We start from the raw sequence: 54,150 nt of genomic DNA, 5'->3' as shown, positions 1-54,150 counted from the left end.
GGGCATCGGCGGTCAATCAGAAAAACGGGTGAGAACCCACAGCAGCCGAGCTTACAGGCTGAGCGACTGGACAGCGGGACAGCGGCACCGCCCCAGCGCCCAAAATCCCGGCCCGAGTTTCACCACCCCCGCCCATCACCCCACCAGCCCGGTCAACAACGCCACGGGCAGCGCAGCGAAGACCAGTCGACCTGCGCAAGCGCATCGTGGACTTTCCAATCTCGCACGCGAAAGCCCGTAAGCGTGCGGCCAACCCATGTTGACCGTGTGCAATCGATCAGGTAGAGGCGGGTGTAACCCAGCGGTGCGGCAGCAACTCCGCCAGCCGCGAGTTGGGCCAGGTCGGCAACTTGGTCAGCACGTCCTTCAGGTAGGCCCAGGCATCATGGCCGTTGAGTTTGGCCGACTCGATCAAACTCATCAGCGTGGCGGCACGCTCACCGGCTTGCTGCGAGCCGATGAATAACCAATTCTTGCGCCCCAGGGCTATCGGTCTCATCGCGTTCTCCACCGCGTTGTTGTCCACCGGCACACGGGCATCGTTGACGTGCACGATCAATGCCCCCCAGCGCTTGAGCGTGTAATCAATCGCCTTGGCCGTGACATCGGCGTTGACCAATTGCATGCGCTGGCTCATCAACCAGGTTTTGAATTTCTCCAGCAAAGGAAGACTTCGCGCCTGCCTGATAGCCAGACGCTGCGGGTCGTCCAATTCCTTGGCATCCCGCTCAATGTCGTACAGCTTGCCGATCCAGTCCAGCGCCTGTTTGGCAATCTCGCTGTGGTTGAGCTTGTGGGCCTCGAAGAACTTGCGCCGGGCGTGGGCCCAGCAGCCAGCCTCAAGAACCCTGCCCGCTTTGAACAGCGCTTTGTAACCCGAATAATCGTCCGTCACCAACGTGCCGACGTAGTCTTGCAACATGCGCCGCGCGTGCTCACCGGCGCGGCTTTTGGCAAAGTCATAGACCACTGCGCGCTCGGTGGTGCACAAATCGCTGGTGCGCCAGGCCCACATATAGGCCTGATGGGTTTTACCCAAACCCGGCTGCAACAACTTCACCGGCGTCTCGTCCCCATGCAGCACGCCTTGCGTCAGCAGATGCTGGCACAGCGCCTTTGCCAGGGGTTCGAGCTGCACGCCACACTGACCAATCCAGCCTGCCATGCTGGAGCGGGGAATAAACGCGCCGCTTCTGCGGTAAATCTCCTCTTGCCGAAACAGGGGCAGATGATCATCGTGCTTGGCGATGATCACTTGCGCCAGCAGGCCCGCTGCCGCGATGCCCTTGTCGATGATCTGGGCGGGCATGGCGGCGGCCATCACGGTTTGGCAGCACACACAGGTGTATTTGCCGCGAATGTGGCGGTGCACAAAGAATTTGGCTGGCACACAGTCGAGTTGCTCGCTGATTTCTTCGCCAATGCGTTGCAAGGCATGGCCCAGCGCGCACACGGCAGGTTCAATCTCGTAGTGATGCTCGATGCGCTCCAACTGGCTTGGCAGCGCCTGGCGTTTGGCCTGACGCCTGGCTTTGGCGGGCTGGCGCGCCTGGTCGGCGGCGCGATCTTCGGCCTTGAATTCTTCGATCAGCGCGGCTTGCATCTTGACGTCAAAGAGCTGGGCCTGCGCACTGTCCATGCTTTCGCTCAAAGACCCAAAGCGCCACTGCTTCAAGCGGGCGATCTCAACGTTCAGGGCCTGGTTTTTGGTTTGCTCGAACTTGAGTTTTGCTTGTTCGGTCTTGAGCTGCGCGCTCAGGCGCTCAATGAGTTGACGCGCGTACTGCTTGGCTGATTCACCACTGAGGGCATCGAGTTGTTGCAGATTGCTTGGTTCGAGCATGAGGCCAATTGTGCCTCGCGCACGCGCGCGAGGAAATCGGGACTTTCTCCTATGGACAAGGGCTAAAAAACAGGGGTGAACTGTGAATGAATCAGGAGGTAAATCAAGGGCTAAATGGATCCTTGATTTACCGGCCCTTGAATCGGTGCGATTCAGACCACGGCGATGTTTTGCTGAGCACCCAGGTGTTGCCAGGGGGCGCCGGCCATCAGCCAGTCCCATTGGGTTTGGCTGATCGTCACCGCGCCAGCACCGGCCTCGCTCTGCGGCCAGACAAAGCGCCCCTGTTGCAGGCGCCGGGTGCACAGCCACAGGCCAGCACCGTCGTACACCAGCACTTTAAGTCGAGTCGCGCCCCGGTTGGCAAAGACGTAGGCGGTGTGGATGCGCGCGCCGCCTTCGAGCTCCCGCACCACGCGTGCCAGCAAGGTGTCCATGCCGGCACGCAGGTCACTGGCGCCCAGGGCCAGCCAGATGGCGTCGATGCGGATCATGCCAGGTACGCCTTGAGCCATTGCGCGCATTGCAGCGGCGCGCCGCTGGGCCAGTGCAGCACGACGCTACGCGCGCCTTGACTGCAGTCGATACGCACGTTGGGCAGGCCATCGGTTTGCGCCGCATGGCCCGCATTGGCCGCTGGCGTTTGTCCATCGCCTACATTGACTTGGACAAAACCAGTGCCTTTGCCGGCCCTGCGCCGTGCCGGTGCAACGTAAGCTGGGTCTGCCAGTTGCAAGCGCCAGCGCGGTCCATGCGAAAGCCAGGATCTGAGCTGGCCGTAGCTCAGCCCTTGGGCTTGCGCGAAATCCTCGGTGCTCAGCCCGCTTCGCGCCAACGCATCGAGCACGTCCAGGCAGCGCTGCATGTGCTCTCGGTTGAATTTCTTGCTCGTCATAACCATCGGTCTCCTTGGAAAACCCCAAGACTGCCGGGTTATCGACCAGGTTTCAAGATGGGTTGGCGGAACGCTTACGATAAACTGATCCCATGACCCGTCGAGCCACCCCAGCACCCGTGAGCGAGCTGCCCAGCGCACTGCCCGACACGGTGCCCGGGTGCCACGAGCTGATTCACCAGCTGATGCAGCGCCTGAGCTGGCTGGAAGAACGGGTCAGCCTCAACTCACGCAACTCCTCCAAACCACCATCCAGCGACGGCCCTGCCACACCACCCGCACGCCCGAGCAAATCCCCAAGCGGCAAAAAGCTCGGTGGACAACCCGGACACAAAGGCAGCTTTCGGGCGATGGTCCCCGAGCAAGACGTTCAGCACCGCACCCAGTGCCAGCCACCCGCGCAATGCGACGCCTGCGGCTCAGCGATCAAAGTCGATGGCGATAAACCGATCCGCCACCAGGTCTTCGAGCTGCCCAAAATCGAACCCATCGTGAGCGAGTACGTGCGTCTGCGCGGCATCTGTAGCGGCTGTGGACGCAAACACCACGGGGCGCTTCCTGCGGGGGTTCCAAGCGGCCAACTGGGGCCACGCGCCCTGGCCCTGGTGGGCACACTGGCTGGGCAATTCCACCTGACACAGCGCAAAGTGCAGGCGGTGCTCTCACACGTCATGGGCATACATTTCAGTCTGGGGGCCGTGTCCCAGGCGCACGGGCTGGTCAGCCAGGCGCTGGACAAGCCTGTGGCGCAGTTGCACGCTGAGCTGCTACAAGCTCCCGTGTGCCACGCCGATGAGACCCGCCACCAAAACCACCAGCACACCCTGTGGATGTGGGCGCTGCTCAGCGATTGGGGGGTGCGGTTTCGTATCGACCCTTCGCGTGGGCAAATGGCGGCCCAGCTGATTCTGGGCGAGCAGCCCGGCTTCGTCACGGTGAGCGACCGGTATGCGGGCTACAACCACCTGCCCTTGGCGCAGCGCCAGGTCTGCTGGGCGCACCTGCTGCGCGACTTTGAGCGCATCGCACAGCGCAGCGCACTGCCCGGGCGTATTGGCCAGCGTCTGCTGGGCTACGGATACCTGCTGTTTCGCTGGCGCAACGAGGAGAAGGACGCACGCCACTTTGCCTGGCTGCAACGGCGCATACGGGTTCAACTGGAACTGGGTCATGTGCAGACGCAGTGCAAGCGCACGGCCAACACCTGCGCGAACCTGCTGAAAATGTGGCCTGCGATGTGGACCTTCCTGGGCAACGCGCTGGTGCCACCGACCAACAACGCCGCTGAGCGGGCTTTGCGCGACTACGTGATCAAGCGAAAGTTGTCGTACTGCACCCGCTCCAAGCGGGGGATGGAGTTCACCGAGCGGATCTTCTCAACGGTGCAGACCTGCAAGATGCAGGCGCGGGTGGCCTACGACTTTGTGCATGAGGCTGTGCACAGCTGGATCGGCCACCTACACCCGCCCAGCCTGGTGCCTGAGCATATTCACCTTCAGCATCCTGCCTGATCTTGGGGCTGGACTTCGGTCTGGGCTGGGGATGTTCTGCTTGTGGGGGGCTGAACAGATACGGACCCAAGCGGGGAGCTTGGCTGGCAATCTATTGCACTAAGTGGTACACTTTTCCGATGAGAAGAGTGTTTCGGACCCGAACCTTCACCCGCTGGATGCGAAAAGCGGGTCTGACAGACGATGCCCTATGCGAAGCCGTCTCCGAGATGGCCCAAGGGCTCGTCGATGCAGACCTGGGCGGCAATGTGGTGAAAAAGCGGGTCGCGCTGCCCGGGCAGGGCAAGCGTGGCGGAGCAAGGACCATCGTTGCAACCAAGATGGCGGACCGCTGGTTCTTCCTCTACGGATTGGGCAAGAACGAACGCGCCACTATCGACAAGGACGAACTGAAAATGTTCCAGGAAGTTGCGAAGGACTTACTGGGGTTCGATGACAGACAACTGACGACCGCTCTGGCGGCCGCAGAGATTGTGGAGGTGTGTAATGACGACGATGAAGCGTAAGAGCCGAATTCTGGACGAGATGCATGAAACTGCCCGTGGGCTGCACGGAGCGGGCTTGATCAGCAAGCGGCGTATGGGCGAGTTCGATGCTCTGTGCCATCTTGATGTCCATGAGATGGCCCCGCAGAAGATCAAGTCACTGCGCGAACATGCTCATGTGAGCCAGGCGGTGTTTGCTGCCGTGCTGAATACCAGCTTGTCCACGGTGCAGAAATGGGAAGTCGGCGACAAGAAGCCGAGCGGCCCCTCTCTGAAGCTGCTGAATCTGATCGAACGCAAGGGACTGGAAGCGGTCATCTGATCCACTCTTACGCCTTGTTGTTGGCGCGGGAGGGGAGACTCTCTCGCGTCCGAAGCTCGGGGGCAAAACGGGGATGCAAGGCGCGGTCAAAGCGAGGTCTAGACAGGGACAAAACGGGGACACCGCGCCGCAAAGACCAAAGAAAAAGCCCGACTTCCAGGTCGGGCTTTCTTGGTGCCATTTATTGTAACTTGTTGATTTACAAGAGGTTTTTTATCTGGCGGAGCGAGAGGGATTCGAACCCTCGATGAGGCTCTACACCCCATACTCCCTTAGCAGGGGAGCACCTTCGGCCACTCGGTCATCGCTCCGAACCCTCGCATTATGCCTGAATCGGCCGTGCTACCTTGGTTTGGGTGCGCTGGCTTCAGCCCGAAATCGTGTCAACGGTTTGATCGAGGTCGAATTCACGGTGCAGCGAGCGCACCGCCAACTCCATGTACTTTTCGTCGATCACCACCGAGGTCTTGATCTCGGAGGTGGAGATCATTTGAATGTTGATGCCTTCTTCGCTCAGGCACTTGAACATGCGGCTGGCCACGCCGACGTGGCTGCGCATGCCGATACCAACGATGCTGACCTTGCAGATGCGCGCATCGCCCACCACGTCGGCGGCACCGAGTGCGGGCAGCACCTGGGTTTTGAGCAGATGCAGGGTTTTCTGAAAGTCGTTGCGGTGCACCGTGAAGCTGAAGTCGGTTTTGCCCTCTTTGCTGATGTTTTGGATGATGACGTCGACTTCGATATGGGCCTGTGCCACCGCGCCCAGAATCTGGTACGCAATGCCGGGCCGGTCGGGCACGCCGAGCACGGAAATTTTGGCTTCGTCGCGGTTGAAGGCAATGCCGGAGACGACGGCTTGTTCCATGGTTTCGTTTTCCTCAAAAGTGATCAGGGTGCCGGAGCTGGCTTCGGTGTTCAGGTCGATGTCCCAGGGCGTGAAGCTCGAGAGCACGCGCAGCGGCACGCGGTATTTGCCGGCAAATTCGACCGAGCGGATTTGCAGCACCTTGCTGCCCATGCTGGCCATCTCGAGCATTTCTTCAAAACTCACGCGCTCTAGGCGGCGCGCCTGCGCAACCACGCGCGGGTCGGTGGTGTAGACGCCATCTACGTCGGTGTAGATCAGGCATTCGCTGGCTTTCAAAGCGGCCGCCACCGCCACCGCCGAGGTGTCACTGCCACCGCGCCCGAGCGTGGTGATGTGGCCGTTGCCGTCTACGCCCTGGAAGCCGGTGACGATCACCACCTTGCCGGCAGCCAGGTCGGCGCGCAGGCGCTGGTCGTCGATCGATTCGATGCGCGCCTTGGTGTAAGCGCTGTTGGTCTTGATCGGCACTTGCCAGCCAGCGTAGCTGACGGCGCTCAGACCTTCGGCCTGCAGCGCCATCGCCAGCAGGGCCGACGAGACCTGTTCGCCGGTGGCGGCCAGCATGTCGAGTTCGCGCTCGCAGGCGTCGTCGGTCTGGGCCGGGGCCAGTTCTTTGGCCAGGCCGAGCAGGCGGTTGGTCTCGCCGCTCATGGCGCTGGGCACCACCACCAGTTGGTGACCGGCCCGGTGCCACTTGGCGACGCGCCGGGCGACGTTGCGGATGCGCTCGGTCGAGCCCATGGAGGTGCCGCCGTATTTGTGAACGATCAAAGCCATCGGGTGACGATTCAATGGGGTGTTGTGGGGGATGGGTTGCGTCGGCCGTGACCCGTTGGCAGCGGGGCTGTCGCAGCAGCAGTTGCACACACGGCAAAACCTTGGGATTATATCTGCGCCGTCTGGCCCGTGCGGGTAAACATCAGTTGCGGGCCGACCCGGTTGACCCAGCCGCTGGCCACTCTCAGGTGGATGCGGTGGCCGCGCGTGCGGCAGGCGGCGATCTGCCCGAGCAGCTCATGAAGCTGGGCGGTGCTGGGCGCGGCAGCGGCACTGCGGCGCAGCCAGTGGCGCAGCGCGTTGGCCTGGCGCTCGCTACTCAAGTCTTGCAGCGCCATAATGAGCGGCGGCACGCCGGTGTGCGCCAGGTCGATCTGGGCCAGCTCGTCGAGCAGGGTTTGCGCCTGCGCCGCATGCTGTGCGCTGCGTGCCAGCAGGGGTCTGAAGCCGGGAAAACAAGTCTCCCAGGCCGGCATCAGCACGGCGCGGATGCGGTTGCGCGTGTAGTGCTGCAAGCTGTTGCTCGGGTCGTCGACAAAGCCATGACCGCTGGTCAGCAGCCACTGGCGCAGCACCGCCGCCGGCAGCGCCAGCAGCGGGCGACCAAATGCCATGCCGTGGCGCTCGAAGCGCTCAGGCATGGCGGCCAGTCCGGGCAGGCCGGCGCCGCGGCTCAGCGCCAGCAGCAGGGTCTCGGCCTGGTCGTCGGCGTGTTGGCCCAGCAGCACGCAAGCTGCGCCGGCTTGTTGGGCCAGGTCGGCCAAGGCCGCGTAGCGCGCCTGGCGGGCGGCGTCGGCTGGGCTTTGGCCGCGCGCGGGGCGCGCCAGCACCCGGCGCACCTGCAGCTCAATCGCGTGCGCGGCGCAAAAGGCGCGCGCGTGCGCCTCGAAATCGGCCGCAGCGGCCTGCAAGCCGTGGTTGATGTGCAGCGCCAGCACCCGGCCCGGCCAGGCCTGCTGCGCCGCCAGCAGCAAGGCGGTGGAGTCGGGTCCGCCGCTGTAGGCCAGCGCCAGCCGCAGCACCGGCTGCGGCAAGCAGCGCGCGCCCCAGGCGGCTAGCGCCGCCGTGCAGGGGTTGGGCGCTGGCGTGGCGTTCACCGTCGGGCTGCGCTCAGCGCTTGTGCACCTTGCTCTCGGCCCGGGTGTCGACATAGCTGCCGTAGCTGTTCAGACGGGCGTGGCGGCGTTCGAGCAGTTGCTCCACCTTGAGGTCGGCCAACTGGCGCCAGGCATCGCTCAGGGCGCGCTTGAGGAGTGCGGCCATTTGGCGCGGGTCGCGGTGCGCACCGCCGACCGGTTCGTTGACGATCTTGTCCACCAGGCCCAGCGCCTTGAGGCGGTGCGCAGTGATGCCCAGCGCGTCGGCCGCGTCGCTGGCGCGTTCGCTGGTTTTCCACAAAATAGAGGCGCAGCCTTCCGGACTGATGACCGAATAGACCGAGAACTGCAGCATCAGCACCTGGTCGGCCACGGCAATTGCCAGCGCGCCGCCGGAGCCGCCTTCGCCAATGATGGTGCTGATGATGGGCACTTCGAGCTGCGCCATCTCGAAGATGTTGCGCCCGATGGCCTCGGACTGGCCGCGTTCTTCCGCGTCTATGCCTGGGTAGGCGCCGGGCGTGTCGACGAAGGTGAACACCGGCAGACCGAATTTTTCTGCCAGCTTCATCAGCCGCAATGCCTTGCGGTAGCCCTCGGGCTTGGTCATGCCGAAATTGCGCAGCGCTCGCTCTTTGGTGTCGCGGCCTTTTTGCTGCCCCAGCACCATGCAGGGCTGGCCGTTCAAGCGCGCCAGACCGCCGACGATGCTCAGGTCGTCGGCGCAGTGGCGGTCGCCGTGCAGTTCGACGAAGTGGGTGAAGAGCTCGCGCACATAGTCCAGCGTGTAGGGCCGGTCGGTGTGGCGGGCGATCTTGGTGATTTGCCAGGGCGTGAGCTTGCTGTAGATGTCTTTGGTCAGTTGCAGGCTCTTGCCCGCCAGTTGTTCGATCTCGGCCGAGATGTCCACCGCCGACTCGGTCTGCACGTAGCGCAGCTCTTCGATTTTGGTTTCGAGTTCGGCAATCGATTGCTCGAAATCGAGAAAATTTTTCCTGCCCAAGCTGGGTTCCTTTGGTCTGGTGACGACGCCCGCGGGCTGGTGCCGGTTTCAATATTGATCCGGCCCTGTGAAGTCTCAATTTCCGTTCGGGTTGAGCCTGTCGAAACCCTTGAATCCCGATCATCCTGAGCCTGGCCTGTCCTGAGCCTGTCGAAGGGTCGAAGGACAGGCTCAGGGCGAACGGTTCATATTTCATCGGGCCGGATCAATAACTCACCGGCAGCGGATCGAGCGAGCGCCAAATATACCAAGTGGCCACACTGCAAAACGGTATCCACGAGCCCGCCACCTCGCGGATTTCGCTGCGGCTGACCGGCTCGCCGGAAAAATAACAGCGGCTGATGCCTTTTTGCAGCCCGACGTCGTCCAGTGGCAGCACGTTGGGTCGAAGCAGATAAAAAATCAGAAACATCTCGGCGGTCCAGCGCCCCACGCCGCGAATCGCCACCAGTTCCTTGATGATGGTTTCGTCGTCGCAGTCGGCCCAGGCCGCCGGGTGTACCTGCTGGTTGACGAAGTGCAAGGCCAGATCGACCAGGTACTCGACCTTGCGCGCCGACAGGCCGGCCGCGCGCATGTCGTCGACCTTGAGTTTGAGCACCTGGGCCGGTTCCATTTTGTCCGGCAGCCGCGCAAACCGGTCCCAGACCGACTGGGCGGCTTTGACCGAAATCTGCTGCCCGACGATGCTGCGCGCCAGCGTGGCAAAGGCGTCGCCGCGCGAAACCAGGCTGGCGCCGCTGTGTTGCGGAATCAACTTTTGCATGACCCGGTCGCGCTGCATCAGGTGGCGGCAGCCATCGATCCAGTAAACCGGGGCATCGGGCCCGACCTCAGGTAAGAACGTCTGCGCCATCAGCCCCGCTCCCAATGGGTGCCGTCGGCACTGTCTTTGAGCCGTACACCCTGGTCTTGCAACTGCTGGCGCAGGCGGTCGGCCCGGGCGAAGTCTTTTGCCCGCTTGGCGGCCGCGCGCTCTGCAATCAGGGCCTCGATCTGCAACGCGCTCAACGCCGACTCGGTGCTGCCGCTGCCTTGCAGGTGAGCGAGTGGATCGTCCTGCAGCAGACCGAGCGTGCCGCCGAGCGCGCGCAGCAGGCCGGCCAACTGGGCATCGCGACTGCGGTTGACCTCGCTGGCCAGATCGAACAGCACCGCCAGCGCTTGCGGGGTGCCGAAGTCATCGTCCATGGCGGCACGAAAGCGCTGTGCATGGGGTTGCTGCCAGTCTAGCGTCTGCGCCGCCGGCGGCACCAGACTGAGCGCGGTGTACAAGCGTTTGAGCGCGGCGCGTGCGTCGTCCAGGTGCGCGTCACTGTACGTGAGCGCGCTGCGGTAGTGCGCGCGCAGCATGAAAAAGCGCAGCGATTGGGCGTCGACCTTTTGCAGCACTTCGCGGATGGTGAAGAAATTGCCCAGGCTTTTGGACATTTTTTCGTCGTCCACGCGCACAAAACCGTTGTGCATCCAGAACCTGGCCAGCGGCTGGCCGCTGGCGCCCTCGGACTGGGCGATTTCGTTTTCATGGTGCGGAAACTGCAGATCAGCGCCGCCGCCGTGGATATCAAAGCTCTGGCCCAGCAACTGGCACGCCATGGCAGAGCATTCGATGTGCCAGCCCGGTCGTCCCGCGCCGTACCGGCTGTCCCACTGGGCCTGGGCCGGTTCTCCCGCCTTGGCCGCTTTCCAGAGCGCGAAGTCTAGCGGGTCGTGCTTGCCCTCTTGCACGGCGACGCGCTCGCCCGCACGCAGCTCGTCGAGCGACTTGCCCGAGAGCTTGCCGTAGCCGGGGAATTTGCGCACCGCGTAGTTGACGTCGCCGTCACGGGTGCGGTAGGCCAGCCCTTTTTCTTCCAGCCGCTCGATCAGTTGCAGCATTTGTGGCACGTAGGCGGTCGCACGCGGCTCGTGCGTGGGACGCTCGATTCCCAGCGCGTCGGCATCCTGGTGCAGGGCTTCGATCATGCGCTCGGTCAAGGCGGTGATGGTTTCACCGTTTTGCAGCGCGCGGGCAATGATTTTGTCGTCGATGTCGGTCACGTTGCGCACGTAGCTGACCCGATAGCCGCTGGCTTTGAACCAGCGCTGCACCACGTCAAAGGCCAGCATGGAGCGCGCATGCCCGAGGTGGCACAGGTCGTAGACCGTCATGCCACAGACGTACAGGCGCACATGGCCCGGCTCCAGCGGCTGAAATACGTCCAGACGCCGCGACAGCGTGTTGTAAATTCTCAGAGTCATGAAAATCGGGTGGGTGGAGCGGGGTGAGGCCGAGTCGGATCGTCAGCAACACGCCGCCGAAGGGCAGGTTGAGACACCGCACACCGCCCAGGCAGACCCGGTGCCAGAGCGTCGCTGAACCAAAACCCCTCAGATACAATGCCCCAGTATAGCCAGCCAGTCGGTGCGCCGGCCAGTTGGACTTGTCAATCGTCGGCGCTGCGTCGATCTTGGCAAGAGTCGGCTTTCGTTCCCCTTTGCCTCTTGAGGTTTCATGCTCTATCCGATTCGTCTCTGTTTCGACCTGCAGCGCCGTGGCGGATTCGGCGCGCGGATCGGGCGCTTGTGCCTAGCGCTGGCGCTGCTGGCTTCTTTTGGACTGTCGGGGGCGCTGGCACAGGCCAACGAGCACGCCGAGATCAACCGCCTGATCCAGGCCGGACAGCTCAACCAAGCCCTGACCCGGGTCGATCAACTGCTCAGCACCCAGCCGCGGGACCCGCAACTGCGCTTTTTGCGCGGCGTCATTCAAACCGAAAGCGGTCGCAGCGCCGATGCCATTGCCACCTTCAGCCAACTGACACAAGAGTTTCCCGAACTGCCCGAGCCGTACAACAACCTGGCCGTGCTGTTTGCCAGTCAGGGTCAGTTCGACCAGGCACGCGCCGCGCTCGAGATGGCCATTCGCACCAACCCGAGCTACGCCACCGCGCACGAAAATCTGGGCGACATCTACGCCAAGCTGGCCAGTCAGGCCTACAGCCGGGCCTTGCAGCTCGACGCCGGCAACACGGCGCTGCCGCCCAAGCTGAATCTGATCCGAAACCTGTTTGCCGCTGAGGCCAGTGGCGTTCGACCCAGCGGCACGGCGGCGCGAGCTGCCACTGCGCCCGCCCCGGGTGCGCGCCCGGCAGCCGCCGCCCCTGCGCTGGCCGCAGCCACACCGGCACCGGCACCGGCACCGGCACCGGCACCGGCAGCCAGGCCAGCCGCTGCTGCTGCTGCCACGGCCACTGCGGCCACTGCGGCCACTGCGGCCACTGCGGCCACTGCTGCGCCGGCGCCGGCTGCTGCGGCCGAGCGCGAGGTCGAAGCGGCGGTGCGTGCCTGGGCGCGCGCCTGGTCGGCGCGCGACATGAAAGGCTATCTGGCTGCCTACGGCCCGGGCTTTCGGCCTGAAGGCGGACTCTCGCGCTCGGCCTGGGAGGCAGAGCGCACGGCGCGCATCGTGCCACGTGCGCGCATCAGCGTCGGCGTGCACGACCTGTCGATCCGGGTTGATGGCGAGCGCGCCACGGTGCGTTTTCGTCAGTCTTTTTCGTCTGACAACGTCAATTTGAACAGCCGCAAGACGCTCGCGATGGTGAAAAGTGGCGGCCGCTGGCTGATCGTGCGCGAAACCACGGGTTCGTAATGGCTGCTTGGTGGCTTTCCCGGCGGGCGGGCCGTTCGCCAGACACCCTTTTTCACCCCCAGGCCGGGCGCAGGCTCAGGGTGCTGCCGGGACTGGGCGCGCTGCTGCTGGCCGCTGGACTGTTGTGGTGGCTTTACCCGCAGGGGGTGAGTCGTTTATCGGGTGAGTTTCATCTGGTGGCGCAGTCACCGCTGACCAGTGCCCAGGCCTCGGCCGTGCCCGCGCTGCAGCACGCACCGCAGGACTTGGCGGCGCAGCCGCTGTGGCCCGCGTCGACCTCGGGTTTGCAGGCCCGGCCGCTGACCCAGGCCGCCTTGCAGCAGGTGGCGCCCTTGCTGGGCCAGGCCGAAGCGCGTTTGATCGAGATTTACCAACTGATAGGCCAGGGCCAGCACCGGCAGGCGCTCGCACAGGCGCAGGCGCTGACGCGCGATCACCCCAATTTTCAACTGGCGCAACTGGTGCTGGGCGACCTGCTGAGCATGCAGAGCCGGCCGGTGCGGCTGCTGGGTGACGTGCCCGACGCCAAGGCGCAAGCGGCCAGTGAACAACTGGCGGTGCTGCGCGACGAGTCGCGCCGGCGCATCCAGGCGCTGACCGAACGTCCGCCCGCCGGCAGCATTCCGGCCCAGTTTTTGCAGTTGTCGGCGCAAAACCGCCACGCCATTGCCATCGACGCCTCGCGCTCGCGGCTTTATCTGTTTGAAAACCTGCGCGCCAGCCAGCCAAACAGCGGCGCTGCGCGGGCGCCATCGCTGCGTCTGTTGGCCGACTTTTACATCTCGGTGGGGCTCTCGGGCATCAAAAAAACGGTCGAAGGCGATCAGCGCACGCCGCTGGGCATCTACCACATCACCAACAACCTCAACCCGAACGACCTGCCCGATCTGTTCGGCGTCGGCGCGCTGCCGATCAATTTCCCCAATCCGCTCGACTTGAAGCGCGGCAAGACCGGCAGTGGCATCTGGTTGCACGGCACGCCGAGCGATCAGTTCGCACGCGCACCGCAAGCCTCGGACGGCTGCGTGGTGCTGTCCAACCCCGATCTCGAGCGCGTGCTGGCGACGGTGCGCATCCACACCACGCCGGTGGTGATCGCGGCCGAACTGCACTGGGTGCCGGCCCAAACCCTGCTTGGCAAGCGCGCGCAGTTTGAAGCCACCCTGCAAGCTTGGCAACAAGCGCGCAGCACGCTTGATCTCGAGCAGCTCAAAGCCTTTTATTCCAGCCGCTTTTCGCACCACGGCCGCGATCTCGGGCGCACGATTTTGAGCACCCCCGAGAGCCGGCAGCGCAACCCGGCGCGTCCTTTGCAACAGTGGTGGCCCGCCCTGGTGGCCGAGCTGCAAGCCGAAGGCCCGCAGCAGTGGGACATCAAAGACCTCTCGCTGCTGCACTGGCGTGACCGCCAGGACAGCATGGTGGTGACCTTCGGCCAAGTGCCTGCTGGCCAGACCAGTGGCGTGACGCTGCGCCAGTATTGGCTGCGCGAAGGCGATGAATGGAAAATTTTCTACGAAGGAGTGATTTGATGCATACACGCACCACCTCGACGCGCCCGTTGCGGCGCCAATTCGGCGCCCTGCTGGGCGCTGCCGTCCTGAGCCTTACGCTGCTGCCCCTGGGCGCACAGGCGCAGAGCCGGGAGGCCACGCAAGCACCTCAGGTGCGCCTGAACACCTCGATGGGCGACATCGTGCTCGAACTCGACCCGGTGCGCGCGCCGCAAACGGTGGCCAATTTCCTGCAGTACGTGCGCGAGCGGCACTACGACGGCACGATTTTTCACCGCGTCATGAGCGACTTCATGATTCAGGGCGGCGGCTTCAACGCCCAAATGCAGCAAAAGCCGACCCGCGCACCGATTCCCTTGGAAGCCCTGAATGGCTTGCGCAACGACCGCGGCACGGTGGCCATGGCGCGCACGCAAAACCCCCATTCGGCCACGGCGCAGTTTTTCATCAACGTGGTCGACAATCCCAACCTGAACGCGCCTCGGCCCGATGGTCACGGCTACGCCGTGTTTGGCCGCGTCGTCGCCGGCATGGAGGTGGTCGATCGCATCCGCGGTGTCGCGGTGGGCAACCAAAGCGGCCACCAGAACGTCCCCCGAACCGCCGTCACCATCCTCAAAGCCACGCTGGAACCTTGAACATGAACCACCCCAAAGTCGAACTGCACATCGCCAACTACGGCGTCATCACGATCGAACTCGACGCTGAAAAAGCGCCGCTCTCGAGCGCCAACTTTCTTGCCTACGTCAACAAGGGGCATTACGACAACACCGTTTTTCACCGCGTCATTCCCGGTTTCATGGTGCAAGGCGGCGGCTTCGAGCCCGGCATGAAGTCAAAAGCGACCGACGCGCCGATCAAAAACGAAGCCCATAACGGACTGAAGAACGACTGCTACACGGTGGCCATGGCGCGCACCGGCGACCCGCACTCGGCCACCGCGCAATTCTTCATCAACGTCGCCAACAACGGTTTTCTGAACCACAGCGCGCCCAGTGCGCAGGGCTGGGGCTACGCGGTGTTCGGCAAGGTGGTGGACGGCGCCGAGATCGTCAAGAAAATCGAAGCAGTGGCTACCGGGCGCAAAGGCCAGCACGACGACGTGCCGAATGACGATGTGCTGATCGAGAAAGCGCTCGCCGTCTGATCGCACCGGGTCGCCGCGCCCGTCGCCATGCCAACGAGTCTGCCCGTGCACGCCCCGACCCTGTGCGCCCCGGCGCACTGGCGCCGCGTCGACTTCGTTTCCGATCTGCATCTGCAGGCCGGCGACCAAGCCACCGTTGCGCTGTGGCGGCGTTTTCTGCAGCGCGCGCCCGAGCAGCGCGCCGACGCGCTGTTCATTCTGGGTGACCTGTTCGAGGTCTGGATCGGCGACGACTTGCTCGACCCCACCGAGTGGGTCGATGCAAGCGAAGACCGTCGTTTCTGGCGCGCCTGCGTGACCGAATTGCAGCAGCTCAGTCGGCAGATGCCGATTTTCTTTCTGCCCGGCAACCGGGATTTTTTGTTCGGCCCGCTGGCGCTGGCAGCCGCTGGCATGCAAGCCCTGGCCGACCCGACCGTGCTCGACTTCCTGGGTCAGCGCTGGTTGCTTAGCCACGGCGACGCCCTGTGTCTGGCCGACGCCGACTACCAGCGCTTTCGCGCCCAGGTGCGCCAGCCGCGCTGGCAGCAAGACTTTCTCGCCCGCCCGCTGGCCGAGCGCGAACACCTGGCGCGTGAGCTGCGCCGCCAAAGCCAGCAGCACCAGCATGGGCGTGACCCGGCGCTGTGGGCCGACGTCGATGCCGCAACTGCTTGCGACTGGTTGCGTCAGAGTGCTGCCGCCGTACTGATCCACGGCCACACCCACCGCCCTGGGCGGCACGTGCTGGACCTCGGGCGCACGCGCGAGGTGCTGAGCGACTGGTGTGGCCACGCCACACCGGCGCGCGCCGAATACCTGCGGCTTGACGCTGCGGGTGTGCAACGGCTGACACCGAGTCCATGAGCCGCACTGCCTGGATCGGCGCCTTGCCCGCATTCGTGCAGCGCTGGCTGCCGCGGCGGTTGCGCCAGCCCGCCGCGCTACCGCCGCGCCTGTGGCGCTGGGTGCTGGCGCAGCAGCCGTTTTTGTCCGCGCTCACGCCGCCCGAACAACAGCGGCTGCAACTGCTGTGCCGACATTTTCTGGCGGAAAAAGAATTCTTTGGCGCCAACGGCTTGCACATCAGCGATGCGATGGCGCTGACCATTGCCGCCCAAGCCTGCTTGCCGCTGCTGCACATTGCCGCCGTCCAGGCCTCGCGGCGGCATCACGAGCTGGCGGCGCTGGACTGGTACGCCGACTTCGTTGGCATCGTCGTGCAGCCAGGCGCGGCGCTGGCGCAGCGCGAAGTGACCGACGACAACGGCGTGGTGCACCGCTACCGAGAACTGCTGGCAGGCGAAGCGATGGATCGGGGGCCGGTGATGCTGAGCTGGCAAGACGTCAGCGCTGCCAGCGCAGACGGCAGCAACGTGGTGATTCATGAGTTCATGCACAAAATCGACATGCACGGCATGAGCGCGGGTCAGGCGCCCGATGGTGCGCCAGCGCTGCCACCCGGTTTTCTCGGCACGCTCAGTGCTGCGCAGGCGCGCGAACACTGGCGCGCCGTCATGCAGGCCAGCTACGACCGATTTTGCGAGGCGCTGAAGCTGGCCGAACGCTTTGGCGCGCCAAGCCCCTGGCTCAACGACTACGCGGCCACCGACCCGGCCGAATTTTTTGCCGTCACCTGCGAAGCCTACTTCGTCGATCGTGCGCGCTTTGCGAGCGAATTCCCGGACCTGATGCCCTTGTACGACGGTTTTTTCCAGGCCAAGCGCCCACTCAGCGCTTGAGCAGCGCCTTCAGGGCGTTTTGCAGCCGGCGTGCGCTGGCAGCGTCGTAGCCGCTGGCCAGCAGCTTGCTCACGTCCTGCGCCCAGGTTTGTGCCGGGCTGGGCAGCTTGCGCTGTGTCAGCAACTGCAACTGCAACAGCCGGCGTTCACTCAGGTGCTCGGCGGGCGTGGGCAACTCGGCCGCCATTTCCAGCCGCAACAAGATGTGCGGCGAGCAGGGCGCGGGTGCTTGCGCCAGCGCGGCCGCCCAGTCTGCACGCAGGGCCGGCGTCAGGTGCGGAGCCAGGGCGGCCGCCGGGGGCAGCAGTTGCGCGTCGCGCCGCTCCCAGGCGCTCAGGAGCTGCGACAGTACCTCGCCATGCGCCTGTTCGGCCAGTTGGCGCAAGCTCATCTGCGCCTGCTCAAGTGCATGGCGCTGGGCGCGAAAGGCCGCTTCGCCCAGGCGCGGGCCGCGCGGTTCGCGTTCTTCACGCGCGTCGCGCAGCTCGCGGCGCGGTGCGGCAGCGTCACGCCTGCCCGGCGTCCTTTCGGCACGCTGGCCGTCGCGCCCGACCGGTTCGGTCTTCTTCATGCCGGGGCGGTCGTCGCCGCGCACCGCCTGCACTTTCTTCGCTGCTGTGCTCGGTGCGGGCGCTGCGGGCGCAGCGCCCGCTTGCTCCGTCTGCGGCGCGTGCGCCGCAGATTCTGGCAGCGTCTGCGGTGCCGGGCGGGCCTGGGGCGCTGCTGCGGTCGGTGCTGGCTGGTCCAATAAAGCGGCATCGAGCGCGGCCATGGCGGCGCGAACCTGCTGCGCGTCGCCGCTGGCGCTGGCCGCCTCGAGTGCGCGCGCTGCCGTCAGCACCCGCTGGTCGTGCGCGCCCAGTGCTGCGTCGGCCTGTTCACGCTGCTGGCTCTTGCGGGCAAAGGCGGCGTCGATTGGCTGGCGAAACGCCTGCCAGAGTTGTTGTTCATGTTTGCGCTCCAGTGGCACCGCCTGCGCCTCGGCCTGCCAGCGTTGTTGCAAGGCCCGCACGGCGTCGATGTGCAGCGGCTGCGCAGCACCCAGTGCCGTGGCTTCTTCGATCATGGCGCGCCGACGCGCCGTGCTCTGGCTCTGCGCCGCCTCCAGCGGGGCGTGCGCGTCTTGCATGACCGCCTTCCAGAGCGGCTGCAACTCGGCAAAGGCTTTTTCGCTCAGATGGCCGGCCGAGCGCCAGCGTTCCGAGAACGCGTGCAGCTCGTGCAACTGGACGCGCTTGTCGTTGCTGTCTTGCTGCAACGCAGTCCAGGCCTTGACTTCGTCTATGAGTGCGAGCCGCTGCGCCCGTTGGGCGTCGGCCTGCTGACGCCATTGGGTCAGCCAGTTCTCGACCACCTGATGCGCCTGCGTGCAGGCCTCGTCAAAACGCTTCCACAGCGCGTGATTGGGCACGCCGCCCTGGTCAGTGGCTTTCCATTGTTGGCGCAGCTCGCGCAAGGTTTCTTGCATTTTGCGCCCGCCCAGTCGCTGGCCTTCAGGCGCTTGCAGCAGCGCTTCGGCGCGAGCGAGCAATTCGTTGCGCAATTGATCGGCCCGCCAGCGCTGCCAGCCCTCGAGTTCGTCGGCCTGGGTCAGGGCGGCGTGCGCGCGCGCTTGCAGCGCATCGGCAAGCTGCACCCCGGCGCAGCGCTTGAGCAGCGCGCGCAGCTCGGCAGCAGCCTGCGGCGTTGCCTTGCCGTGGCCTTGGCCGATCTCGCGCTCCAGCGCGTCCAGCGCGCGCTCGAGTTCGGCGCCTAGGCGCTCGCGCAGGGCCTGGGTGGCTTGCGCGGCCTGGGCGGTTTTTTCCGACGGTACGGCGGCCGCCTGACCACGAGCGGCGCGCAGTTCGTCGGCCCACACCGGGACGGCGGGCAGCGCTGCCTGGGCCTGGGCATCGGCGGCAACGGCCTGCGCTAGCGCCGCATCGAACGCCTCCCACACCATTTGCAACTGGCTGCGCGAGGCCTCCAACATAGGCGGGAACTTGGGCTCGACGCTGGGCCACTGCGGGTCGGTCGGCAAGTCTGCGGCCTGCTGCTGCCAGTGGGCCACGTCGCTGCGCAGCGACTGGGCCATGTGCTGGGCTTCGCGCCAGGGTTTGGTTGACAGCACCTCGATGCGCTGCGCCAGCAGTACCGCCGCTTCGCGCTGCACTTGTACCCGGTGTTGCAGGTCTTCGATCGCCTTGACGCGCTCGGTCAGCGCCAGTTTCAAGGCCGCCAGCGGATCGCGCGACAGCGGCGCACCGGCGCGCGCCGCATCGCGCTGCCAGGCCAGTGCGTCGGCCAGGTTCAGGCGCGGTTGCGCGAGCAGGTGTTGCGCTTTTTGCATCCATTCAATCGCGATCTGCTGCTGCAATTTTTGGCGCTTGATCTCGTCCAGCTTTTCCTTGAGCAGCTTGGCGGCACCGCGGTCACGCTGTGAAAACTCTTTGAACACCTCGTTCATTTGCTCCAGCGTGGGCTCTGTGCCCAGCCACTCGCGCAAGCGCGCAGCCCGCTCGCCCGAAGTGGGGGCGGAAAAAGCGCCGCCGGTCAAGGCGTCCAGGGGGTGGGGGGCGCCCGATCCGGCGGGTTTTTGGGCCGCCGGTGGGGGTGCCGCAGATTCAGCCGGTTTGGGCTGGGGCGATGGCTTGCGCAGGGAAAACAACGACATAAATGGAATCGGCTGATGCGACAACCCCCGCCGGGGCAGCGCGGGCCAGGCCCGTATTGTCGCCGCATCGAAGAATAAAAAAAACCCCGGCGGCTATGAACTGCCGGGGCTGACGGCGGGTGAAAACCCGTGCCGTCGGCTTTGGCGGCGGGAGTTTGATGTCCCGCCAGCCTGGAAGCAAGAGATTGCTTCCATGGAGTACCGGCAAGCGGATTTACCACTTTGCCGGACCGCGCCTGCCATGCTGGCAGACGACTACAGCTTACGCCTGGGTGAGGCGGGTGGCAAGGGTTTTGCAATGAAAATTTTAAATTTTTATCGCCTGCCCGATGGCCGCTGCTGAAAATCAGGCGCCGCAGCGCCAAAGAGCATTGGCAAGCGAGCAGCGGCAGCGGTGGAAAACCGCCCCGGCGGCTGTGCCTGGCAGCGGGAGCAAGGACTTGAAATGACAAAAACGCCGCGTCTTCCTCATTTCAATATAGAAAAAAATAATATAAACATCGTTTTATATCATTGACTTGCTATTTGAGTGCACTTACCATTCGCCCGTTTTCCCGTTCAGGGTTAACCCACATCGCTGCCGCGTCCGGCTATGGCGAATCATCTCCTCGAGGCCACGCCCGCTGTGCGCCCGAGATTGCAAGGAGTGCATTCATGACCGAACAAAACCCGAACCCAGCTACAACCGCGCAGCAGAGCAGCGTTCTGACCCGAACCTGTCGGGGAGTGTGGCAGGGCCTGACGCTGTTGGGCCTGTTGCTGCTGGTCGCCGCTGTCACGCTCAGTCTGCGCCCCGAGCTGCGCAGCAGCGCTGAACTGCATCTGCTGGCTTGGCTGACCGAGCGCCAGGAGGCCGTGTTCGATGAGTTGGCGATCGAGCCCGACCCGCAGGCGATTGACCGCGTAACGGCGGCCTACCCCGGCGCACTGCCCAAGGCGCAGGCCAACGTGACTCGGTGGCTCAGCCGCAAATACCGCGTCGCCCCCGAGCCCTTGAGCGTGCTGGTGGCAGAGGCTTTTTATCTGGGTGAGAAGGTCAACATCGACCCATCACTCATTCTGGCCGTGATGGCGATTGAGTCGCGCTTTAACCCCTTTGCCCAAAGCCCCATGGGCGCGCAAGGGCTGATGCAGGTCATGACGCGCGTGCACAGCGAAAAATTCGAAGACTTTGGCGGCAAGCTGGCGGCGTTTGATCCGGTGTCCAACCTGCGCGTGGGCGTGATGGTGTTGCAAGACGGCATTCGGCGCACCGGCTCGGTGGAGGGTGCCTTGCGCGCCTACGTCGGCGCCGTCAGCACCGACGGCCGTTGGTACATCGACCGCGTGCTGGCCGAGCAAAAGCGCATCCAGCGCGCCGCACGTGGCCTACCGATGCCGCGTCAGATCGCTCAGTACCGCCCAGCCGCTGCAGCCGCAGTACCGGCGGCGGCGCCAGCGCAGACGCCGCAACCGGCGCCAGCAGCGCTGGATGGCGATGCCGAGCTGCTGCCAGCGGCGGCGCCGGCGCCGTTGGTGACCCCGGAGCCCGTCCTGAGCCAGTCCTGATCCCGCCTCTGAGGCTGCCACGGCGCGACGCGGATCGGGCACGTTAAACTAGAGCGGTGCGCAACTGGCGATAGGCGCTGTGACGATTCCGCTGTGGCGGGGCGTCGGTGCGCCGACGTGGCCCCTTTGCCCGCTGCATATGGCGCGACAGAGACCACCACGGGGAAGCGCGCCGCTCGCCGTCCCGTGGGACGTGGGCGATTTGCCGTTCGCCTGGGCAGTCCCTGCGCCGCGTTGCCGCCAGCGCCGCGCAGGGTTTGACGCCACCCGAGACTGCCACCATGTACGACCGCCACATTCTGATCGAACAAACCGACCCCGAGCTGTACCAAGCCATCGAGCTCGAAAACGAGCGCCAGGAACAGCACATCGAGCTGATTGCCAGCGAAAACTATGCTTCTCCAGCCGTCATGGCCGCGCAGGGCTCGCAGCTCACCAACAAATACGCAGAAGGCTACCCGGGCCGGCGCTACTACGGCGGCTGCGAATTCGTCGACCGCGCCGAGCAACTGGCGATCGACCGCGTCAAGCAGCTCTTTGGCGCCGACGCCGCCAACGTGCAGGCGCACTGCGGCGCCTCGGCGAACGAGGCGGTGTTTCTGGCCTTTCTCAAGCCCGGCGACACCATTTTGGGGCTCAGCCTGGCCGAAGGCGGCCACCTCACGCACGGCATGGCCTTGAACATGAGCGGCAAGTGGTTCAACGTGGTCAGCTACGGGCTGAACGCGCAAGAAGAAATCGACTACGACGCGATGGAGCGGCTGGCGCAGCAGCACCGCCCCAAGCTCATCATCGCCGGTGCCTCGGCCTACAGCCTGCGCATTGACTTCGAGCGCTTTGCCCAGGTGGCCAAAGCCGTCGGCGCCATCTTCATGGTCGACATGGCGCACTACGCCGGCCTGATCGCAGCCGGCCTATACCCCAACCCGGTGCCGTTTGCCGACGTGGTGACATCAACCACCCACAAAAGCCTGCGCGGGCCGCGCGGCGGCATCATCTTGATGCAGGCGCAGCACGAAAAAGCCATCAACAGCGCCATCTTCCCCGGCCTGCAAGGCGGGCCGCTGATGCACGTCATCGCCGCCAAGGCGGTGGCGTTCAAGGAAGCGCTGCAGCCCGGCTTCAAAGCCTACCAGCAGCAGGTGCTGAGCAATGCGCGCGTCATGGCGCAAACCTTGGTCGAGCGTGGCCTGCGCATCGTCAGCGGGCGCACCGAGTCGCACCTGATGCTGGTTGATCTGCGCGCCAAGGGCATCACCGGCAAAGAAGCCGAAGCGGTGCTGGGCAGCGCGCACATAACGATCAACAAGAACGCGATTCCGAACGACCCGGAAAAACCCATGGTCACCAGCGGCATTCGCCTCGGTACCCCGGCCATGAGCACGCGCGGCTTCAAAGACGAGCAAGCGCGCGCCACCGCCCACTTGATCGCCGACGTGCTGGACCGCCCGCATGACCCGGCAAACATCGATGCGGTGCGTGCTCAGGTGAACGCCTTGACGGCTCGCTTTCCGGTCTACCGCTGAGGCCAGCGGGCGGCGTCAGGTCATGAAATGTCCGTTCTGCGGCCACCTGGAGACCCAGGTGGTCGAGACCCGGGTCTCGGAAGACGCTGGCCTTATTCGCCGGCGCCGCCAGTGCAGCCACTGCGACAAGCGCTTTACCACCTACGAGCGCCCCGATGTCAGCTTTCCAGCGGTGGTCAAGAAAGACGGGCGCCGGGTCGATTACGTGGCCGCCAAGCTGCGCGCCTCGCTCGGGCTGGCGCTGCGCAAGCGCCCGGTCGACACGGCGCAGGTGGACGCCGCGGTCGAGCGCATCGAAGAAGAACTGCTCAGCCTCGGGCTGCGCGAAGTGCCTGCCGCGCGGCTGGGCGAAATGGTCATGCGCGAGCTGAAAAAACTCGACAAAGTGGCCTACATCCGCTTTGCCAGCGTCTACCGCAGTTTTGAAGACATCGATGAGTTTCGGGCGCTGGTCGATGAGGTGCGGCGTTGAGGGATGCGGAAACAACCAATATCCCCATTTGTGGCTGTACTGACGGGCGCATTGCGTTGTTGTTCCTCGCTTGTGTGGCTCGCCACACGGCACTCGGAACGCCTAGCACTGCATCCCGCCAGCACACCCAAAAACGGTACATCGGCTATTTCCGCATCCCTGAGCGGCGTCAAACACAGGCCGCCGGCAGACGGGGCGCCGGCTGCACGCGCGGGCGGCCCGAGCTGTTGATGACGATTTGGCGCGCCTGCAGCACCGATCCCGCTTGGCGGCAGATCGTCAGTGTGCCAGCCTGGAAAGCGCCGCTGCTCAACTGCGTGCCGCCCAGCGGGTGGTAAGCCACGTAGCGCGCCACCGGGCGGTTGCCGACGATGCGCCAGCCCGGTGGGGCGCCGGCGCGCTGGCGCAGCACCGGCTCGTTGGCTTCGCGCTCGGCGTTGTGATTGAAGTCTTTGAACATCAACCAGCCCTGATCCCAGCGCCCGGATCGGGCACAGACCGAATCGGTGCTGGCCTTGCACAAGACCACCGGGTGGCCGCGCCGCACGGCTTCGGAGCGCGCCAGCAGGAGCTCGGCCAGCATGTCGTTGGTCAGCGCGGTCAACCGCGCCGAATCGACAGCGGCGGACAAAGACGGCGCGGCCAAGCCGAGCAAGATGCCCGCGACAACCAGCACCAGCAACAGCTCGACCAGCGTCACGCCGCCCGTTCGCCTTGAAGAATGAGTGCCGACTGCCACCACGCGCCTCCATAGGCCTGCCACGGCCCAAGGCCATGCTGGCGGCAGCAGGCTTGCTGCGCATCCCAAAAGTGGGGTAGGCTGACAAGCGGCGCAGCCGACCCGCCGCGCACCGTGTCGACTACCAGCAGTTCAAGGCGGGCGTGGTCGCGCCGCGCTGGTTGATCGTGAGGATGCCGCAGGCGTCTGCGGCCTGGGCCGGCGTCGGGGTGGCGCTCAGAACGAACGATTGACCGCCGTCAGCGACGTTCAGGCCCAGGTTGTAGCGCGCGCCACCGGTGCGCGGCGTCTGGTTGAACGGCAGGTCGGCCGTGCGATCGCCGTCCGCCAGCGCATACCGGTTGACCCGGGCGCTGGCCGGGTCTATCGGTCGGCTGTAGCGCCGCTCTAGCCACTGCGCGAGTTCGAGCAGGTCGGCCTGCGCGTCAGCGCGGTGGGCGCGCTGCACGTATTGCTGGTACGAAGGAAAGGCGATGGCGGCCAGAATGCCGATCACGGCCACCACGATCATCAATTCAATCAGGGTAAAACCGCGTTCGGATCGTTTGCTCATGGCAGTCCTTCGCATATTGATCTGAAATCTGGAGCGTCAACGCAGTTGCCGCCAGTTCTGACGTCTGCCCGGTACGACCGAGCCATCGGGCTGGGTCGCGGGCAGCTCAAAGGTCGACTGCAAGACCACCACGCTGGTGGCCTGCCCGCCCACCCCGCGTGCCGTGACCAAGTGAAGCTCTGACGGCGAGTCCACACCCGGCAGCTTCCCGATATGAAAGACCGGTTCGCTAGCCACCCCGGCGTCGAAATTTTTCACGCGGCCGTGCGGTAAGGGATAAGCACCGTCCCAGTTGGCCGGGTCTGGCAAATCAGCCGCCGCCTGCCCCTGCACATAGGCTTCGCCCGCGCGCAGCGCCGCTTCGGCGGCCTGGAAGGCCAGATTGCGATCGCGCATATTGGACGCCATGCGTTCTTGTACCAAATTGGTGCGCATGGCCTGTACGCCCATCAGCGTCAGCACGACCAGGATGATCAGGCCGACCACCAGCACCGCGCCCTGCTGGCGCCGACGCGGGGGGCTGGCGCCGGTCTTGGATGTCGAGGACTTGGGTTTCATTGGAGCAAAAAACTTTCAGCCTCTCAGGGCACACGGTTGCGCAAAGCGACGGTGGTCGAAAACGGCAGCGTGACGTCGCGCTCGGTGACGCTGAGGTTGATCCGCACCGCCACCACCTCGGCCCAGTTTGCCGGGTTTGCCACATAGCTGTCGACCGAGCGGTCGCCGCTGCTGTCGATGCCGTAAAACAACTTCATGTTGGCGATGTTGCCGGCCACCGCCTGCCCCGGCGCGCCGTCGACGCTGCGGCGCAATTCGTTGCCGGCGACGCTGTAGGCCACGCGTTCGAGCCGCATAACGAAAGAGCCGGGGCCGTACTGGCGCGTCAGCGGGGCGACTGTGGTGACCCGGTTGCCCAGCCGCGCGCTGACCTGCACGACTTCGGTGAAGGCGCAGTCGGTCAGCAGCAATCGGTCCCCCGCCACCAGGTTGCCCAGCACGGCGGCGTCGACGAGTTCGATCTGGTTGGCGGCCGCAATAGCGCTCAGCCGGGCCGGGTGGGCGCTGCCGCGGGTCAAGCTGATGCTGTCTGGCACGGCGGCGGCGTTGGCCACCCCGCTGAGCACCATGGCGTTGGAGAACTCGGCCGGGGTGCGGTGATCGAGAAAGGCCAGGTTGCCGCAGCCCGGGTGGCCGGCCATGCGGATGTCGCGCGTGAGCAGCTCCAGCGCCATGCGGCCGGATTCCTGCACGTTCGACAGCGCCTCCTGGTGGCGGTAACTGGCGCGGCTGGCGGCAAACACGTAGGTCACGGCCAAGATGACGAGCAGGCCCAAGGTGATGCTGATCATCAGCTCGATCAGCGACAGGCCGCGCTGGCGCGCCAGGGCAGGCATGGGTTTCACGTCGGCCCCACTTCGGTTCGCAGCACCACGCACTCGAGCCGGTTCGGGTTGCGTGCCAGATCGTCCTCGTTCTGAATTCTGAGCCTGCTCCAGGTGATTTCGATCACGAACAAGCCGGCCGGGTGGTTGTGCGCGGCATGGGTCACGCCGCAGGCGTCGGTGTAGTTCAGGCCGGGGTTGAGTTCGCTCACGCGCCCCTGCCCGAGCGGCAGCGCCAGCTCCAGGCAGCTCTTCCACTGGTTGACATCGCGCGCCGCACTGGCTGCGCCCAGCACGGCGTTGCAAGCCGGGCCGTGTGCCGGATCGAAGACGTCGGCAAACCCGGTGACGTAGGCCGACGCCGGCAGACCCGCGGCCGGCAGGTTGGCGGCGGCCAGGTTGGCGCGCATGCGGTCAGCGATGTCGTGCGCCAGGTTGGTGGCCTGCGAGCTCAGGTAGGCGCTGTGGTTGAACCTGCTGCCGTGCAACTGCAGGCCCGCCAGACCGACGATGCCAAACGAGAGCAGCACAATCGAGACCAACACCTCGATCAGGCTGACGCCGGCCTGCGGGCGCGCCAGCGCGATTGGGTGCAAGCGGCTTGCCATGTGCTGTGCCTCGACCGTTCAGGGGCAGACCGCCGCTGCGCTGGCGACCCGGCCGGCGGCGCCGACCGCCACGCTGCGCACCAGCGCGCCCAGGCTGAGATTGAAACAGCGGGCGTCTGCCGCGCCGCCCAGCGGGTTGAACACCACCGGCCCGCCGACCGCAATCGCCACCCCCGCGCGGGGGGCGGGCCAGACCCGGATCGGGTTGGCGGCATTCCTGACCACCCAGCCGTCGACCCAGGCCCCGGAACAACTGCTCTGGTCGTTGCTGGAGCACAGCGTCACGTCTTCGCCCCGGCGCACCGCTTCGCTGCGCGCAAAATGCAGCGCAGCCACCAAGTCGTTGCTGACGGTGGCGATCCGGTTGGTTTCTATGGTGGCGCGAAAACTGGGCACGCCAAAGCCGAGCAGAACGGCAAATACCGCCAGGACGACCAGCAGCTCGACCAGCGTGACACCCGAATGATGCTTCATGATGAACGTCAGCCGACCTCGGGCAAGAAAGAGTTGCTTTCTTTGGTTTTCATGTTCGTGCCTATAGTATGGGAAGGTCGGCTTGCTGGGGGCGGCGGTTTGACCGATGGCTGCTGGCCCCGGACGGGCGGCGGGTTTTTCTTCGACTTCTGTTCACGCATGACTCCTGATGACACCGAAGCTGCCGACGCGGCACATTGGCTGAACCTGGTCGAGCGGGCGGCCGCGTCGCTGCGGCTGTCGCAGCCCAACCCCAGGGTGGCGTGCCGCATCCGCACCCGTTGCGGCCGCATTTTCGATGGCCACACCCAGGCCGCCGGCGGCGCGCACGCTGAAGTGGTGGCGCTGCGCGCGGCGCAGGCCGCCGGTGCCGATCTGCGCGGTGCTGCGGTCTGGGTCACGCTCGAACCCTGTTCGCACCACGGCCGCACGCCGCCGTGCTGCGACGCGCTGATCGCTGCCGGCGTGGGCCGGGTGCTGGTGGCGGTGCAAGACCCGAACCCGCAGGTGGCCGGGCGCGGCTTGCAGCGCTTGCGCGCGGCCGGCGTCGAGGTCGAGCTGTTGCACCCCAACAGCGAGGCCGCGCGGGCTGCGCGCGAACTCAATATCGGCTTTTTTAGCCGCATGATCCGCCAGACGCCCTGGGTGCGCATGAAGGTGGCGGCCTCGCTCGACGGCGTGACGGCGCTGCCCAACGGCGCCAGCCAGTGGATCACCGATGCGTCGGCGCGCGCCGACGGCCACGCCTGGCGCGCGCGCGCCTGCGCGCTGCTCACCGGCATAGGCACTGTGCTGCAAGACGACCCCATGCTCGACGTGCGGCTGGCGCCCACGCCGCGCCAGCCGCATCTGGTGCTGGTTGACAGCCGGCTGCAAACGCCGCTGGATGCGCGGCTGTGGCAAGCGCCGGCACAGGGTGGGCAGCGAAAAATCTTCATTTATTTCGCCCTCCCGCACGCAGCGCGGCAGGCTGCGCTGCAAGCCCGCGGGGCGACCCTGATTCACCTGCCCGGCCAAGCCGCAGACACGCCACACAAGGTCGATCTGGCGGCCCTGCTGCGCGACCTGGGGCGGCGCGAGGTCAACGAGTTGCACGTCGAGGCCGGGCACCAGCTCAACGGCTCCTTGTTGCGCGCCGGTCTGGTTGACGAGTTGCTGCTGTACCAGGCGCCGAAACTGCTGGGCCAGGGCGCCGGCTTGTCCAACATCGGTCCGCTGGCGGTGCTGCAAGACGGCGTGGCGCTGAGCTACCAATCGGTCGAGCGGGTGGGCCAAGACCTGCGCATCGTCGCCCGGGTGAGCGGGCGCGACGCTTTTTTGCACCCGTGAGCGGCGGCGCCTCTGGCGTGCCCGCGCTTACTGTGGGTGCAGGCGCAGCAACTGGCCGTTGCGCTCGTCGGTCAGCAGGTAAATGAAGCCGTCCGGGCCTTGGCGCACGTCGCGCACGCGCTGGCCCAGGTCGGTGAGCAGTTTTTCTTCCCGCCGCACGCGCGTGCCATCGAGCTCAAGCCGCACCAGGTAGCGGTTTCTGAGCGAGCCCAGCAGCAAGCTGCCCTGCCAGGCCGGGCCGTAGAGCGCGCTGCTGACGAAGGCCAGACCAGACGGCGCGATCGACGGCGTCCAGTGGTGCAGCGGCGACTCCAGCCCCGGCATTGCGCTGCGGCCTTCGCCGACGGGTGCGCCGCCGTAGTGGGTGCCGTGCGTGATGAGCGGCCAGCCGTAGTTTTTACCGGCTTGGGGCCGGTTGATTTCGTCGCCGCCTTGCGGGCCGTGCTCGCTGATCCACAGCCGCCCGTCCGGGCCCAGGCTTGCGCCCTGCGGGTTGCGGTGCCCCAGGCTCCAGATATGCGCCAGCGCACCGGCGCGGTTGACGAACGGGTTGTCTGCCGGCACGCTGCCGTCTGGGCGCAGCCGCACCACCTTGCCGTGGTGGTTGTCCAGCGTCTGCGCGTCGGCCATGCGCTCGAAGCGTTCGCCCAGGGCTAGAAACAGCGCTGCGTCGGTGTCTTGCACGATGCGGCAGCCAAAATGCAGTCGGCTGCGAACTTTGGGCTGCTGGCTAAACAGCACGCGCACGTTTTCCAGCCGACGGGCGTCGGCCGACAGGCGCGCGCTGGCCAGAGCGGTGGAGTTGCCCGCGCCGTCAGCAGCGGGTTCGGCGTAGCAGAAGTACAGCGTGCGGTTGCGGGCGAAGTCGCGGTCGGTGATGAGGTCGAGCAGGCCGCCCTGGCCACCGCTGTCGATGGCGGGCAGCCCGGCAATCGGTGCGCCGATCCGGCCGTCGGCACCCACCAGCCGCAGCCGGCCGGCGCGTTCGGTCACCAGCATCTGGCCGCCGCCGATGAAGGCCAGCGCCCAGGGGTGCTGCAGGCCGCTGGCCACCACTTCGGTGCGCAGGCGCTGCGGCTGCGCGCTGGCCGCCGCAGCGCCCAGCAAGGCGAGGGCGGCGCACAGGGCCAGCTTACAGGTAGGCCAGCGGGTCATGGCGAACGTCTGTCAAGGGGGTAGTCGTGCGAAAAACAGGCGGAACTTGACAACACCAGGTTAGCTTGCGTTTCGGCGCAGCATTTTCTCAAAACCAATCACGCCATAAATCGCCAGCCCGACCGCCACGATCGGCAACCATTCGGCCGCCGCGATCGGCGCGCTGTGGAACAAGCGGTTCATGAACGGCAGGTAGGTGAAGGCCAGTTGCGTGGCCATCATGGCGGCAATGCCAGCCCAGATCCAGGGGTTGCTGAACAGGCCGAGGCGAAACATCGAGTGCTTCAGCGAACGGCAGTTCAGCAGATAAAACGACTGCCCGACCGCGAACACGCCGACCGCGATCGTGCGCGCTTCCTCGATACTCAGGCCGCGCGCCAGCGCCCACTCGAACAGACTCCAACTGCCGGCCAGCAGCATCAGGCCGACCAGCCCGATGCGAAAAATCAGCTCGCCGGTGAGGATGGGGCTGCCGGGCACGCGCGGGGCGCGCTGCATGATGTCGGCCTCGCGCGGCTCAAAGCACAGCGCCAGACCAAGCAGCACGGCGGTGGTCATGTTGATCCACAGCGCCTGCACCGGCAGCACCGGCAAGGGCTGTGCGGCCATCACGGCGGCGATGATCACCAGGCCCTGGCCGGCGTTGGTCGGCAAGATCCAGGTGATGAACTTGACCAGGTTGTCGAACACGCCGCGGCCTTCTTCCACCGCCGCTTCGATGCTGGCGAAGTTGTCGTCGGTCAGCACCATGTCGGCGGCTTCCTTGGCCACTTCGGTGCCGGTGATGCCCATGGCCACGCCGATGTCGGCGCGGCGCAGCGCCGGCGCGTCGTTGACGCCGTCGCCGGTCATGGCCACCACCTCGCCGCGCGCCTGCAGGGCTTGGACCAGGCGCAGCTTTTGCTCGGGCGTGACGCGCGCAAACACCGTGCTGCGCTGGGCGGCCTCGCGCAGTGCGGCGTCGTCCAGCGCCTCCAGTTCGCGCCCGCTCAGCACCTCGGGCAGCGCACCCGCCGCTACCCGGCCGTCCAGGCCGATCTGCGCGGCGATGGCGGCTGCAGTCACGGCGTGGTCGCCGGTGATCATCTTGACCCGGATGCCGGCGCTGTGGCAGGCGGCGACGGCGCGCACCGCTTCTTCGCGCGGCGGATCGATCATGCCCTGCAGGCCGAGGAAGCTTAGGCGTTGCGCCACGTCCGGGTGGTCGAACTGGCTGCTCGCGGGCGGCGTATCGAGCCGGGCAAAGGCCAGCACGCGCAAGCCCGCGCGCGCCATGGTCTCGACCTGGGCGTGAACGGCGGCGGCGTCCAGCGGCGCCGTCTCGCCATCGGGTCCGAGCGCGCTGCTGCAGCGCGCCAGCACGCTCTCGACCGCGCCTTTCAGGTAGGCCAGCGGCCGCGCACCGCCGTGCAGGGTGGCCATGTACTGGTGCTGTGATTCGAAGGCGATGGCGTCGCGCCGTGGCTGAGCGGCGTGCTCGGTGGCCTCGTCCAGCCCGGCCTTGCGCGCCGCCACCAGCAGCGCGCCCTCGGTCGGGTCGCCGTCGATCTTCCAGCCCTCGTCGCCGTGCCGCAGCAGCGCGTCGTTGCACAGCAGGCCGGCGCGCAGCAGCTCAAGCAGGGCCGGGTGCTGCGCCGCATCAACCACCAGCCCAGCGTGGCGAAAAGCGCCCTGGGGCGCGTAGCCGACGCCGTCGAGCTCGAATACTTCGCCGCCGGCCGTCAGCGCCTGCACCGTCATTTCGTTGCGCGTCAGCGTGCCGGTTTTGTCGGAGCAGATGACGGTGGTGCTGCCCAGCGTCTCCACCGCCGGCAGGCGGCGGATGATGGCGTGGCGCTGGGCCATGCGCGCCACGCCAATGGCCAGCGTGATCGTCAGCACCACCGGCAGCCCTTCGGGGATCATCGCCACCGACAGCGCCACCGCCGCCAGGAACAGGTCGATCCACGCCTGACCGTGCCACAGGCCGACCAGAAAGGTGAGCGCCGCCAGGCCCAGGATGGCGATCAGCAGCAGCCGGCTGAAACCGGCGATCTGGCGCGTCAGCGGCGTGGCCAGCAGCTCGGTGCTGGCGATCAGCTCGGAGATGCGGCCGATCTCGGTGTGCTCGCCGGTGGCGGTGACCACGCCACTGCCGCCGCCATAGATCACCAGGGTGCTGGAATAAGCCATGTTGACGCGCTCGGCCAGCGCCGCATCAGCCGCTACTGGGCCGCCGCGTTTGTCCACCGGCAGCGACTCGCCGGTCAGCGCCGCTTCTTCGATGCGCAGATTGCGCGCGTGCAGCAGCCGCAGATCGGCCGGCACCTTGTCGCCCGAGGCCAGCAGCACGATGTCGCCCGGCACCAGCTCGCGCGCGTCGATGCGCTGCCTCTGGCCGCCGCGCAGCACGGTGGCCTCGGTGGTCAGCGCGCGCGTCAGCGCATCGAGCGCCACCAGCGCCTTGGTTTCCTGCACAAAACCAATCACGGAGTTGAGAAACACGACGCCGAAAATGACGGCAGCGTCGACCCAGGCGCCCACGAAGAGCTTGACCAGCACCGCCGCAAGCAGGATGTAGACCAGCGCCTGGTTGAATTGCAGCAAAAACCGCACAAACGGGCCTTGGCCCCGGCGCACCGGCAGGGCATTGGCGCCATAGAGCGCCCGGCGGCGCGCCCACTCGGTCTGATCCAGTCCTTGCGACGGATCGGCGGCCAGTTGTCGCAGCACATCGTCCTGCGTCAACGCATGCCACTGACTTGGCTGGTGGATTTTCATGGTGCGTAAGGTCTTCATGGCAGGCAAGCAATCTCGTGACCATCATAGACGCGGCCGATGGCAGTTCGGATGCGCCGTCTTTCAGTTGCCGCGCAGCCACCAAGCCAGCGTGCCCTGCACCAGCACCAGTGCGGTGTAGGTGGCCATTTTGCCGTCGCGGCCAAAGAAAATCAGGCCGGCCAGCAAGACCAGCACACCCGCGCCCGCCAGCGTCAAGGCTTCGGCGTGCGCGCTGCAGCGCGCCGGGCGCGCGTTGCGGCGCAGGCGTGGCGCCAGCCACAAACCGGCCGCCAGCACCAGTGCCGGGGCGATGAAGGCGAGCAGGTGCCAGAGCAGGGCGAGCAAGGTCATGGGCGCAGGAGGATAAAAAAAGGAAGATGCGTTGACTCAAGAGCGCTGCCAGCGCGGCGGGATTTTATAATCGGCTCATGTCTGTCTGGGCGCTCGGCATCAACCACCATACGGCTCCGCTCGATCTGCGGGGCCGTTTTGCCTTCGCGCTCGATCAAATTCAGCCCACGCTGCGCGGCTACCGCCAGAGTCTGGCGCGTCAGCCAGAAGCCACGCTGCTCTGCACCTGCAACCGCACCGAGTTCTACGGCGCGGGCGACCAGGCCGCGGTGGAGCCCACGCTGGAGTGGTTGGCCCAGGCCGGCGGCGTCAGCAGCCAGGTGCTGCGCGCGCACGCCTACGTGTTGCGTGAAGACCAGGCCGCGCGCCACGCTTTTCGCGTCGCCAGCGGCCTCGACAGCATGGTGCTGGGCGAGCCGCAGATTCTGGGTCAGATGAAAGACGCGGTGCGCGCCGCCGGTGCCGCCGGCGCCCTGGGCTGCACGCTGAACCAGTTGTTTCAGCGCTCGTTCGCGGTGGCCAAGCGGGTGCGCAGTTCAACCGAAATCGGCGCCCACTCGATCAGCATGACAGCGGCCGCGGTGCGGCTGGCGGGTCAGTTGTTCGAAGATTTGCATGAGGTTCGGGTGCTGTTTGTCGGCGCGGGCGAGATGATAGAACTCGCCGCCACGCACTTTGCCGCCAAGACGCCCAAGGCCATGGTGGTTGCCAACCGCACCCTGGAGCGCGGCGAAAAACTCGCCAGCCGCTTTGGCGCCGAGGTGATGCGGCTGGCCGACGTGCCCGATCACCTGCACGAATTCGACGTCGTCATCAGTTGCACCGCCAGCACCTTGCCCATCATCGGGCTGGGTGCCGTCGAGCGGGCGCTGAAAAAACGCCGCCAGCGCCCCTTGTTCATGGTTGATCTGGCGGTGCCGCGCGACATCGAGCTCGAAGTCAAGGGCTTGCGCGACGTTTATCTCTACACCGTCGACGACCTGGCCCATGTGGTGCAAAGCGGCAAAGACAACCGGCAGGCGGCGGTGGCGCAGGCCGAGGCGATTGTTGACGCCGGGGTACTCAGCTTCATGCACTGGCTAGACCAGCGTGACCCAGCGCACGGCGTGGTGCCGCTGATTCGACAGATCAACGCCCAGGCCGACCACTGGCGCGACACGGAGCTGGCGCGCGCGCGTCGCCTGCTGGCGCGCGGCGAGCCGGTGGAAGCCGTGCTGCAAACTCTCGCACGCGGCCTGACGCAGAAAATGCTGCACGGCGCCCTGGCCGAGCTGCACGCCGGCGACAGCAGCACCCGTGCCGCCACTGCGCAAACTGTCTCCAAGCTGTTTTTGCGCGACAAATCCTGGCCCGACTGACCTTGGCCCATGCGGGCCGCCATCGCTGGGCCGGCGCTGCCTGCATTCCTGTTTCGATCAACCACCCGGCGTTCCCCCCATGAAACCCTTTGTCCGCCACGCCTTGTTGCGCCAACGCGCGCGTCTGCACGAGCTCGACGCTTTGCTGGCTGCGCCCGACGTGGTCGAGCAGATGGAGCGCTTTCGCGCCCTGAGCCGCGAACACGCCGACGCTGCTGGCATGGTTGATGTGTTCAACCGCTACTTGCAGCGCGAGGCCGACCGCGCAGCCGCCGAAGCTCTGCTCAAAGACCCGGACATGGCTGAGTTGGCTGCGCAAGAAATCAGCAGCGCCGATGCCGAACTGGCACAGCTCGATGCCGAACTGCAACAACTGCTGCTGCCCAAAGACCCGGACGACGAGCGCAACGCCTTCGTGGAAATCCGTGCCGGCACCGGCGGCGACGAGTCGGCCCTGTTCGCCGGCGATCTGGCGCGCATGTACAGCCGCTACGCCGAGCGCCAGGGTTGGCAGGTCGAAATGGTGAGCGCATCGGTGGGCGAGGTGGGGGGTTACAAAGAGCTGGTGCTGCGCATCGGCGGTCGCGCTGGCGTTTACGGCAAGCTGCGCCTGGAGTCCGGCGGCCACCGGGTGCAGCGCGTGCCCGCCACCGAAACCCAGGGTCGCACCCACACCAGTGCGGCCACGGTGGCGGTGCTGCCCGAGCCGGACGAGGCGCTGGCGGTGCAGCTCAACCCGGCCGAGCTGCGCATAGACACCTTCCGCGCCAGCGGCGCGGGCGGCCAGCACATCAACAAGACCGATTCGGCGGTGCGCGTGACCCATTTGCCGACTGGCCTCACGGCTGAATGCCAGGACGGGCGCAGCCAGCACAGCAACAAAGCACGCGCGCTGCAGGTGCTGTGTGCGCGCCTGCAGGAAAAAGACCGCAGCGAGCGCGCCGCCAAGGAGGCCGCCACCCGCAAGGGCCTGATCGGCAGCGGCGCGCGCAGCGACCGCATTCGCACCTACAACTTTGCGCAGGGCCGCTTGAGCGACCACCGCATCAACCTCTCGCTCTACAAGCTGCTGACGGTGATGGAGGGCGATCTGGACGAAGTGATTCACGCCTTGCAGGTCGCGCGCGGCGCCGAGTTGCTGGCCGAGCTGGAGCAGCGCAACAGCCTATGAGCCCAAGTCCGAATTTGCGTCAGGCCTTGCAGCAGGCCCGGCAACTGGGGCTCGAGCGGCTCGACGCTCAGTGCCTGCTGTTGCTGGCGCTGGGGCGCAGGCCCGAGCAGCGCGCCTGGCTGTGCGCACACGACGAACAGGTTCTGACAGAAGACGCGGCGGCACGCTGGGCGCTCTTGCTGCAACGGCGCTTGCAGGGTGAGCCGCTGGCTTACCTCAGCGGCGAAAAAGAATTCTTCGGCCTGCCGCTGCGGGTGGACGCGCGCGTGCTGGTGCCGCGGCCCGAGACCGAAACCCTGGTGCAATGGGCGATCGAGCGGCTGGACGCGCAGGCCCAGTCAGCGCCACAGGTGCTGGACCTGGGCACCGGCAGCGGTGCGATTGCGCTGGCGATCAAGTCGCAACGGCCCGCTGCGCGCGTGCGCGCCAGCGACGCCAGCGCACAGGCGCTGGCGCTGGCGCGCGCCAACGCGCAACGCCTGGGTCTGGCGGTCGAATTTCATCAAGGCCATTGGCTGCTGCCCTTTGGCTCCGGTGCAGACTTTGACCTGATCGTCAGCAACCCGCCCTACATTGCCGAGGGCGACCCGCACCTGCCGGCGCTGCGCCACGAACCGCTTGGCGCCCTGTGCGCCGGCCCCGACGGGCTGGATGAGCTGCGCGCCATCATCACCGCCGCACCGCTGGCGCTGCGCCCGGGCGGCTGGCTGCTGCTCGAACACGGCCATGACCAGGCCGCAGCGGTGCGCGCTCTGCTGCGGACGGCCGGATTTGCGCTGCCCAGCAGCCGTTGCGATCTCGCGGGAATTGAACGCTGCAGCGGCGGGCAGTGGCCACAAGCGTGATAATCGGCCGCCACGCGACGCGATGGCGTCGTCTTGAGTCCCCCATTGGAGAAAGTCAACCCGCCATGAGCGACACCCAAACGCAAATCGACCAACTGGTCAAATCCAACGACATCGTGCTGTTCATGAAGGGCAGCGTCAGCTTCCCCATGTGCGGTTTTTCCGGTCGTGCACTGCAAGTGCTCAAAGCCTGCGGCGTCGACCCCAAGGCGGTCAAAGCGATCAACGTGCTGGAAGACGAAGGCATACGTCAAGGCATCAAGGAATACAGCAACTGGCCGACCGTTCCGCAGCTCTACGTGCGCGGCGAATTCATCGGCGGCTCCGACATCATGACGCAGATGTACGAGTCGGGCGAATTGCAACAGCTCATCAGCGGCTAGGCGCCTGTCGGGCTTTGGTCGTCGAGGGCGTCTGAGGCGCGACAACGCCTTCTTCAAGGCGGTTCTGACCCCTGCGGCGGCGGCGCCGTGCGTGCGTCCGCTGGCAGGCCCAGCAGCTCGCGCGCCAGCGCCTCGGCCACTTTGATGCCGTCGATCCCGGCCGACAAAATGCCACCCGCATAGCCCGCACCCTCGCCAGCCGGGTATAGGCCGCGCGTGTTGATGCTTTGCAAGTCGTCGCCGCGCGCAATGCGCAGCGGCGACGAGGTGCGCGTCTCGACGCCGGTGAGCACGGCGTCGGCCATGTCGTAGCCCTTGATCTTGCGGCCAAAGACCACAATTGCTTCACGCAGCGCCGCCGTGGCGTACGCGGGCAGGGCGCTGTTCAGATCGACCAGTGTGACGCCGGGTTGGTACGAGGGCTGTACCGCACCCAGCGCCACGCTGGGCCGCTGCGCCAGAAAGTCGCCCACCCGTTGTGCCGGGGCATTGAAATGGCCGCCGCCCAGGTCGAAGGCGCGCGCTTCCAGCGCGCGCTGCAGCACGATGCCGGCCAGCGCGTGGGTCTGGCCCTGGTCTGCCAGAGCCTGCGCCTGTGCGGCGTAGCGTGCGCCGTCGCTGGCGCCAAACGCCGCCGTCCACAGCGCCAGTTCGCTGTCTTGGCCGCCGGGAAAATCGCTCGGCTCTATACCGACCACCAGTGCGGCGTTGGCGTTGCGTTCGTTGCGCGAATACTGGCTCATGCCGTTGGTGACCACGCGCCCGGGCTCTGAAGTGGCGGCTACCACCGTGCCGCCGGGGCACATGCAAAAGCTGTAGACGCTGCGGCCGTTGCGGGCGTGGTGCACCAGTTTGTAGTCGGCTGCACCCAGCAGCGGGTGACCGGCGTGGCGGCCCCAGCGCGCACGGTCGATCAGGTGTTGGGGGTGTTCGATCCGAAAGCCAACCGAAAACGGCTTGGCCTGTAGCGCGACACCCGCGTCGTGCAGCACGGTGAAGGTGTCGCGCGCGCTGTGGCCCAGCGCCAGCACCACGCGCTGCGCAGGCAGCGTGAGGGTCTGGCCGTCGCCCTGCCGGCGCACCAACAGACCGCGCAGGCGCTGGCCGTTCGCAGCAGGCCTGAGCAGCAGACCGCAGACCTGGTGCTGAAAGCGAATTTCACCGCCCAGAGCCATGATTTTCTTGCGCATCGCCTCCACCACCCGAACCAGCTTGAAGGTGCCGATGTGCGGGTGCGCCATACTCAGAATTTCCGGCGGCGCACCCGCAGCGACAAATTCGCGCATCACCTGACGGCCCAGATAGCGCGGGTCTTTGATCTGGCTGTAGAGCTTGCCGTCGGAGAACAAGCCGGCGCCGCCTTCGCCGAATTGCACGTTGCTGTGTGGGTTGAGCTCGTGTTTGCGCCACAGCCCCCAGGTGTCCTGGGTGCGCTCGCGTACCGGCTTGCCGCGTTCGAGCACGATCGGGCGCAAGCCCATTTGCGCCAGCGTCAGCGCCGCCAACAAGCCGCAGGGCCCCAGTCCCACCACCAGCGGGCGCTCGTCCTCGCTGCGCGGCCAGTCGGCCAGCGCGTGACCGGGTGGCTGCCAGCGCATGTCGGGCGTGGCTTGAATCTGCGCCGCTGCGGCGTGCCGCGCCAGCAGCGCGGGTGCTGCCGCCGGGTCAGTTAGCGTCAGGTCAACCGTGTAGACCGCGTACAACTCGGCCTTGCGCGCATCAAAGCTGCGCTTGAATACGTGCAGGTCTGCAATCGCTGCCGGGTCAATGCCCAGGGCTTGCGCCGCCAGCCGCTGCAGGGCTGCCAGCGGGTGCGGTGGCGGCGCGCGGTCTGCTTTCGTTTCGGCACCGGCATCAGCGGCGCGGCGCTGTTCGCACGGGACTTCGGTCAGCGCCAGCTTGAGTTCAGCGATGCGGATCATGGGAGGGGGTTCACACGTCTATCAGCAGCCCGCGGGACAGCGGACTGCCGGGCCGCCAGAGCGTGGCTGCTGCCGCTGCCGCGCGTTCGGCCTTACGACGTGAGGATGCGTGGTGCGTCTTGCGCGTCTTGCGCGGCCTGTGCCATTTGTTGCTCGTACATGGCCTGGAAGTTGATCTCGGCCATGTGCACCGGAGGAAAGCCGCCGCGCTGGATCAGGTCAGCGACGTTGCTGCGCAAATAGGGGTAGACGATTTGCGCGCAGGCAATGCCCAGCACCTGGCCCATTTGCTCTTGTGGCAGGTGGCGAATCTCGAAAATGCCGGCCTGTCGGGATTCGACCAGAAATACCGTTTTGTCCTTGACCTTGGTCGTCACGGTGGCGGTGACGCAGACCTCGTAAATGCCCTCAGCCACCACGCCGGACTCGACGCCGAGCTGGATGTCCACCGTCGGCTGCTCTTGCGCGAGCAAGATGGCCGGTGAGTTGGGTTGTTCGAGCGAGGCTTCCTTCAGGTAGACGCGCTGAATCTGAAACACGGGGTTTGGAGTATCGGCCATGGTGCGAGGTGTGAAAAGGGGCTGCGAAGGGGATCAGTCAAGCCCGCCGGGCTGGCGTGCTGGCAGCGCTTGCCGGGGGCGATTATGTCAGCCCGCCGTGACGCAGCGCAGGCATCAGGCCCGCAGCAGCGGCCCGAGCCCGCCGCCGGCGTCCAGGGCGTGCAAGTCGTCGCAACCGCCGACGTGGGTCTGGCCGATGAAAATCTGCGGTACGCTGGTGCGTCCGGTCAATTGCGTCATCTGGGCGCGCAACTCAGGCCGGCCGTCGACGCAGCGCTCGTCGATGTCGCGCACGCCACGATTTTCCAGCAAGGTCTTGGCGCGGCTGCAATAGGGACAATAAGCGCTGGTGTAGAGGATAACTTTGCTCATGGCCACGTCCGGCGTGCTCAGGTTTTTTTCTCGACCGGCAAATTGGCGCTGCGCCAGGCGCGCATGCCACCGGCCAGCGAGCGCAGGTTCTCGTAGCCGAGTTTTTTCGCCTCGGCCAGTGCTCGGCCAGAGCGCACACCCGATGCGCACGTCAGCAACAAGGGGGCGCTTTTGTTTTTCACCGTTCCGGGCAATTTGGCCGACAAGCTCTCCAGCGGCAGGTTCTTGGCGCCCAGAATGTGGCCGGCGGCAAATTCTTCTGCGCTGCAGACGTCGATCACCAGCGCTTTTTCGCGGTTCATCCACTGCACCGCCTGCTCTGGACTGAGTGCGTTGCCGCGCGCACCGGGAACCAGCGCTGGCCACAGCAGCATGGCAGCGGCAAACACCGCGATCGAAATCAAAATCCAGTTTTCAAGAAAAAAATCCACGGTGGCGCCTTTCAGTTAAGTTGGGGATTTTAGAATGCCCGGGTTGCACCGGCGGGCCCGCTGTGCGTCTTTCCTGAACCGACAGAAAGCAATCATGTACAAACTGGTCCTGATTCGGCACGGCGAATCAACTTGGAATCTGGAGAACCGTTTCACCGGCTGGACCGACGTAGACCTCACGCCAGCCGGCGTTGAGCAGGCGAAAAACGCCGGGCGCCTGCTTCAGGCCGAGGGCTACGACTTTGATCTGGCCTGCACCAGCGTGCTCAAGCGCGCCACACGCACGCTCTGGCACGTACTCGACGAGATGGATCGTACCTGGCTGGCGGTGCAGCACAGTTGGCGCCTCAATGAACGCCATTACGGTGCCTTGCAGGGTTTGAGCAAGGCCGATCTGGCGCGCCAGTATGGGGATCAGCAGATTCTGATCTGGCGCCGCAGCTATGACACCCCGCCGCCCGCGCTCGAACCCGGCGACCCGCGCTGCGAACGCAGCGATCGCCGCTACCAGCAGCTCGATCCGGCGCAGGTGCCGCTGACCGAATGCCTCAAAGACACGGTCGCGCGCGTGCTGCCATTCTGGAGCGACAGCCTGGCACCGGCGATCGGTGCCGGCCAGCGGGTGCTGGTGGCCGCACACGGCAACAGCATCCGTGCCCTGGTCAAATACCTGGACGGCATGTCCGACGCCGACATCGTTGGCCTGAACATCCCGAACGGCATCCCGCTGGTCTACGAGCTCGATCAAGACCTGCGCGCGATCCGGCGCTACTACCTGGGTGACGCCGAGGCAGCCGAGCGCGCCGCTGCCGCCGTGGCGGCGCAGGGCAAGGCTTGATCGCTGCGCAAGCCGCGTCTGCTGACCCGGCCCCCGATGCAGCTTCCAACATTCAAAGGGCCGGATCAGTGGCTCAGTGTTCGCCGATGCGGCGCCCGCGAGGAACCGAAACCCGCCGCACTCCTCCAAGGTGTATATTGAGCCGGCGGGGGTCGGTTCGGCGCGGTCATTCACGGGGAAATTTCAATGGGTAAACAGGTGGCTTACAAGCTGAAGATCGCGGGCTGGCTGGCCGTTGGCGCACTTGCCGGGGCCATGGCCACAGTGCAGTTGCAGGCGGTGGCGCGCGCCAGCTTGGCGCCGTTGCCGCTGGAGGAGTTGCAGCAGCTCGCGGCGGTGTTCGGCATCATCAAAACCGACTATGTAGAGCCGGTCGACGAGAGAAAGCTGATCTCCGCGGCCATCTCCGGCATGGTCAGCAGCCTGGACCCGCACTCGCAGTACTTCGACAAAAAGTCGTTCAAGGAATTTCGCGAGGGCACGGCCGGGCGCTTCGTCGGCGTCGGGATCGAAATCACGATGGAAGACGGCCTGGTCAAAGTGGTCTCGCCGATCGAAGGTTCGCCTGCTTTTCGCGCCGGCCTCAAGACCGGCGACCTGATCACCCGTATCGACTCCACCCCGGTCAGAGGTCTGAGCATCAACGAGGCGGTGCGTCTGATGCGCGGTGAGCCGCGCACCCAAGTGTTGCTGACCATTTTTCGCCGGGACGAAAACCGCAGCTTCCCGGTGACGATCACGCGGGAGGAAATCAGAACCCAGAGCGTGCGCGCACGGGTGGTCGAGCCCGGCTTCGCCTGGGTGCGGGTGTCGCAGTTCCAGGAGCGCACGGTCGAAGACTTCGTGCTCCGCATGGAGGAGATTTACCGTGCCGAGCCCCAGCTCAAGGGCTTGGTGCTGGACATGCGCAACAACCCCGGCGGCCTGCTGGACGCTGCGGTGGCCTTGTCGGCCGCTTTCCTGCCCGAGAACGTGACCGTGGTGTCCACCAACGGCCAACTGGAAGAAAGCCGCTTTATCTACAAAACCATTCCGCAGCATTTTTTGCGCCGTGGCGGTACCGACCCGATTCAGCGTCTGACTGAAACCACGCGGGGCAAGCTGAGGTCGCTGCCGCTGGTGGTGCTGGTCAATGAAGGTTCGGCCTCGGCGAGCGAAATCGTCGCCGGTGCCCTGCAAGACCACCGCCGTGCCACCGTCATGGGCAGCCAGACTTTCGGCAAGGGTTCGGTGCAGACCGTGCGCCCGCTCGGGCCCGACACCGGCTTGAAGCTCACCACGGCGCGCTACTACACGCCGCTGGGCACGTCGATCCAGGCCACCGGCATCGTTCCCAGCGTGATGGTCGACGAAACCGCCGAAGGCAATCTGTTTGCCCTGTTGCGCACCCGCGAGGCCGATCTGGACAAACACCTGGGCAATGGCGCTGCAGTCGGGGCGCCGATGACCGACGAGCGCCGCGCCGAAGAAAAGCAGCGTGAACTCGCGCGTGAGCAAGCGCGCCTGCGGCTGGAGGAAGAGGCGCGCAAAAACCCTGGCCAGCGGCTGGTGCCCGAATTTGGCAGCGAGCGCGACTTCCAGTTGCAGCAAGCCCTCAACCACCTCAAGGGCCAGCCGGTGCAGGTCAGCACCACGCTGACGGTGCGCAGCCCCGAGAAGAAGGAAAACTGAGCGTGCACCGCCCGCAGGCCAAGGCCAGCATGACGCACGGCGCGGCGTTTGGCCCCGGGCCGGACCTGAGCGACCAGCAACTGCTGCGCTACTCGCGCCACATCCTGCTCGAAGAGATCGGCGTCGAAGGCCAGCAGCGCTTGCTGGGTGCGCACGCGCTCATCATCGGTGCGGGTGGGCTGGGTTCGCCGGCGGCGCTCTACCTGGGCGGCGCCGGCGTGGGCCGCATCACGGTGGTCGATGACGACCTGGTCGATGCCACCAACCTGCAGCGCCAGATTGCGCACAACCTCGCGCGGCTGGGTCGGCCCAAGGCCGAATCGGTGCACACGGCGATTGCCGCCCTCAACCCCGACCCGCAGGTGCGCGCCCTGGTGCAGCGTGCCGACGCGCCCTTGCTCGACGCCCTGGTGGCGCAGGCCGACGTGGTGCTCGACTGCACCGACAACTTTGCCACCCGGCACCTGATCAACCGCGCCTGTGTGCAGCAGCGCAAGCCGCTGGTCTCGGGTGCGGCGATCCGCATGGATGGTCAACTCGGCGTGTTTGATGCGCGCACGAGCGGCCAGGCCTGCTACGCCTGTGTGTTTCCAGAGCACAGCGAGGTGCAAGAGACGCGCTGCGCCACTCTGGGCGTGTTTGCGCCGCTGGTGGGCATCATGGGTTCTATGCAGGCGGCCGAGGCGCTCAAGCTGCTGTGTGGCCTGGGCTCGCGCCTGAGCGGGCGGCTGCTGCTGTTCGACGGGCGCGAGCTGTCGTGCACGGAAATCGCGCTGCCGCAAAATCCGCGTTGTAGCGTGTGCGGGTCGGCATCTGCCTAAGAGAGCTGGCGGCTCCGCCATGCGGCCGATTTGCAGGGGGTCGAGCCAGTGCAGTGGTGGCAGAGTTCGATTTCGATGCCTTCATGTGCCGCGCTGGGCATGGCGCGGTGGCAGACTGGGCAGCCCAGCCTGGCGCGCGGCCAGGTGGCTGCAGCGCGGCGCAATTCCGGCACAACCAGGGCGAGGGGGAAGCAACATACCCAGGCAGGTGGGGCGCTGCACCTTCACAGCCAGTATCGCGCCGTTGAGCGGGCCGGCCGGAGTCATGTGTTGTTCCTGTTTTCAGGCAGGCTGAAGTGTTTCGGACAGAGCCGTTTGGCGGCGAGCAGCAGCAGGAATGGCGTCAGCATGGAAAAGCTGAGATATTGCATGAGCAGGATCAGGCCCTCGCCACTGCTGATCGCGTCTGGCCCACCCAGATGCGCCTCGTGGCGGGAAATCGCTCGGGGCAGCATGACTATTGAAGCGAATAGCGCCGCGCCCTGTATCAGATTCCCGACCATGGGAGCGCGCTCAGAAAGCCGGGGCCGCAGCCGGCGCAGGATGGGGAAGGCGGCGAGCAGCGCCCCGGCGCCGCCCGCCAGCGCCAGCGCGGGCAGGTGCGGCGGGAGGACAGGCAGCGTAAGCGCGAAGACGGCACTCGCTAGCGCGAAGCCGGTCAGGGCGTGTTTTTCCAGGCTCTCGAAATGCCCCGTCTGCATCAGATCTTCCGCCCTTGTTTTCGCGTCGATGCTTATCTGCGCCGCCGGGGCGCGTTCACGCAGGGTGCGCATAAAACCCGCGAAATCGTCGATATACGCCGACACATAGACGGGGGGCTTGCCTGTCGTGCCGGTCAGTTTGATGGCTTCCATGAAGGCGCTGTAGCGCGCCTGCCGGATGTCGTCCCAGGCCAGGTAGCGCGGCAGCAGGGCCGCGCAGTAGCCCTGCACGCCTGCCGCGCTGACGCGGATGCGGGTGCGCCACAGCAGCCAGCCGGTCAGTGTGCCGCCGCCCGCGAACGCGCCAATAAACAGAACGGCTATCCAATCACCCGGCGCGGCGTCTTGCGCGGACAACAACAGGACAACCGCGGCCATGCCCACGCTGCCGAACATCAGACTCAGCCCGCTCCAGCGCCACCAGCCCAGACCGATCTCGCGCGCATCTGCCAGGCGGCCATTCGCCGGTTCGCGCAGGCGCCGGCGCAGCCAGAAAAAACCCCACAGCAGCCATACAAAAACCGCACTTGCGAACATCGCCAGCGCGGCGGCGGTTTGAGTTTGCATTTCCATCATGCCGACCTTTCCCCTTTTTCCAGAAAACTGATCGAACCCAACTGCGCCGCATCGGCTTGCGCGCGCAGCAGGCCAATGTAGCGGCGCAAGGCGTGCTGCTGCATGGCCTTGTATCCGGCATCGCGGGCGCGGATGTCGGCGTCGTCGAAATAGTGCGGCAACGCGGCGTATTGTGAGCGCTCGCCATATCCGCCGGCCTGCATTCGCTGCTTGATCGCGTCCAGCTTGAGCTTGCCCGCCAGATGCCGTTCGAGGTCGTCGGCCAGCAGTTGCGCCGGGGTGGCATGCGCCGGCACGGCTTCGAGCATCTTGATGGCGTTGGGGTCTATCAGCACCCGCCTGCCGTCCTCGGTTTGGAACGCGACCATGCCCATGAGCTGCGGCGGCGCATCCTCGATGTGCGCGTTCTTGCGCCGAAACCCCAGCAGGCGCAGCCGGGGCATCAGGGTGTGATCTCGCAAATGCACGTTGACCACTTCATCGCGGTCAAAAAACCCTGGGACGAAGAGCGGATCATTCTTGTCGGTCGCCAGCCGACGCTTGAGCGCGCGGTAGACATCGGATAGCACCATCATGAGCAGGACGGCGGCGGCAATGCCGAAGATGGCGACGAGAATGACTACCCAGTTGGGCGCGTCCATGTGTTGGTTCCTTGTGTGCGAGTGAAACCGGGGCGGATGACGACCAGCGTCTGCGGCGCAAAGCCTTGTTCCAGAAACGCTTGCGGCGTTAAAGTCACGGCTGCTGGTGAGCATTCTTGCGCCTCGCGGCCCAGCCATTGCGCGAGCACGTACACCGGGCCGGCGCATTCGGCCAGTTGCGCCAGCGCCGCGCGCAGGCGCAGATGATCTGAATGGTCCGGCGGCGGTTTTTTTTCCGAGTCATGAATACGCGCCTGCACGGCGCGCTCGGTTTTGGCGGCCGACCAACCAAGGCGCCGGTAGCGGTCGCGCAGCTTGTCCTGATCGGCGGTGATTTCCATCCGGCGCACGGGCAACGCGGGCATGAGGGCGCAGGAACAGCCGCCTTTCAATACATCCAGCACCGCCAGACCCGGCGGAAAAGCCTGCACATCTTCCGGGCGCTGGGTGCGCAGCACGTTCAAACCCGTTCTTCCCCGCTGCCAGGCTTGGGCCAGCGGGACGGCGTCTGGCATGACGGCAATCGTGATGATCCAGCACATGGTGTTCCCCCATTCAACCGAGATTGTCCACTGGCAGCCGGTCGCTTCAAGGTCGTGGGCAGGGCCCGTGGCGGCGGCGAAAATCACGCGGTATTTCTGCGTTGCGCTGCTGAAACAGGCCGCGGCGCTGCACCCGCGCCTGTGCTTCTTCGGCCGCATACGGCCCCAGGCTGCGCCCACTGTGGTCCGACCAGGCCTGGCCGGCGCGCACCATCGATGCCGCGAGATCCTCGTTGTTCTGGTGCAACTGCACCACAGCGCGGCCATAGCGGTCGCGGTACTTCGTGCGCACCTGAACCACCTGCCGGTGCGCGCGCAGGCTCAGGGCGGCGCGCGCGACCGGCCCGCCAGCCTGGCAGATTTCCGGTGCGTCGATGCCGTGTAGGCGCAATTTGACCGCGCGCCCGCCGCTCAGCGGTCTGGCCCACAAGGTGTCGCCGTCGACCACCCAGGTCACGCGCGCGGCGTACACCGGTGGCGTCTTGGCGCTGGCGCTGACGGGAGCAAGCAGCAGTGCCGCCAGCAAGCAGGCCAGCAAGCAGACCAGGAAAAGTGGCTTGGGCCCGCGCACCGGAGCAGGCTCTTAGGCCCGGCCAATGATGCTGGCGGTGGCCATCAGTTCTTCCAGTAGAGCCAGCGAGACTTGGCCGGACACCGCGTAGGGGTCGAACTCGGGGCGTTCGGAATACTTCAGCACGATGGAAGTGTTGACCTTGGCGAGGTTGACCTGACCCATGGTCCAGCCGCCAAAGCGCCGTTCGCTGATTTCTTCGTAGTACAGCAGCAGCACGTCGGCGTGCCGACGATCGACCACGATGTGGTTGTAGAGCTGGTTGACCGCGCCGCGCCCGCCCTCGATGGCTTGCAAGAAAGTGCCGCCGCCGTAGCACAGCACACCGGTGATGCCGTGCTGCAGATTGTGCGCGCGCGAGACTTCCAGGATCGATTCAATGGCTGCGCAGCAGTTCGGATCGACCGCACGGCTGACATAGAGCAGGCGTACCAGCATGACGTTCTCCGGTGGGCTTTAACGTGAAAGTCGGTCCTCGACTCACTTCGATCCCCTGTCCCGCGTGCGGGAGAGGGGTTGGGGGTGAGGGAGAACGGGCAGGACTTTCATTTTTTGGGGCGCCTTTTAAAGTCATGCCCGTTAACGCGGAATGAGCGATAAAAACTCGCGCCGCAGGTTCGGATCCTTCAGAAACACGCCACGCATGACTGAGTTGATCATTTTGCTGTCCATGTCTTTGACGCCCCGCCAGGCCATGCAGTAGTGGCTTGCCTCCATCACGATGGCCAGGCCGTCGGGTTGAGTCTTTTCTTGAATCAGGTCGGCCAGTTGCACCACCGCTTCCTCCTGAATCTGCGGTCGGCCCATGATCCACTCGGCCAGCCGGGCGTATTTGGACAGGCCGATCACGTTGGTGTGCTCGTTGGGCATGACGCCGATCCAGATTTTGCCTATCACCGGGCAGAAGTGGTGGCTGCAGGCGCTGCGCACGGTGATCGGGCCGACGATCATGAGCTCGTTCAGGTGCTCGGCGTTGGGGAATTCGGTCACGCTGGGGGCCTTGACGTAGCGCCCGTTGAAGACTTCGCTCAGGTACATTTTGGCCACCCGGCGCGCGGTGTTGCTGGTGTTGTGGTCGCTGTCGGTGTCGATCACCATGCTGTCGAGCACGCCTTGCATCTTTTCGCTGACCTCGTCGAGCAGTTGCTCGAGTTCACCTGGTTCGATGAAGGAGGAAATGTTGTCGTTCGAGTGAAAACGCTGGCGCGCCGCGCGCAGCCGCTCGCGAATTTTGACCGATACGGGCAGACCCAGGTCTTCGTGACTGTCGGTGGTGCGGGTCATGGACAGGTCGTTTTTCATGAGCATGGGGGATGCTAACACCCAGCCCGGCGCGGCCTAACAACCGGTGCTGTGACAGGGTTTTTGCCAGGCTGCTGCGGGCTCAGCCTCTCAGTAGCGGTGCCCGGTGACAAACAGCGAAGCACGCATCAGGCCAAAGGCGATGCGGTCTAGCATGCGCTGGTGCCAGGGACGCAAGCTGAGGGCGCTGGCGTCGAGCCGCTGCCCGGCGTGCAGCACCAGGCCATCGAGACGGTGGTGCAGCAGGGCGCAAAAACGTCGGTCGCTGGTCATGACGTCGGCCTCGCGCGCCAGCAGCAGCGACACTGGGTCGAGGTTGGTCGATCCCACCGTGGCCCAGCGCTGGTCAATCACCGCCACCTTGGCGTGCAGGGCGCTGGGCGCGTATTCATAAATCTCCACCCCGGCATCGACCAGCCATTGAAACACCGGGCGGGCAGCGCGGTATTGCAGAAAATGCTCGTATTTGCCGTGCAGCAACAAGCGCACGCGCACGCCGCGGCGCGCGGCCAGCATAAGGGCGCGACGCATTTTTCGGCCGGGAATGAAATAACCGTTGGCGATCACGATGTCGCGCCGAGCGGTGGCGATCGAGCGCAGATAGGCGCGCTCGATGTCGTGCCGGTTGCTCAGGTTGTCGCGCAGCAGCAAGACAGCGTGCGCATCGTCGACTCCCTGGGGCAGTTGCTGCGCTGTGTGCGCAGGGCCCAGGCCAACGCGGGCCTCGAATTTTTGCAGTATGCGGGAGAAGTCACCCACCGGGTGGGTCTTGCGCAGCGCCTTCCAGGTCGCCTTGAGTTCGCCCTGGCTGGCTTTGCGCACCACCTGCAAACGGCGCCAAAGCGTCTCCATGGCCGCCACCATGTTGCGCACCAATGGGCCGCTGACGCGCAGCGAGAAGTCCAGCCGGGGTTCGCTCAGGCGACCGAGCGCCACATCGTCTAGGTCGTCGATGATGTTGATGCCGCCACAAAAACCAATCGTGCCGTCGACCACGCACAGTTTGCGGTGCAGCCGGCGCCAGCGGCTCGGGATCAACAGACTCAGTGTGCCCAGCGGCGCGAAAGTGCGCCAGTGCACACCGGCGCGGGAAAAGCGTTGCTGCCATTCGAGCGGCACCTTGGGCGTGCCGATGCCGTCGACCACCAGTCGCACCTGCACGCCGCGCTGTGCGGCGCGCTCCAACGCCTGCGCCACGCTCAGGGCCGAGCCAGCAAATTGGAAAATGTAAGTCTCCAGGTGCACCAGTGAGCGCGCGGCGTCCATGGCCTCGACCAGCGCCGGAAACAGCTCGTCGCCGCCTTGCAGCAGCAGCAACTGGTGACCCCCGTTGCGCGTGCCGCTGGTCGAACGGGCGCCGCTTTGCTTGCCAAGGGCAAAGGCTCTCACCATTCCAGTTCCGCAATCAGCGGCAGATGATCGGACATGCGCGACCAGACCTGCCCATGCGGCACATGGGCTGAGACCAAGCGCAAGCCGCGCACATAGATGCGATCGAGATGCAGCAGCGGCAGCCGCGAGGGGAAAGTCGCCAGGCGAATGCCCTCGAAGGTGCGCAGATCGAGCGCGGCCATGGGGCGCAGCAGCTTGGCGCCCCAGTCGTTGAAGTCACCGGCCACGATCAAGGCGGCGCTGGCCGGCACGTGGTGTTCAAGGTATTTTCCCAAGCGCTGCACCTGGCGCTCGCGGCTGGCGTGGATCAGGCTCAGGTGTACCACCACCACGTGCAAGACCGCTTGTTCCACCAGCAACTGCACATGCAGCAGGCCGCGCTGCTCGAAACGGTAGTCTGATACATCAGAGTGTTGGCTGCCCAGCACCGGCCAGCGCGACAGCAGCGCGTTGCCGTGTTCACCGTGGCGCGTTACGGCGTTGGTGCGGTAGATCGATTCGTAGCCTTCTGGGGAGAGGTAACCCGCCTGATCCAGGCTGGGCCAGCGGGTGAAGTGCCGCTCGAGCTTGCGGTGATGTCGGCGCACTTCTTGCAGGCAGACCAGGTCGGCGTCGAACTGCTCGACCGCGTGCGCCAGGTTGTGAATTTCCAGCCGCCGCGACGGCCCCAGGCCCCGCACGCCTTTGTGGATGTTGTAGGTGGCGACTCGCAAAATGCTCATGCGCCGATCATGCCATCAAGGCCTGTGCACTGAAAATCCTGCCCGTTCTCCCTCACCCCCAACCCATCTCCCGCGCACGGGAGAGGGGAGCGAAGTGAGTCGCGGCCCAACTTTCACGTTAATGAGCAGCGGCCCGCTCAGGTGTGTGGGTGCGCGCGCTTGCCAGCGTCGCGCAGGCATGGGGCTTAAAACCAAGCGCGCGCCGACCCGCCTGCGTGGCGCAGCCTTTGCCACAGCCGCCAGAGCGACCAAGCGCGCAGACTCAGGCTGAAGGCCTGGCGCGGTCGCCACAGCAACAGCGCGGCCAGGCCCGTTGCCGCCACGCCGGGGTGGCGGCGCAGCCAGTGCCAGCCGTCTTGCAGCCGGTCGGCAGCGTGGAACGCCGGTTGCATCTGCTGCGCTTGTTGCTGCAATTGCAGGCGCAACTGCGTGCTGCGTTGCACCAGGCGCTGGCGGCGCAGCGCCAGATCGGTGCTGGCGCCGCTCATGAACGCAGGCTCTCGCGGTCTTGCCGCAATTCCTCGATGCTGGCGCCAAACAGGCGTGCAACACCGCGCAGGTAGTGGTGCGCCGCAAAGACGCAGGCTGCAGCGAGCGCCAGAAACAGCGTGGCAAACACAGCCAGCGCCAGCAGGCGGTGGCTGTCCCACAGAGCTACGGTGAGCAAAACGGCCAGAAAACCCAGGCCGAGCGAGAGAAACACCAGCGCCAGCGCGGCGCAGACCAGCAGGCCGCCGACACGCTGCAGCGCTTCTTGCGCCTCGATGCTGAGCAGTTCCAGTCGCAGTTGCAGCAGCTCGAGCAGACTGGCTGTCAAGCCGCGCAACGAAGCCGCGAGGCGCACAGGCGAAGCAGCCATGCGCTGGTCGTCGCCCGTCTTCAGCGGCGACCGCCCAGCAGCAGGCCGAGCACCAGGCCCAGGCTGGCGGCGGTGCCAATGGCCAGCCAGGGGTGTTCGTGCACGTAGTCGTCGGTTGCGCGGCACGCCTGCTGGGCCTTGTCCTTGATGGCTGCTTCGGCGTCGACCAGCTTGTAGCGGGCCTGGCGCAGGTTCTCCGCGATGCGCGCGCGCAACTCGACCACTTTGTCGCCGGTCTGGTGCGCAGTCACTTGCAGCAGCTCCTCGGCGTCAGTGATCACCCGCTGCAAATCGGCCACCAGTTTTTGACGAGAGGCCAGCGTTTCACTTGCAAAATCGTTCATGGTCGGTGTCTTTCAAAAGGGTTTCATGCTGAAAAAACGAAGCGCCGCCGGGACGAATACCCGAATGCAGTGCCGTCTAGCATAGCATGGTGGCCGCGGCGGCAGTCGGGTTTAGGCGGTTTTATTCGTGTCGGCATTGCGCAGCCGGATGTGCAGCTCGCGCAACTGCTTTTCTTCCACCAGCGACGGCGCTTGCGTCAGCAGGCACTGGGCGCGCTGGGTCTTGGGGAAGGCAATCACGTCGCGGATGGAATCGGCGCCGGTCATCAGGGTGACGATGCGGTCCAGGCCGAAGGCCAGGCCGCCGTGCGGCGGCGCGCCGTACTGCAAGGCGTCGAGCAGGAAGCCAAATTTTTGCTGCGCCTGCGCGGGCGTGATGTGGAGTGCGTCGAACACCTTTTGCTGCACGTCGGCGCGGTGGATGCGCACCGAGCCGCCGCCAATTTCCCAGCCGTTGAGCACCATGTCGTAGCCCTTGGAGATGCATTTCTCGGGTGCGCTGAGCATCCAGTCCTCGTGCCCGTCCTTGGGCGCGGTGAAGGGGTGGTGCACGGCGGCCCAGCGGTCGGCTTCTTCGTCGTGCTCGAACATCGGGAAGTCCACCACCCACAGGGGCGCCCAGCGGTCTTGGAGCAGGCCTTTTTTCTGGCCGAATTCGCTGTGACCGATTTTGACCCGCAGCGCGCCCATGGCGTCGTTGACGATCTTGACCTTGTCGGCGCCAAAAAAGAGGATGTCACCGTCTTGCGCGCCGCTGCGCGCCAGGATGTCGGTTACGGCGCTGTCGTGCAGGTTTTTCACGATCGGGCTTTGCAAGCCGTCGCGGCCCTTGGTCACGTCGTTGACCTTGATCCAGGCCAGACCCTTGGCGCCGTAGATTTTTACGAAGTCGGTGTAGGCGTCGATTTCGCTGCGGCTGATTTCGGCGCCGCCGGGCACGCGCAGCGCCACCACGCGGCCATTTTTCATCTGTGCCGGGGCGCTGAAGACTTTGAAGTCGACGTCGCGCATGAGCTCGGTGAGCTCGGTGAATTCGAGTGGGACGCGCAAGTCGGGTTTGTCCGAGCCAAAGCGCTGCATCGCCTGGGCGTAGCTCATGACCGGGAATTGGCCCAAGTCTATGCCCAGGGTATTTTGGAACACCGTTTTGATCAAGTCCTGGAACAAGTCACGAATGTCTTGCTCGTCCAGGAACGAGGTCTCGATGTCGATCTGGGTGAATTCGGGTTGCCGGTCGGCGCGCAGGTCTTCGTCGCGAAAGCACTTGGTGATCTGGTAATAGCGGTCAAAGCCGGCCACCATCAGCAACTGCTTGAACAACTGGGGTGACTGCGGCAGCGCGAAAAAGTGGCCGTCTTGTACCCGGCTGGGCACCAGATAGTCGCGCGCGCCTTCGGGCGTGCTCTTGGTCAGCATCGGGGTTTCGATGTCGATGAAGCCATTCGCATCCAGAAACTTGCGCACCTCCATCGTCACGCGGTAGCGCAGCAGCAGGTTGTTTTGCATGTAGGGGCGGCGCAGGTCGAGCACACGGTGCGTCAGCCGCGTGGTCTCGCTCAGGTGCACGTCGTCGAGTTGGAACGGCGGCGTCACCGAGGGGTTGAGCACCTTGAGCTCGTGGCACAGCAACTCGATCTTGCCGCTCTTGAGTTGTTCGTTGCTCGTGCCTTCGGGGCGGGCGCGCACCAGTCCGGTGATTTGCACGCAGAATTCGTTGCGCACGTCTTCGGCGGTCTTGAACATCTCGGCGCGGTCCGGGTCGCACACCACCTGCACGCTGCCTTCGCGGTCGCGCAGGTCAATGAAGATGACGCCGCCGTGGTCGCGGCGGCGATTGACCCAGCCACACAGGACGACGGTTTGACCCAGCAGGGCTTCGGTCACCAGACCGCAATAGTGGGAGCGCATGGCCATGTCGGTTCTACTTTCAACGGGGTGACAAGCGGGTTGCCGGAATATCTTTAGGCCGACGGCGCCGGGCCGCTCGCAGCCGGCGCCGGGCTGCTTTTTGCGGTGCTGCTGGCAGCGGCATCAGCGGCGGCCGGTGCGCAAGCGGCCTGAGCAGCGGCCGGTGTGGCAGCGGCGTCTGCGGCGCCCGGACTGGAGGCGGCGGGTTTGTTGCCGTCACGAAAATCGGTCACGTACCAGCCTGAGCCCTTGAGCTGAAAGCCGGCGGCGGTGAGTTGTTTTTTGAAGCTGGGCTGGCCGCAGGCTGGGCACACGCTCAAAGCGGCGTCAGAGAGTTTTTGCAGCACGTCCTTGGCATGACCACAGGACTCGCACGCGTAGGCATAAATGGGCATGATTTGAGGTGGGTGAGAAAAAGAGCACTGGCTGCACGGCGCGCAGCGCACAAAAGCAACACGCGGCGCGCGTGCGCGCTGCAAAGCTTGCCATTGTAAATTGACCGGGCCGCGTGGCTGAATGTGCGTTGTCCAAGGGCAGCGCAGACCAGCTCATTGCCAGCGCACGGGCTCGACGCTGATGCTGCCCAGGGCGCTTGAGAGCGTCAGCGTGCCCTCTTGCAGCGTGGCCTGCAACTGCATGCTGCGCTCGGCCAGGCCGGCCAGGGCGCCAGCCGCAGCGCTGGGCAGGTACCAGACTTGCAGCCGGTTCAGCCGGCCCAGCTTGCCCCCCACGCCGCGCCACCACACCTGAGCTGCGCTGCCGTAAGCGTAGACTGCCACCGCGTCGGCCTGGGCGCAGGCCTTGATCAGCGGCTTTTCGTCCGGCTGCCCGACCTCGATCCACAGCCGTTTGCGGCCGCTGAAGTCGGTCAACGAGATGTCTGGGTCGTTCGGATTCGACAAGCCGGCGCCAAAAGTCAGCGTAGCGTCACCATGGCAGCGGTCTTGCAGGTCGTGCGCGTGCAGCGCCAGCGCCAGCAGGCGCACCATCATGCGCTCGTCGGTTTCGCTCGGATGGCGGGCCAGGGTGAGCGCGTGGTCGGCGTAATAGCCGTGGTCTATGTCTGCAATTTGCAGCTGCGCTTTGAAAATGGTTGACTTGAGGGCCATGGACATTGATCTGGCGGTAGAGCGCGCACCGACCTTGCCCCCGTTTCGTGTGGTTCTTAGTCCACGGTTTACGCGGCCTTTTTTCGCTGTGCTTCGTACCAGCGTTGCTCGAACGGCATCGGGCTGAGAAAGCCCAGCGAGGCATGCAGCCTGCGCTGATTGTAGCAAGCCATCCAGTCCGGCACCGCCTGCTTGGCCTGCTCTTTGGTGGCGAATTTGTGGCCATGCACGCCGGCGGTTTTCAGTCGATCCCAGCAGCTCTCGGTCGGCGCGTCGTCCCAGCAGTTGCCCTTGCTGCTCATCGATGAACGCATCTTCCCGTCTTTCGATGCCCCTTGGAACTCAGCGCTGCAATGCGGGCCGCCCCGGTCGCCGCGGAATATCGGCCTGGCTCTGGGCGACGGCGCCAGCACGCCATGGCCAGCGCGTCCTTGGCCAGGCTGGTCTGCATGTGCGGCCGCAGGCCCGAGCCCACCAGCTGGCGACTGAACGGGTCGATGACCGCAGCCAGGTGCAGCCAGCCCGCGTCGGTGGCGATGTAGCTGCTGTCGCCACACCACGGCTGGTTGGGAACCTTGGGGTTGCAGCGCCGCTGCACCAGGTCCGGCGCCACCGGCAGGCTGTGTGTCTTGCGCGCAGTACGCCGCGGCTTTTTTTTGCGCTGTCACGCTCCATCTTCAGGCGCGCGACTTCCGCTTCGCAACTCGATGCGGTGCTCAAAGCCATCATGGTCGAGCGCAA

The 54,150-nt window shown here is 65.6% G+C and carries 59 protein-coding genes, 1 tRNA gene, 1 pseudogene and 1 riboswitch (1 of these 62 only partly in view); of the genes and pseudogenes, 21 read left to right on the top strand and 40 right to left on the bottom strand.

What is annotated here, in order from left to right; translation table 11 throughout:
* From EST26_RS09135 to EST26_RS09120, 4 genes are all read right to left on the bottom strand, one after another.
* Positions 1-6 carry the beginning of a heparan-alpha-glucosaminide N-acetyltransferase gene (locus EST26_RS09135; RefSeq protein WP_291067225.1) on the bottom strand. It extends 810 nt beyond the left edge of the window, so 6 of the gene's 816 nt are visible here — the first part of the coding sequence; its start codon is at positions 4-6; its stop codon lies beyond the left edge, outside the window.
* A 271-nt stretch (positions 7-277) separates the two neighbouring features.
* The gene (locus EST26_RS09130; protein ID WP_291067223.1) at positions 278-1,843 is read right to left on the bottom strand and encodes an IS66 family transposase; all 1,566 of its coding nucleotides are present in this window, start codon (positions 1,841-1,843) and stop codon (positions 278-280) included.
* Positions 1,844-1,995: 152 nt separating this feature from the next.
* On the bottom strand, positions 1,996-2,337 hold the full coding sequence (gene tnpB / locus EST26_RS09125) for an IS66 family insertion sequence element accessory protein TnpB (RefSeq protein ID WP_291067221.1): 342 nt from the start codon (positions 2,335-2,337) through the stop codon (positions 1,996-1,998).
* Entirely contained in the window at positions 2,334-2,738 is a 405-nt protein-coding gene (locus tag EST26_RS09120; protein ID WP_291067219.1) for an IS66 family insertion sequence element accessory protein TnpB, read from the bottom strand. Before EST26_RS09120 ends, tnpB begins: the two co-directional genes overlap by 4 nt.
* A 92-nt stretch (positions 2,739-2,830) precedes the next feature.
* Here EST26_RS09120 and EST26_RS09115 point away from each other — a divergent pair, with 92 nt between their 5' ends.
* The 3 genes from EST26_RS09115 (at position 2,831) to EST26_RS09105 (ending at position 5,056) form a co-directional block, all read left to right on the top strand.
* On the top strand, positions 2,831-4,249 hold the full coding sequence (locus EST26_RS09115; protein WP_291067218.1) for an IS66 family transposase: 1,419 nt from the start codon (positions 2,831-2,833) through the stop codon (positions 4,247-4,249).
* 119 nt (positions 4,250-4,368) lie between these two features.
* Positions 4,369-4,755 (top strand): type II toxin-antitoxin system RelE/ParE family toxin, encoded by a 387-nt coding sequence (locus EST26_RS09110; RefSeq protein ID WP_291067216.1) that lies wholly within the window; start codon positions 4,369-4,371, stop codon positions 4,753-4,755.
* Positions 4,736-5,056, top strand: coding sequence for a DNA-binding transcriptional regulator (locus EST26_RS09105; protein WP_291067215.1), 321 nt, complete (start codon positions 4,736-4,738; stop codon positions 5,054-5,056). The genes EST26_RS09110 and EST26_RS09105 overlap by 20 nt, the downstream gene beginning before the upstream one ends.
* A 218-nt stretch (positions 5,057-5,274) precedes the next feature.
* On the opposite strand, the gene EST26_RS09100 is transcribed toward EST26_RS09105, so the two are convergent.
* The 6 genes from EST26_RS09100 to cysS all read right to left on the bottom strand — a co-directional run bounded on the left by EST26_RS09100 (position 5,275) and on the right by cysS (position 11,045).
* Positions 5,275-5,367, bottom strand: a tRNA-Ser gene (locus EST26_RS09100).
* A 56-nt stretch (positions 5,368-5,423) separates the two neighbouring features.
* Entirely contained in the window at positions 5,424-6,704 is a 1,281-nt protein-coding gene (locus EST26_RS09095) for an aspartate kinase (RefSeq protein ID WP_291067214.1), read from the bottom strand.
* Between the two features lie 107 nt (positions 6,705-6,811).
* On the bottom strand, positions 6,812-7,801 hold the full coding sequence (gene tilS, locus EST26_RS09090) for a tRNA lysidine(34) synthetase TilS (RefSeq protein WP_291067212.1): 990 nt from the start codon (positions 7,799-7,801) through the stop codon (positions 6,812-6,814).
* 13 nt (positions 7,802-7,814) lie between these two features.
* Positions 7,815-8,804, bottom strand: coding sequence for an acetyl-CoA carboxylase carboxyltransferase subunit alpha (locus EST26_RS09085; RefSeq protein ID WP_291067211.1), 990 nt, complete (start codon positions 8,802-8,804; stop codon positions 7,815-7,817).
* A 205-nt stretch (positions 8,805-9,009) separates the two neighbouring features.
* A complete protein-coding gene (locus tag EST26_RS09080; RefSeq protein ID WP_291067210.1) occupies positions 9,010-9,660 on the bottom strand; it encodes a DNA-3-methyladenine glycosylase 2 family protein in 651 nt (216 codons plus the stop codon).
* A complete protein-coding gene (gene cysS / locus EST26_RS09075) occupies positions 9,660-11,045 on the bottom strand; it encodes a cysteine--tRNA ligase (RefSeq protein WP_291067208.1) in 1,386 nt (461 codons plus the stop codon). The genes EST26_RS09080 and cysS overlap by 1 nt, the downstream gene beginning before the upstream one ends.
* A gap of 253 nt (positions 11,046-11,298) precedes the next feature.
* Between cysS and EST26_RS09070 the strand changes: the two genes are divergently transcribed.
* From EST26_RS09070 to EST26_RS09045, 6 genes are all read left to right on the top strand, one after another.
* Positions 11,299-12,438 carry a nuclear transport factor 2 family protein gene (locus EST26_RS09070; protein ID WP_291067207.1) on the top strand — a complete coding sequence of 380 codons (1,140 nt, stop codon included), beginning with the start codon at positions 11,299-11,301 and terminating at the stop codon, positions 12,436-12,438.
* An 80-nt stretch (positions 12,439-12,518) separates the two neighbouring features.
* Positions 12,519-13,970, top strand: a complete 1,452-nt coding sequence (locus EST26_RS09065) for a L,D-transpeptidase (protein WP_291067205.1) — start codon at positions 12,519-12,521, stop codon at positions 13,968-13,970.
* Entirely contained in the window at positions 13,970-14,590 is a 621-nt protein-coding gene (locus EST26_RS09060) for a peptidylprolyl isomerase (RefSeq protein WP_291067203.1), read from the top strand. The genes EST26_RS09065 and EST26_RS09060 overlap by 1 nt, the downstream gene beginning before the upstream one ends.
* 2 nt (positions 14,591-14,592) lie before the next feature.
* Positions 14,593-15,099 carry a peptidylprolyl isomerase gene (locus EST26_RS09055; RefSeq protein ID WP_291067201.1) on the top strand — a complete coding sequence of 169 codons (507 nt, stop codon included), beginning with the start codon at positions 14,593-14,595 and terminating at the stop codon, positions 15,097-15,099.
* A 45-nt stretch (positions 15,100-15,144) separates the two neighbouring features.
* A complete protein-coding gene (locus EST26_RS09050; protein WP_366474656.1) occupies positions 15,145-15,945 on the top strand; it encodes a UDP-2,3-diacylglucosamine diphosphatase in 801 nt (266 codons plus the stop codon).
* Complete coding sequence (locus EST26_RS09045; RefSeq protein WP_291067197.1) at positions 15,942-16,820, top strand: zinc-dependent peptidase; 879 nt, start codon at positions 15,942-15,944, stop codon at positions 16,818-16,820. Before EST26_RS09050 ends, EST26_RS09045 begins: the two co-directional genes overlap by 4 nt.
* Here EST26_RS09045 and EST26_RS09040 read toward each other — a convergent pair.
* Positions 16,810-19,473, bottom strand: a complete 2,664-nt coding sequence (locus EST26_RS09040) for a DUF349 domain-containing protein (RefSeq protein ID WP_291067196.1) — start codon at positions 19,471-19,473, stop codon at positions 16,810-16,812. The two genes, EST26_RS09045 and EST26_RS09040, sit on opposite strands and share 11 nt — an antisense overlap.
* 193 nt (positions 19,474-19,666) lie before the next feature.
* Here EST26_RS09040 and EST26_RS09035 point away from each other — a divergent pair, with 193 nt between their 5' ends.
* From EST26_RS09035 to nrdR, 4 genes are all read left to right on the top strand, one after another.
* Positions 19,667-19,816, top strand: coding sequence for a hypothetical protein (locus tag EST26_RS09035; protein WP_291067194.1), 150 nt, complete (start codon positions 19,667-19,669; stop codon positions 19,814-19,816).
* 311 nt (positions 19,817-20,127) lie between these two features.
* The gene (locus EST26_RS09030; protein ID WP_291067192.1) at positions 20,128-21,021 is read left to right on the top strand and encodes a lytic transglycosylase domain-containing protein; all 894 of its coding nucleotides are present in this window, start codon (positions 20,128-20,130) and stop codon (positions 21,019-21,021) included.
* Between the two features lie 50 nt (positions 21,022-21,071).
* A riboswitch (ZMP/ZTP riboswitch) is annotated at positions 21,072-21,247 on the top strand.
* A 55-nt stretch (positions 21,248-21,302) separates the two neighbouring features.
* Entirely contained in the window at positions 21,303-22,547 is a 1,245-nt protein-coding gene (gene glyA, locus EST26_RS09025; RefSeq protein ID WP_291067190.1) for a serine hydroxymethyltransferase, read from the top strand.
* A 22-nt stretch (positions 22,548-22,569) separates the two neighbouring features.
* Positions 22,570-23,019 (top strand): transcriptional regulator NrdR, encoded by a 450-nt coding sequence (nrdR, locus tag EST26_RS09020; protein WP_291067188.1) that lies wholly within the window; start codon positions 22,570-22,572, stop codon positions 23,017-23,019.
* Between the two features lie 169 nt (positions 23,020-23,188).
* On the opposite strand, the gene EST26_RS09015 is transcribed toward nrdR, so the two are convergent.
* The 6 genes from EST26_RS09015 to EST26_RS08990 form a co-directional block, all read right to left on the bottom strand.
* Positions 23,189-23,758 (bottom strand): GspH/FimT family pseudopilin, encoded by a 570-nt coding sequence (locus EST26_RS09015; RefSeq protein WP_291067186.1) that lies wholly within the window; start codon positions 23,756-23,758, stop codon positions 23,189-23,191.
* Positions 23,759-23,879: 121 nt separating this feature from the next.
* On the bottom strand, positions 23,880-24,311 hold the full coding sequence (locus EST26_RS09010; RefSeq protein WP_291067184.1) for a type IV pilin protein: 432 nt from the start codon (positions 24,309-24,311) through the stop codon (positions 23,880-23,882).
* A gap of 36 nt (positions 24,312-24,347) precedes the next feature.
* Complete coding sequence (locus EST26_RS09005) at positions 24,348-24,869, bottom strand: PilX N-terminal domain-containing pilus assembly protein (RefSeq protein ID WP_291067183.1); 522 nt, start codon at positions 24,867-24,869, stop codon at positions 24,348-24,350.
* Between the two features lie 23 nt (positions 24,870-24,892).
* Positions 24,893-25,705: a PilW family protein gene (locus tag EST26_RS09000; protein WP_291067244.1), complete on the bottom strand. Its 813-nt coding sequence runs from the start codon at positions 25,703-25,705 to the stop codon at positions 24,893-24,895.
* Positions 25,706-25,710: 5 nt separating this feature from the next.
* Positions 25,711-26,301 carry a type IV pilus modification protein PilV gene (pilV, locus tag EST26_RS08995; RefSeq protein ID WP_291067181.1) on the bottom strand — a complete coding sequence of 197 codons (591 nt, stop codon included), beginning with the start codon at positions 26,299-26,301 and terminating at the stop codon, positions 25,711-25,713.
* 18 nt (positions 26,302-26,319) lie between these two features.
* Positions 26,320-26,775: a GspH/FimT family pseudopilin gene (locus tag EST26_RS08990; protein WP_291067179.1), complete on the bottom strand. Its 456-nt coding sequence runs from the start codon at positions 26,773-26,775 to the stop codon at positions 26,320-26,322.
* A 159-nt stretch (positions 26,776-26,934) separates the two neighbouring features.
* Between EST26_RS08990 and ribD the strand changes: the two genes are divergently transcribed.
* The gene (gene ribD / locus EST26_RS08985; protein ID WP_291067178.1) at positions 26,935-28,104 is read left to right on the top strand and encodes a bifunctional diaminohydroxyphosphoribosylaminopyrimidine deaminase/5-amino-6-(5-phosphoribosylamino)uracil reductase RibD; all 1,170 of its coding nucleotides are present in this window, start codon (positions 26,935-26,937) and stop codon (positions 28,102-28,104) included.
* Positions 28,105-28,131: 27 nt separating this feature from the next.
* Here the strand turns inward: ribD and EST26_RS08980 are convergent, their stop codons facing one another.
* The 3 genes from EST26_RS08980 to EST26_RS08970 all read right to left on the bottom strand — a co-directional run bounded on the left by EST26_RS08980 (position 28,132) and on the right by EST26_RS08970 (position 32,370).
* Positions 28,132-29,259, bottom strand: a complete 1,128-nt coding sequence (locus tag EST26_RS08980) for a PQQ-dependent sugar dehydrogenase (protein WP_291067176.1) — start codon at positions 29,257-29,259, stop codon at positions 28,132-28,134.
* Positions 29,260-29,319: 60 nt separating this feature from the next.
* Positions 29,320-32,019: a cation-transporting P-type ATPase gene (locus EST26_RS08975; RefSeq protein WP_291067174.1), complete on the bottom strand. Its 2,700-nt coding sequence runs from the start codon at positions 32,017-32,019 to the stop codon at positions 29,320-29,322.
* Positions 32,020-32,100: 81 nt separating this feature from the next.
* Positions 32,101-32,370, bottom strand: coding sequence for a hypothetical protein (locus tag EST26_RS08970; protein ID WP_291067172.1), 270 nt, complete (start codon positions 32,368-32,370; stop codon positions 32,101-32,103).
* Between the two features lie 77 nt (positions 32,371-32,447).
* Between EST26_RS08970 and hemA the strand changes: the two genes are divergently transcribed.
* The 4 genes from hemA to grxD all read left to right on the top strand — a co-directional run bounded on the left by hemA (position 32,448) and on the right by grxD (position 36,127).
* Positions 32,448-33,728, top strand: a complete 1,281-nt coding sequence (hemA, locus tag EST26_RS08965) for a glutamyl-tRNA reductase (protein WP_291067170.1) — start codon at positions 32,448-32,450, stop codon at positions 33,726-33,728.
* 79 nt (positions 33,729-33,807) lie between these two features.
* Positions 33,808-34,899 carry a peptide chain release factor 1 gene (gene prfA, locus EST26_RS08960; RefSeq protein ID WP_291067169.1) on the top strand — a complete coding sequence of 364 codons (1,092 nt, stop codon included), beginning with the start codon at positions 33,808-33,810 and terminating at the stop codon, positions 34,897-34,899.
* Entirely contained in the window at positions 34,896-35,744 is an 849-nt protein-coding gene (prmC, locus tag EST26_RS08955; RefSeq protein ID WP_291067167.1) for a peptide chain release factor N(5)-glutamine methyltransferase, read from the top strand. The genes prfA and prmC overlap by 4 nt, the downstream gene beginning before the upstream one ends.
* Before the next feature lie 65 nt (positions 35,745-35,809).
* Positions 35,810-36,127: a Grx4 family monothiol glutaredoxin gene (grxD, locus tag EST26_RS08950; protein ID WP_291067164.1), complete on the top strand. Its 318-nt coding sequence runs from the start codon at positions 35,810-35,812 to the stop codon at positions 36,125-36,127.
* Between the two features lie 53 nt (positions 36,128-36,180).
* Here grxD and EST26_RS08945 read toward each other — a convergent pair whose 3' ends face one another.
* The 4 genes from EST26_RS08945 to EST26_RS08930 all read right to left on the bottom strand — a co-directional run bounded on the left by EST26_RS08945 (position 36,181) and on the right by EST26_RS08930 (position 39,412).
* Positions 36,181-38,049 carry an FAD-dependent protein gene (locus tag EST26_RS08945; RefSeq protein WP_291067163.1) on the bottom strand — a complete coding sequence of 623 codons (1,869 nt, stop codon included), beginning with the start codon at positions 38,047-38,049 and terminating at the stop codon, positions 36,181-36,183.
* Between the two features lie 92 nt (positions 38,050-38,141).
* On the bottom strand, positions 38,142-38,609 hold the full coding sequence (gene secB, locus EST26_RS08940; RefSeq protein WP_291067161.1) for a protein-export chaperone SecB: 468 nt from the start codon (positions 38,607-38,609) through the stop codon (positions 38,142-38,144).
* A gap of 114 nt (positions 38,610-38,723) precedes the next feature.
* Positions 38,724-38,981 carry a glutaredoxin 3 gene (gene grxC, locus EST26_RS08935; RefSeq protein WP_291067159.1) on the bottom strand — a complete coding sequence of 86 codons (258 nt, stop codon included), beginning with the start codon at positions 38,979-38,981 and terminating at the stop codon, positions 38,724-38,726.
* 17 nt (positions 38,982-38,998) lie between these two features.
* Positions 38,999-39,412: a rhodanese-like domain-containing protein gene (locus EST26_RS08930; protein ID WP_291067157.1), complete on the bottom strand. Its 414-nt coding sequence runs from the start codon at positions 39,410-39,412 to the stop codon at positions 38,999-39,001.
* Positions 39,413-39,506: 94 nt separating this feature from the next.
* Here EST26_RS08930 and gpmA point away from each other — a divergent pair, with 94 nt between their 5' ends.
* The 3 genes from gpmA (at position 39,507) to EST26_RS08915 (ending at position 42,742) form a co-directional block, all read left to right on the top strand.
* Positions 39,507-40,250 (top strand): 2,3-diphosphoglycerate-dependent phosphoglycerate mutase, encoded by a 744-nt coding sequence (gene gpmA, locus EST26_RS08925; RefSeq protein WP_291067155.1) that lies wholly within the window; start codon positions 39,507-39,509, stop codon positions 40,248-40,250.
* 198 nt (positions 40,251-40,448) lie between these two features.
* Positions 40,449-41,921 (top strand): S41 family peptidase, encoded by a 1,473-nt coding sequence (locus EST26_RS08920; protein WP_291067242.1) that lies wholly within the window; start codon positions 40,449-40,451, stop codon positions 41,919-41,921.
* A 65-nt stretch (positions 41,922-41,986) separates the two neighbouring features.
* Entirely contained in the window at positions 41,987-42,742 is a 756-nt protein-coding gene (locus EST26_RS08915; RefSeq protein WP_291067241.1) for a HesA/MoeB/ThiF family protein, read from the top strand.
* On the opposite strand, the gene EST26_RS10490 is transcribed toward EST26_RS08915, so the two are convergent.
* The 16 genes and pseudogenes from EST26_RS10490 to EST26_RS08840 form a co-directional block, all read right to left on the bottom strand.
* A complete protein-coding gene (locus EST26_RS10490; RefSeq protein ID WP_366474646.1) occupies positions 42,739-42,915 on the bottom strand; it encodes a zf-TFIIB domain-containing protein in 177 nt (58 codons plus the stop codon). The two genes, EST26_RS08915 and EST26_RS10490, sit on opposite strands and share 4 nt — an antisense overlap.
* 90 nt (positions 42,916-43,005) lie before the next feature.
* Positions 43,006-44,010 carry a hypothetical protein gene (locus EST26_RS08910; RefSeq protein WP_291067153.1) on the bottom strand — a complete coding sequence of 335 codons (1,005 nt, stop codon included), beginning with the start codon at positions 44,008-44,010 and terminating at the stop codon, positions 43,006-43,008.
* A 5-nt stretch (positions 44,011-44,015) separates the two neighbouring features.
* Positions 44,016-44,660: a hypothetical protein gene (locus tag EST26_RS08905; RefSeq protein WP_291067151.1), complete on the bottom strand. Its 645-nt coding sequence runs from the start codon at positions 44,658-44,660 to the stop codon at positions 44,016-44,018.
* Entirely contained in the window at positions 44,639-45,202 is a 564-nt protein-coding gene (locus EST26_RS08900) for a hypothetical protein (protein ID WP_291067149.1), read from the bottom strand. The genes EST26_RS08905 and EST26_RS08900 overlap by 22 nt, the downstream gene beginning before the upstream one ends.
* A gap of 46 nt (positions 45,203-45,248) precedes the next feature.
* Positions 45,249-45,773, bottom strand: coding sequence for a thermonuclease family protein (locus EST26_RS08895; protein ID WP_291067147.1), 525 nt, complete (start codon positions 45,771-45,773; stop codon positions 45,249-45,251).
* A gap of 12 nt (positions 45,774-45,785) precedes the next feature.
* The gene (locus tag EST26_RS08890; RefSeq protein WP_291067145.1) at positions 45,786-46,211 is read right to left on the bottom strand and encodes a BLUF domain-containing protein; all 426 of its coding nucleotides are present in this window, start codon (positions 46,209-46,211) and stop codon (positions 45,786-45,788) included.
* A 141-nt stretch (positions 46,212-46,352) separates the two neighbouring features.
* Positions 46,353-47,075 carry a GTP cyclohydrolase I gene (gene folE, locus EST26_RS08885; RefSeq protein WP_291067240.1) on the bottom strand — a complete coding sequence of 241 codons (723 nt, stop codon included), beginning with the start codon at positions 47,073-47,075 and terminating at the stop codon, positions 46,353-46,355.
* A 90-nt stretch (positions 47,076-47,165) separates the two neighbouring features.
* Positions 47,166-48,464 carry a cardiolipin synthase ClsB gene (clsB, locus tag EST26_RS08880; protein ID WP_291067143.1) on the bottom strand — a complete coding sequence of 433 codons (1,299 nt, stop codon included), beginning with the start codon at positions 48,462-48,464 and terminating at the stop codon, positions 47,166-47,168.
* Complete coding sequence (locus tag EST26_RS08875; protein WP_291067141.1) at positions 48,461-49,189, bottom strand: endonuclease/exonuclease/phosphatase family protein; 729 nt, start codon at positions 49,187-49,189, stop codon at positions 48,461-48,463. The genes clsB and EST26_RS08875 overlap by 4 nt, the downstream gene beginning before the upstream one ends.
* 185 nt (positions 49,190-49,374) lie before the next feature.
* Positions 49,375-49,677, bottom strand: coding sequence for a YqjK family protein (locus tag EST26_RS08870; protein WP_291067140.1), 303 nt, complete (start codon positions 49,675-49,677; stop codon positions 49,375-49,377).
* Positions 49,674-50,048, bottom strand: coding sequence for a phage holin family protein (locus tag EST26_RS08865; protein WP_291067138.1), 375 nt, complete (start codon positions 50,046-50,048; stop codon positions 49,674-49,676). Before EST26_RS08865 ends, EST26_RS08870 begins: the two co-directional genes overlap by 4 nt.
* 20 nt (positions 50,049-50,068) lie before the next feature.
* A complete protein-coding gene (locus tag EST26_RS08860; protein WP_291067137.1) occupies positions 50,069-50,392 on the bottom strand; it encodes a DUF883 family protein in 324 nt (107 codons plus the stop codon).
* 111 nt (positions 50,393-50,503) lie between these two features.
* Positions 50,504-52,306, bottom strand: a complete 1,803-nt coding sequence (gene aspS / locus EST26_RS08855; protein WP_291067136.1) for an aspartate--tRNA ligase — start codon at positions 52,304-52,306, stop codon at positions 50,504-50,506.
* A gap of 47 nt (positions 52,307-52,353) precedes the next feature.
* Entirely contained in the window at positions 52,354-52,695 is a 342-nt protein-coding gene (locus EST26_RS08850; protein WP_291067134.1) for an FmdB family zinc ribbon protein, read from the bottom strand.
* Between the two features lie 153 nt (positions 52,696-52,848).
* Positions 52,849-53,409 carry a YaeQ family protein gene (locus EST26_RS08845; protein ID WP_291067132.1) on the bottom strand — a complete coding sequence of 187 codons (561 nt, stop codon included), beginning with the start codon at positions 53,407-53,409 and terminating at the stop codon, positions 52,849-52,851.
* A 68-nt stretch (positions 53,410-53,477) separates the two neighbouring features.
* Positions 53,478-54,034: pseudogene (locus tag EST26_RS08840) on the bottom strand (IS3 family transposase); the annotation flags it as partial.
* Positions 54,035-54,150 lie beyond the last annotated feature (116 nt).

The organism is Hydrogenophaga sp. (genome assembly GCF_014773545.1).
GTDB lineage: Bacteria > Pseudomonadota > Gammaproteobacteria > Burkholderiales > Burkholderiaceae_C > Hydrogenophaga.
This window is presented reverse-complemented; position numbering and strand designations above follow the sequence as displayed.

Excerpts from the sequence above, each read along its gene's own strand:
- EST26_RS09130 (WP_291067223.1), bottom strand. The coding sequence starts at position 1,843 with ATGCTCGAACCAAGCAATCTGCAACAACTCGATGCCCTCAGTGGTGAA.
- tnpB (WP_291067221.1), bottom strand. The coding sequence starts at position 2,337 with ATGATCCGCATCGACGCCATCTGGCTGGCCCTGGGCGCCAGTGACCTG.
- EST26_RS09120 (WP_291067219.1), bottom strand. The coding sequence starts at position 2,738 with ATGACGAGCAAGAAATTCAACCGAGAGCACATGCAGCGCTGCCTGGAC.
- EST26_RS09115 (WP_291067218.1), top strand. The coding sequence starts at position 2,831 with ATGACCCGTCGAGCCACCCCAGCACCCGTGAGCGAGCTGCCCAGCGCA.
- EST26_RS09110 (WP_291067216.1), top strand. The coding sequence starts at position 4,369 with ATGAGAAGAGTGTTTCGGACCCGAACCTTCACCCGCTGGATGCGAAAA.
- EST26_RS09105 (WP_291067215.1), top strand. The coding sequence starts at position 4,736 with ATGACGACGATGAAGCGTAAGAGCCGAATTCTGGACGAGATGCATGAA.
- EST26_RS09095 (WP_291067214.1), bottom strand. The coding sequence starts at position 6,704 with ATGGCTTTGATCGTTCACAAATACGGCGGCACCTCCATGGGCTCGACC.
- EST26_RS09080 (WP_291067210.1), bottom strand. The coding sequence starts at position 9,660 with ATGGCGCAGACGTTCTTACCTGAGGTCGGGCCCGATGCCCCGGTTTAC.
- cysS (WP_291067208.1), bottom strand. The coding sequence starts at position 11,045 with ATGACTCTGAGAATTTACAACACGCTGTCGCGGCGTCTGGACGTATTT.
- EST26_RS09070 (WP_291067207.1), top strand. The coding sequence starts at position 11,299 with ATGCTCTATCCGATTCGTCTCTGTTTCGACCTGCAGCGCCGTGGCGGA.
- EST26_RS09060 (WP_291067203.1), top strand. The coding sequence starts at position 13,970 with ATGCATACACGCACCACCTCGACGCGCCCGTTGCGGCGCCAATTCGGC.
- EST26_RS09055 (WP_291067201.1), top strand. The coding sequence starts at position 14,593 with ATGAACCACCCCAAAGTCGAACTGCACATCGCCAACTACGGCGTCATC.
- EST26_RS09045 (WP_291067197.1), top strand. The coding sequence starts at position 15,942 with ATGAGCCGCACTGCCTGGATCGGCGCCTTGCCCGCATTCGTGCAGCGC.
- EST26_RS09040 (WP_291067196.1), bottom strand. The coding sequence starts at position 19,473 with ATGTCGTTGTTTTCCCTGCGCAAGCCATCGCCCCAGCCCAAACCGGCT.
- EST26_RS09035 (WP_291067194.1), top strand. The coding sequence starts at position 19,667 with ATGGAGTACCGGCAAGCGGATTTACCACTTTGCCGGACCGCGCCTGCC.
- EST26_RS09030 (WP_291067192.1), top strand. The coding sequence starts at position 20,128 with ATGACCGAACAAAACCCGAACCCAGCTACAACCGCGCAGCAGAGCAGC.
- glyA (WP_291067190.1), top strand. The coding sequence starts at position 21,303 with ATGTACGACCGCCACATTCTGATCGAACAAACCGACCCCGAGCTGTAC.
- nrdR (WP_291067188.1), top strand. The coding sequence starts at position 22,570 with ATGAAATGTCCGTTCTGCGGCCACCTGGAGACCCAGGTGGTCGAGACC.
- EST26_RS09010 (WP_291067184.1), bottom strand. The coding sequence starts at position 24,311 with ATGAGCAAACGATCCGAACGCGGTTTTACCCTGATTGAATTGATGATC.
- EST26_RS09005 (WP_291067183.1), bottom strand. The coding sequence starts at position 24,869 with ATGAAACCCAAGTCCTCGACATCCAAGACCGGCGCCAGCCCCCCGCGT.
- EST26_RS09000 (WP_291067244.1), bottom strand. The coding sequence starts at position 25,705 with ATGCCTGCCCTGGCGCGCCAGCGCGGCCTGTCGCTGATCGAGCTGATG.
- pilV (WP_291067181.1), bottom strand. The coding sequence starts at position 26,301 with ATGGCAAGCCGCTTGCACCCAATCGCGCTGGCGCGCCCGCAGGCCGGC.
- EST26_RS08990 (WP_291067179.1), bottom strand. The coding sequence starts at position 26,775 with ATGAAGCATCATTCGGGTGTCACGCTGGTCGAGCTGCTGGTCGTCCTG.
- ribD (WP_291067178.1), top strand. The coding sequence starts at position 26,935 with ATGACTCCTGATGACACCGAAGCTGCCGACGCGGCACATTGGCTGAAC.
- EST26_RS08980 (WP_291067176.1), bottom strand. The coding sequence starts at position 29,259 with ATGACCCGCTGGCCTACCTGTAAGCTGGCCCTGTGCGCCGCCCTCGCC.
- EST26_RS08975 (WP_291067174.1), bottom strand. The coding sequence starts at position 32,019 with ATGAAAATCCACCAGCCAAGTCAGTGGCATGCGTTGACGCAGGACGAT.
- EST26_RS08970 (WP_291067172.1), bottom strand. The coding sequence starts at position 32,370 with ATGACCTTGCTCGCCCTGCTCTGGCACCTGCTCGCCTTCATCGCCCCG.
- hemA (WP_291067170.1), top strand. The coding sequence starts at position 32,448 with ATGTCTGTCTGGGCGCTCGGCATCAACCACCATACGGCTCCGCTCGAT.
- prfA (WP_291067169.1), top strand. The coding sequence starts at position 33,808 with ATGAAACCCTTTGTCCGCCACGCCTTGTTGCGCCAACGCGCGCGTCTG.
- prmC (WP_291067167.1), top strand. The coding sequence starts at position 34,896 with ATGAGCCCAAGTCCGAATTTGCGTCAGGCCTTGCAGCAGGCCCGGCAA.
- grxD (WP_291067164.1), top strand. The coding sequence starts at position 35,810 with ATGAGCGACACCCAAACGCAAATCGACCAACTGGTCAAATCCAACGAC.
- EST26_RS08945 (WP_291067163.1), bottom strand. The coding sequence starts at position 38,049 with ATGATCCGCATCGCTGAACTCAAGCTGGCGCTGACCGAAGTCCCGTGC.
- secB (WP_291067161.1), bottom strand. The coding sequence starts at position 38,609 with ATGGCCGATACTCCAAACCCCGTGTTTCAGATTCAGCGCGTCTACCTG.
- grxC (WP_291067159.1), bottom strand. The coding sequence starts at position 38,981 with ATGAGCAAAGTTATCCTCTACACCAGCGCTTATTGTCCCTATTGCAGC.
- gpmA (WP_291067155.1), top strand. The coding sequence starts at position 39,507 with ATGTACAAACTGGTCCTGATTCGGCACGGCGAATCAACTTGGAATCTG.
- EST26_RS08910 (WP_291067153.1), bottom strand. The coding sequence starts at position 44,010 with ATGCAAACTCAAACCGCCGCCGCGCTGGCGATGTTCGCAAGTGCGGTT.
- EST26_RS08905 (WP_291067151.1), bottom strand. The coding sequence starts at position 44,660 with ATGGACGCGCCCAACTGGGTAGTCATTCTCGTCGCCATCTTCGGCATT.
- EST26_RS08900 (WP_291067149.1), bottom strand. The coding sequence starts at position 45,202 with ATGTGCTGGATCATCACGATTGCCGTCATGCCAGACGCCGTCCCGCTG.
- EST26_RS08890 (WP_291067145.1), bottom strand. The coding sequence starts at position 46,211 with ATGCTGGTACGCCTGCTCTATGTCAGCCGTGCGGTCGATCCGAACTGC.
- folE (WP_291067240.1), bottom strand. The coding sequence starts at position 47,075 with ATGAAAAACGACCTGTCCATGACCCGCACCACCGACAGTCACGAAGAC.
- EST26_RS08875 (WP_291067141.1), bottom strand. The coding sequence starts at position 49,189 with ATGAGCATTTTGCGAGTCGCCACCTACAACATCCACAAAGGCGTGCGG.
- EST26_RS08870 (WP_291067140.1), bottom strand. The coding sequence starts at position 49,677 with ATGAGCGGCGCCAGCACCGATCTGGCGCTGCGCCGCCAGCGCCTGGTG.
- EST26_RS08865 (WP_291067138.1), bottom strand. The coding sequence starts at position 50,048 with ATGGCTGCTTCGCCTGTGCGCCTCGCGGCTTCGTTGCGCGGCTTGACA.
- EST26_RS08860 (WP_291067137.1), bottom strand. The coding sequence starts at position 50,392 with ATGAACGATTTTGCAAGTGAAACGCTGGCCTCTCGTCAAAAACTGGTG.
- aspS (WP_291067136.1), bottom strand. The coding sequence starts at position 52,306 with ATGGCCATGCGCTCCCACTATTGCGGTCTGGTGACCGAAGCCCTGCTG.
- EST26_RS08850 (WP_291067134.1), bottom strand. The coding sequence starts at position 52,695 with ATGCCCATTTATGCCTACGCGTGCGAGTCCTGTGGTCATGCCAAGGAC.
- EST26_RS08845 (WP_291067132.1), bottom strand. The coding sequence starts at position 53,409 with ATGGCCCTCAAGTCAACCATTTTCAAAGCGCAGCTGCAAATTGCAGAC.